This is a genomic window from Microbacterium sp. SCN 71-21 (genome assembly GCF_001725695.1).
Lineage (GTDB): Bacteria > Actinomycetota > Actinomycetes > Actinomycetales > Microbacteriaceae > Microbacterium > Microbacterium ginsengisoli.
Map to the genome: position 1 here is coordinate 1 of NZ_MEGA01000011.1, position 40,771 is coordinate 40,771.

Genomic DNA, 40,771 nt, shown 5'->3' on the forward strand with positions numbered 1-40,771 from the left:
CCACAACACTCCGACACTCGACATCGACAAGCCGATCGCCGACCTCACGAGCCGCACCCAGATCGAGACGCTGCGTCGCAACGCGGCCGAGTTCGGGGTGCGCCTGCACTCGCTCGGCGACCGCGAGCAGGGCATCGTGCACGTCGTGGGTCCCCAGCTCGGTCTCACGATGCCCGGTATCACGGTCGTGTGCGGCGACAGCCACACGTCCACCCATGGCGCGTTCGGGGCCATGGCGTTCGGCATCGGCACGAGCGAGGTCGAGCACGTGCTCGCGACCCAGACGCTGCCGCTGAAGCCCTTCAAGACGATGGCGATCACCGTTGAGGGCGAGCTGAAGCCCGGGGTGACCGCGAAGGACATCATCCTGGCTGTCATCGCCAAGATCGGCACGAACGGCGGCCAGGGCTACGTGCTGGAGTTCCGCGGCTCGGCGATCCGGTCCCTCTCGATGGAGGGCCGCATGACGATGTGCAACATGTCGATCGAAGCGGGGGCGCGCGCCGGTATGGTCGCCCCCGACGACACGACCTTCGCCTACCTCGAGGGCCGTGCGCACGCGCCGCGAGGCGCGGACTGGGACGACGCCGTCGCCTACTGGCGCACGCTGCCGAGCGACGAGGGTGCGGTCTACGACGCGGAGGTCTACCTGGATGCCGCGGCCCTCGAGCCGTTCGTCACGTGGGGCACGAACCCGGGCCAGGGTGTGTCGCTCGGCGACGTCGTGCCGACGCCGTCCGATTTCTCGGACCCGAACGAGCGGGCCGCCGCCGAGCGTGCGCTCGAGTACATGGACCTCGCGGCCGGCACCCCGCTGAAGGATGTCGCGGTCGACGCCGTGTTCATGGGCTCGTGCACCAACAGCCGTATCGAGGACCTGCGCGCGTTCGCGGATGTCGTGCGCGGTCGCACGAAGGCGCCGGGCGTGCGCGTCATGGTGGTTCCCGGTTCCGCCCGGGTGCGCCTGGAGGCTGAGGCCGAGGGACTCGACAAGGTGTTCACCGACTTCGGCGCCGAATGGCGGTTCGCGGGATGCTCGATGTGCCTGGGAATGAACCCCGACCAGCTCGCGCCGGGGGAGCGCTGCGCGTCGACGTCGAACCGCAATTTCGAGGGACGTCAGGGCAAGGGCGGGCGGACGCATCTGGTGTCGCCCCTCGTGGCCGCCGCCACCGCTGTGCGAGGCACCCTCTCGAGCCCCGCGGATCTCGAACCGCTCGTCGCCGTGGCGACCGGCGCCCGACAGGAGGCCTGACCGTGGAGAAGTTCACCGCCCACACCGGCGTCGCCGTCCCGCTGCATCGATCGGCCGTCGACACCGACCAGATCATCCCGGCCGTCTACCTCAAGCGGGTGACCAAGACGGGATTCGAGGACGCGCTGTTCGCCAACTGGCGCCAGGATCCGGAGTTCATCCTCAACCAGCCCGCCTACGCGGGCGCGTCGGTGCTCGTCGCCGGTCCCGACTTCGGCACCGGCTCGAGTCGTGAACACGCTGTCTGGGCGCTGCGCGACTACGGATTCCGTGTGGTGCTGAGCCCCCGGTTCGCCGACATCTTCCGCGGCAACGCCGGGAAGCAGGGCCTGGTGGCCGGGGTCATCTCCGAGGCCGACCTCGAGTCGATCTGGGCGGTTCTCGATGCCGACCCCGGTGCGCAGCTCACCGTCGACCTCGAGACCCGAACCGCCGTCATCGGCGACCTTCGTGTCGGTTTCGACATCGACGATTACACTAGGTGGCGGCTTCTGGAGGGTCTCGACGACATCGGACTCACCCTTCGAAACGAAGATCGCATCGCCGCCTACGAGGCGCGACGCGAGTCCTGGAAGCCCCGGACGCTCCCCGTTCCGGACGCTCCCACGAAGTGAGGCCGCACCGTATGACTCTCCTAGGCGACGCATCCATCGCAGGCGGACGCAAAGAGGAGGAGGGCGAGATCATCTCGATCCGGGGCGGCCGTCCGCTCTCCGGTCGCGTTGAGGTGAAGGGCGCCAAGAACCTCGTCACCAAGGCGATGGTGGCGTCTCTTCTCGGTGAGAGCCCGAGCATCCTGCGCGACGTGCCCGAGATCAGCGACGTCGCCGTCGTGCGCTCTCTTCTCGAGGTGCATGGCGTGCGCGTCGAAGACGGTGTCGAGCCGGGCTCGCTCGTGCTCGATCCCCGTGACGTCGAGTCTGCGCACTTCGAGGAGATCGACGCCCACGCCGGCGCGTCGCGTATCCCGATCCTGTTCTGCGGCCCCCTGCTGCACCGCCTGGGGCAGGCGTTCATCCCCGATCTCGGCGGATGCCGCATCGGCGACCGGCCGATCGACTTCCACCTCGACGCGCTGCGCAAGTTCGGCGCGGTGGTCGAGAAGCTGCCGAGCGGCATCCGACTCTCGGCGCCGCAGGGCCTGCGCGGTGCCAGCATCCACCTGCCCTACCCGAGCGTCGGCGCCACGGAGCAGGTACTGCTGACGGCAGTGCGCGCGAAGGGCGTCACGGAGCTGCGCAACGCTGCGATCGAGCCCGAGATCATGGACCTGATCGCCGTGCTGCAGAAGATGGGCGCGATCATCTCCTACGAGCCCAACCGGGTCATCTTCATCGAGGGCGTCGATCGGCTCAAGGGCTACGACCACCGCGCGATCTTCGATCGCAACGAGGCCGCGAGCTGGGCCAGCGCGGCGATCGCGACCGACGGCGAGATCTTCGTCGCCGGTGCACGCCAGCAGGAGATGCTGACCTTCCTCAACGTGCTGCGGAAGGTCGGCGCCGATTTCGACGTGCAGGAGGACGGGATCCTCTTCCGGCGAGACGGCGAGCTCCGGCCCGTTGTCGTCGAGACCGATGTGCACCCCGGCTTCATGACCGACTGGCAGCAGCCCCTGATCGTCGCACTCACCCAGGCGTCGGGCCGCTCGGTCGTGCACGAGACGGTGTACGAGAACCGCTTCGGCTTCACTCAGGCGCTCGTGAAGATGGGCGCCGACATCGTCGTGCACCCCCACGGACTGCAGGAGGGCGTGCGTCGCGTGGCGCGCCGCGCGCTCGAGCAGGCCGCCGTCATCACCGGTCCGACCGCATTGCGAGGTGCCGACATCACCGTCCCTGATCTGCGAGGCGGGTACAGCCATGTGATCGCGGCGCTGACCGCCGAAGGGGAGTCGATCGTGCGCAACGTCGGGATCATCCGGCGTGGATACCCCGACTTCTTCGCCAAGCTGCGCGCACTCGGCGCCGACTTCGACGTCATCGGCTGAGCCGTGTCGACCACGTCGCGCAAGAGACGCGCATCGCCCGAGAAGTCGCGGCCCAGCGTCTGGTGGCTGCTCGCCGCGATCATCGTGCCCATCGTCGGCCTCATCGCGCGCATCGAGATCGAGGGCGAGGAGAACCTTCCGGAGGAGGGCTCCTACGTCGTCGCGCCGAACCACATGAGCGAGATCGATCCCTTGATCGTCGCAGTCGCCGTGTGGCGCATCGGACGCGCCCCGCGCTTCCTCGCCAAGGAGAGTCTGTTCCGCGTGCCGGTTCTCGGCTGGGCGTTGCGTGTCACCGGCATGGTGCCCGTCGCACGTGAGTCGACGGCCGCCGCGGCGAGTTCGACGGTGGCCTCCGCACGACGCCTCGTTGCTTCAGGTCACGGCGTGATCGTGTACCCCGAGGGAACCCTCACCCGCGACCCCGACTTGTGGCCGATGCGGGGCAAGACCGGGGCCGCGCGCCTCGCGCTCGCGGGGGACATCCCCCTGATCCCGGTCGCGCACTGGGGCTCGCAGCGCATCCTCCCTCGATACGGGAAGCTCTCGCTCTGGCCGCCGAGAAAGCGCGTGCGCATCGTGTTCGGACCGGCACTGGACCTCTCCGCTCATGTCGGTCACGGCAAGGAGCAGAGCACGCTTGTAGCGGTGACGGCCGCGGTGATGCAGGGAATCACCTCGCTGGAGGAGACGCTGCGCAGTGAGAAGGCTCCGGCCGAGCGCTGGAACCCCTCCGCGCACGGCCAGAAGGAGACGGGTCGCCTTGACTCGTAGAGGCGAGCCCGAGCTCCCTCGCGTCGCCGTCATCGGCGCCGGCAGCTGGGGGACCACGTTCGGCAAGATTCTGGCCGACGGCGGGGCACAGGTCGGCATGTGGGCTCGTCGGCGCGAACTTGCCGATGAGATCACGAGGGCCAAGCGCAACAGTCAGTACCTGCCCGGCATCAATCTGCCGCGCACGATGTGGGCGTCCGATGACCTCCATGCGGTTCTCGACGGTGCCGAGCTCGTGTTCCTCTCGGTTCCCAGCCAGGCCCTCCGCCACAACCTCAAGGGTCTGCGACCCATCCTCTCCCGCACCGACCAGCCGGTGATCTCGCTGATGAAGGGTGTCGAGAAGCGCACGAATCTGCGCATGAGCGAGGTCATCGAGCAGGAGCTGCGCTGCGATCCCGACCGAATCGCCGTCGCATCGGGCCCCAATCTCGCGCTCGAGATCGCCCGTGAGCAGCCGACCGCGGCGGTCATCTCCTCGACGAGTCAGGAGACGGCGGAGCTCGTGGCCCGCCGCGCGCGCAATCACTACTTCCGCACATTCGTGAACACCGATGTGATCGGCACCGAGTTCGGTGGTGTGCTCAAGAACCTCATCGCCGTCGCGATCGGCATCGTCGACGGCGTCGGCTACGGCGAGAACACCAAGGCGTCGATCATCACGCGAGGTCTCGTCGAGATGACCGACTTCGCCGTCGCCATGGGCGCGCGCGCCGAGACACTGCAGGGGCTCGCCGGACTCGGCGATCTGATAGCCACATGCCAGTCGCCCCTGAGTCGCAACAACACGGCGGGGCGCCTGCTGGGGCAGGGCTACAGCTTCCAGGATGTCGTCAAGCAGATGCAGCAGACCGCGGAGGGCCTCGCCTCGGTGACGCCCGTGCTCACCCTCGCACGCGAGCACGACGTGCAGATGCCGATCGTGGAGCAGGTCAAGATGGTGCTCGACGGCGACCTCGATCCCCGTCAGATCGCTCCGCACCTGACCACCGACGACGACACCCCCCAAGGGGAGAGGACGCAGAATGGACAAGCCGGTCGTAGTGGTTCTGTTTGGGGGAAGATCCAGCGAGCACTCGATCAGCTCCGCAACAGCGGGGGGAGTGCTGGGAGCGATTGATCGCGACCGGTTCGCGGTGATCCCTGTCGGCATCACCCGCACGGGTGCGTTCGTGCTCGAGGACGACGATCCCGGCAAATTCGCGCTCGATCCCGCGCACCTGCCCGAGGTGGTCGACAACGGCACCCGCATTCTGTGGCCCGAGCCCGCGGGACGCCGGTCGCTGCGGGTGCGTCGCGCGGACGGCGAGATCGCGGACCTCGGCGAGGTGGATGTGATCCTGCCGATCCTTCACGGCGCGCACGGTGAGGACGGCACGATCCAGGGCTTCTTCGACACGCTCGAGATCCCCTACGCGGGCGGCGGCGTGCTCGACTCCGCGGTCTGCATGGACAAGCACTTCATGAAGGTGGCGCTCGCGGCAGCCGGGGTGCCGGTATCCCCGGGAATCACCGTGCGCGAGTCGGAGTGGCGCGCCGACCCGGGCGTGGTCGCCACACGGCTGACCGAGGCATCCTTTCCGTGGTTCGTGAAGCCCGCTCGAGCCGGCTCGAGCGTCGGTGTGTCCAAGGTGCACGGGCTCGACGAGCTCGACGCCGCTCTGCGGGTCGCGTTCGCCGAAGACGACAAGGTGCTCGTCGAGCAGGGCATCGTCGGGCGCGAGGTCGAGGTGGGGGTGCTCGAAGGGCGAGCGGATGTCGCCCCTCGCGCGTCGCTCGTCGGGGAGATCGTGCTGCGCGACCGCGAGTTCTACGACTTCGAGGGGAAGTATCTCGGCGGCGACGGCGTCGACGTGGTGTGCCCGGCTGATCTCACGGCCGGGGAGGTGTCCTCGCTGCAGGAGATGGCGCTGCGCGCGTTCGCCGCGGTCGACGGGCGTGGTCTCGCCCGGGTCGACTTCTTCTTGACCGACCATGGCCCGGTGGTCAACGAGCTCAACACGATGCCCGGATTCACACCGATCTCGATGTTCCCGAAGTGCTGGATCGCGTCGGGCCTGAGCTACGCGGACCTGATCTCGGAGCTCGTCGACACCGCTCTGGAGCGGGTCGTCCGCGCCTGAGTCTCAGGGGGTCGGCGCCGCGGTCGCTCCGCCGTGAGCGGTGCACTCGGATGTCACCGTCGTGTACGCCGAGATGAGCGGGCCGAGCGCAGTGAGGGCGTCGATGCTCGACACTCCGCCCGTGGGGTCGGTGTCGATGTAGAGCTGCACCGCGGGCACCCGCCCGAAGGTCGTGACGAGTGTGCGCGGTGCGTCGGTGTCATCGACGAGCCAGTCGACGCCGTCGACCGTGCGGCAGGGCATCGTTGTCGCGCCGGGCGGGGTCACACCGCACGTGAAGAGCACAGCAGCGGGGTCCCCCCATGCTGCGGTGGCCTGCGCGGTGGTCCACCGGCGCTCCTTGCCGACGAGGTCGGATGGCAGACGCACCGAGATGTCGGCGCAGGCTGACGCGCCGGAGTTCGGAGCGGGCTGCAGCGCGACGGTGCTGGCGCAGCCGGTGAGCACGAGGCATCCGGCCGCCGTCGCGGCGAGGAGGGCGCGCGACATCCGACTCATCCGTCCAGGCTAGCGACTCGCACCTGTCCCGCCGCCGAGTAGCGTGGGGGGATGCCGCAGCACGACGCCGATCCGACGGTCGCCGCCCTGTCGGAGGGCGAGGTGCTCGCAGCGATCCTCGCGGAGGTGGGCGCGTCGCGCGCGGAGGTCGGCCCCGGCGACGATGCCGCCGTGATCGCGGCTCCCTCGGGTCGGATGGTCGCCACTGTCGACACGCTGGTGCACGGACCCGACTTCCGGCTCGCATGGACGAGCGGGTTCGACCTGGGCTGGAAGGCGGCGGCCGTCAATCTCGCGGATGTCGCGGCGATGGGAGCGACCCCGACGGCCCTGCTCGTGGCGCTCGCGATGCCCGACCACACTCGCCTGTCGTTCGTGACCGACGTGGCCCGGGGGTTGCGTGCGGCGTGTGATGCGCTGGCGCCCGGCTGCTCGGTGGAGGGCGGGGATCTGACCGTCTCCGACACGCTGACCGTGGCGGTGACCGCTCTCGGCATACCGGTGACGACGCCGGTGACCCGCGCCGGGGCGAGGGTCGGCGACGTCGTGGCGATCGCCGGGGAGCTCGGCCGTGCGGCGGCGGGGCTCGACATCCTGTTCACTCGGTTCCGTGACGACGCCGGGCAGCCGGTTCCGGTGATGGGCGCGCGCCTCTCGCCCGAGGATCACGAGCTCGTCGTCGCGCAGCTGCGCCCCTCGCCGCCCATCGGGGCGGGGGTGATCGCCGCGCGCGCCGGAGCCACGGCGATGATGGACGTCTCCGACGGGCTCGCCCTCGATGCATCGCGACTGGCCCGCGCCTCCGGCGTCACTATCGATCTGGATGCCGCGGCCCTCGGCCCGGACAGAGAGCGCGCGCTCGGCGGCGGCGAGGACCACGCGCTGCTGGCGACGTATCCCGCGGGCGCTGCGGTGCCGGCTCCGTTCCGTCCCATCGGAGTCGTGCGACCGGCCGGTGATATCGCCCTTCGGCTCGACGGCGAGCCCGTCACCCGGCCTCCCGGCTGGGATCCGTACCGCGACTGGGATTCCGCGCGGGGCTAGGCGGTGCCCGGTTCGTCGCCGTCGTCGGGTTCGATCCACCACAGGGTCGTGTCGCCGTAGCGCCGATCGCGGAACACGCGCAGGCCCGGCGGCAGGAGGGGCTCGGGGGAGCGGGCGTCCCGCTCGACGACGACGACGGCGTGCGTCGCAAGGTGCGGGATCAGCAGCGTCAGCACCCGGGTGATCTCCTGCTCGTCGACCGCGTAGGGCGGGTCGATCAGGGCGAGGTCGATGTCGTCCGAGAACCCGCGCAGGAACGCCTCGACGGCAGCGCGGTGCACGCGCACGGTCGCGGCGGGCACGGCTCGGCGTACCCGCGCGGCGTTGCGCTCGGCGACCACAGCGGCCCGCGGCGCCTTCTCGACGAGATCGGCGCGGTGGGCACCGCGACTGATCGCTTCGAGGCCGAGCGCACCGGAGCCTGCGTAGAGGTCGAGCACGCGCGCGCCGCGCAGGGCATCGGCCGACTCCAGCGCGCCGAACAGCGATTCGCGCACACGGTCGCTCGTCGGCCGCGTGCCGGCGTCGGGCACCTCGAGGGTGAGGGAGCCGGCCGCTCCCGCGATGATCCGGGTCACCGTCCCACGATAGCGACGGGCCTGTCGGCGGCCCGCCCTAGACTCGCAGCATGCCGCCGCTGCGTCTCGATTCGCCGCTCGGCGATGTGCTCGACGACAAGGTCGCGAAGGCGCTGACGAAGGCCTTCGGCATGGCCCGCGTCGGTGATCTGCTGGCGCATTACCCGCGGCGCTACGCGCTGCGGGGCGAACTGACGCCCATCGCCTCGTTGACGGTCGGTGAGCAGGTGTCGATCGTCGCGGAGATCGTGTCGGTCGCCGAGAGGCGGATGCACAACCGCCGCGGCTCGCTGCTCGAGGTCGTGATCTCCGATGGCGAGGGACAGCTCTCCCTCACGTTCTTCAATCAGTCCTGGCGGATGGGTGAGCTGCGACGTGGCCGGCGGGGGATGTTCTCGGGCAAGGTGGGGGAGTTCCGCGGCGGCAAGCAGTTCGCGCACCCCGACTACCAGCTCTTCGACGATCTGGAGACCGCGGCCCAGACCGCGCAGGCGCTGGCGAGCCGTCCGATCCCGGTGTACCCGGCGACGGCCGCCGTGGCGACGTGGACGATCGCCAAGGCCGTCGAAGGGGCGCTCGACGGTCTCGGTGAGGTCGACGACCCGCTCCCCGACGACCTGCGGCGCCGTCACGCCCTGCTTCCCGCTCGCACGGCGCTCGAGCACATCCATCGGCCGTCGGTGATCGACGATGTCGCCCCCGCGCAGCAGACGCTGCGGATGCAAGAGGCCCTCGTGCTCCAAGCGGGGCTCCTTCAGCAACGAGCGGCGGTGGCGGCGTTGCACGCACGACCACGCCCTGCCGGCGAGCTGCGGGAATCCTTCGACGCCCGGCTCACCTTTGCGCTCACCGACGATCAGGCCTCGGTCGGAGAGCAGATCGCCGCAGACCTCGTCGCCGAGCGTCCGATGAACCGGCTCGTGCAGGGCGAGGTCGGGTCCGGGAAGACCCTCATCGCGCTGCGCGCGATGCTGCAGGTCGCCGAGTCCGGCGGGCAGGCGGCGCTCATCGCACCGACCGAGGTGCTCGCCGCCCAGCATCTGCGATCGATCGCCGCGATGCTCGGACCCGACCTGTCCGCGAAGCTCATCCCGACGCTGCTGACCGGTCAGATGCCGGCGGCCGACCGTCGCCGGGCGGCGCTGCGGGTGGCATCCGGTCAGTCGCTCATCGTCGTGGGCACGCACGCCCTGTTGAGCGCCACGACGACGTTCGCCGACCTCGCCCTCGTCGTCGTCGACGAGCAGCACCGGTTCGGGGTCGAGCAGCGCGACGCCCTGCGCGCGAAGGGCACCGCCCCGCATGTGCTCGTGCTCACCGCCACCCCGATCCCGCGCACCGTCGCGATGACGGTCTTCGGAGACCTCGACGTCTCAACGATCCGCACCCTGCCTCCCGGCCGCGCCGGCATCGAGAGCTTCGTCGCGCCGCTCGCCGAGAAGCCGAGCTGGTTCGGCCGGGTGTGGGATCGCGCTGCCGAGGAGGTCGCGGCCGGCCGCCAGGTGTTCGTCGTGTGTGCCGCGATCGACGTGGACGTCGACGAACCGGGCGACGCGCCGTCGGCGACGGATGCCGCAGCCTCCCGACCGACCTGGGGAGTCGCCCAGGTGGCGACCCTCCTGTCGCAGCTCCCGCGATTCGCTCAGGTGCGCATCGAGATCTTGCACGGGCGCATGCCGAGCGACGAGAAGGATGCCGTCATGCGCCGCGTCGCCGCGGGCGAGGTCGACCTGCTCATCGCGACGACGGTGATCGAGGTCGGGGTCGACGTGCCGAACGCGTCGACGATGATCGTGCTCGATGCCGACCGTTTCGGCGTCTCGCAGCTGCACCAGCTGCGAGGCCGGGTAGGTCGCGGTTCGGTGCCGGGGCTGTGCCTCCTCGTGACGGAGGCGGCTGTCGGCAGCCCGGCGCGCGAGCGGGTGGAGGCGGTGGCCGCCACCCTCGACGGCTTCGTCCTCGCCGAGGTCGACCTCGAGCTGCGGGGCGAGGGAGATGTGCTCGGCGCAGCGCAGTCCGGCGCGCGCAGCTCGCTGCGCCTGCTGCGGGTCGTCGCCGACGCCGATCTGATCGCGGAGGCGCGGGACGAGGCATCCGTACTGCTGGCGGACGATCCGCAGCTGACGGCGCACCCTGGTCTGCGGGATGCGATCGAGCGGCGGCTCGACGACGACACGCGCGCGGCCCTCGGCAAGAACTGACTCGGGGCCGGCTCGCGTGACGCGCCCGACTAGGCTGGCCGCGTGAGCAATCGGATCGCCGTCGTTCCCGGATCGTTCGATCCGCCCACCCTCGGTCACCTCGACGTCATCCGTCGGGCCGCCGCGCTGTACGACGAGATCCACGTGCTGGTGGTCCACAACCCCGGCAAAGAGGCAATGCTGCCCATCGCTCAGCGTCTGAGCCTCCTCGAGCAGTCGATCGCCGAGGCCGAGGTGCCGGGCAAGATCACCGTCGCGTCGTGGAGTGTCGGGCTCCTCGTCGACTACGCCACCGACGTGGGCGCGGGAGTGCTCGTCAAGGGCATCCGTTCCCAGGTGGATGTCGCCTACGAGACGCCCATGGCGATCGTGAACCGTCACCTCGCCGGTATCGAAACCGTCTTCCTCCTCCCCGACCCCTCCCATGCGCTCGTGTCGAGTTCTCTGGTGCGTCAGGTCGCGGGGCTCGGCGGCGATGTCTCGCCGTACGTTCCGGCCCCGGTGGCGCGGTTCCTCGACACCGGCGCGCGCGGCATCTGACCGGCCCCGCGCGTTCCCTGCCGGGCTAGGATTCCGGGGTGAGGAACTCCCGGCCCGGCCCCTTCAGCCTGAACGTCCGCGACATCGTGCGCCGTCCCGGCGAGATGCGCGAGCACTCGATCGACGTGCCGCTCGCCGAGAAGTGGGGCGAGGGTCTCGTGGCCGTCCCGTCGGGTTCGGCCGTCGAGCTCGATGTGCGGCTGGAGTCGGTGCACGAGGGGATTCTCGCCACCGGCGACGTGCACGCCGACTACGAAGGCATCTGCGGCAGATGCCTCACCGAGATCGCCGCGCCCGTCGATGTCGAGTTCCAGGAGCTTTTCGCGTATCCTGGAGAGGAAGCGAACGACTTCGAGGTTCAAGACGACCACGTGGATCTTGAAACTGTGGTCAGGGATGCCATCGTCCTCTCGCTTCCGTTCCAGCCGGTGTGCCGGCCAGAGTGCCCCGGTCTCGACCCCGAGACCGGCGAGCTTCTGGACGAGCAGAGCGGCGCGACATCCGGTGAGGCCCTCGATCCACGCTGGGCGGCACTGGAGAAGTTCGCAGCGGAACAGAACGATGAGTCCGGCGAGTCCGGGCGGACACCCCAGAACTCCTAGAACGAAAAGGAAGACCCATGGCAGGTAACCCTCCGAAGCGCAAGGTCTCGCGCTCGAACACCCGCTCGCGCCGCGCGCAGTGGAAGGCCGAAGCGCCCGCGCTGGTCAAGACCATCGAGAACGGCAAGGTTGTCTACAGCCGCCCCCACCAGGCGAAGGTCGTCACCGACTCGCAGGGCACCGAGCTGTTCCTCGAGTACAAGGGCCGCAAGGTCGCAGACATCTGAGACCCGCTCGGTGAGCGACGTCTCCGCGGACACCTCCGCACTCCTCCGCAAGCTCGGGGTCGACATCGACCCCGAGCTTGCGGCATTGGCCCTGACGCATCGGTCGTACGCGTACGAGCACGGGCAGATCCCGCACAACGAGCGCCTCGAGTTCCTCGGCGACTCGGTGCTGGGGCAGGCCGTGACAGTGAAGCTCTATCGCGAGAATCCCGATCTCGACGAAGGGGCGCTCGCCAAGCGACGCGCGAGCGTCGTCTCCACGGTTGCCCTGGCCGAGACCGCGAGGCGGGTCGGCATCGGCGAATATGTGCGCCTCGGCCGAGGCGAAGAGCTCACCGGCGGGCGGGACAAGGACTCCATCCTCGCGGACACGACGGAGGCGCTCATCGGCGCCACCTATCTCTCGGCGGGAGCCGACGCGGCGACCGGCCTCGTGCTGCGGCTCATCGAGCCGCTCCTGGCCGACCCCGACCGCTACGGCGCGGCGATCGACCCGAAGACGAGCCTGCAAGAGCTCGCCGCACGGCTCGGTCGCCCGGCACCGACCTACTCGGTGGCCTCCGACGGACCCGACCATGCGCGGGTGTTCACCGCGCGTGTCGCCGTCGGTGACGTCGCCGGCAGCGGGTCGGGCACGAGCAAGAAGCACGCGGAGATGGCCGCCGCCCTCGCCGCGTGGAACACGCTGTCCGGGCGTGCCTGAGCTTCCCGAGGTCGAGGTCGTGCGCGCGGGTCTCGCGCCCGCCGTCACCGGTGCCCGCGTTGTCAGCGTCACGGTGCTCGACGACCGTGCCCTGACGCGCCACCGGGGCGCGGCATCCGATTTCGAGAGCGCCCTCACCGGTCGTGTGCTCACCGGTGCGGTGCGCCGAGGCAAGTTCCTCTGGCTGCCGATCGAGACGGATGCCGCAGCCCGGGCGGTCGTCGGTCATCTTGGTATGAGCGGCCAGCTGCTGCTGCGCGCGCCCGGCGCGCCGGCGGAGCGTCACGAACGCGTGCGCATCGAGCTCGCCCACCCGCGGCACGGAGAGCTCGCGGTGGTGTTCGCCGACCAGCGCACATTCGGGTCGCTCGCGATCGACGATCTCGTGCCGACGATCGACGGCGCCGCGGGCGGATTCGGCTCGGACGTGGCGCTGGTACCGGTGCAGGCCGCGCACATCGCGCGCGATCCGCTCGACCCCGCGTTCGACGAGGCGTTGTTCCGGCGTCGGGTGGGGGCATCCGTGTCGGCCGTGAAGCGCGTACTGCTCGATCAGACGACCGTCAGCGGGATCGGCAACATCTACGCCGACGAGTCGCTGTGGGCGGCGCGCGTGCACCCGGAGACTCCGGCCCGGGCGCTCGCTACGCGCACCGTCACCCGCCTTCTCGACGAGGTGCGTGTGGTGCTCGAGCGTGCTCTCGCCGAGGGCGGCACGAGCTTCGACGCGCAGTACGTGAACGTCAACGGGCAGGCCGGCTACTTCGCCCACTCGCTGCGGGCCTATGGCCGCACCGGCCAGCCGTGCCCGCGCTGCGGCACGCCGATTCTGCGGGTGAGCTTCACCAACCGGTCGAGCCACTTCTGCCCGCGGTGCCAGCGGCGCCGCAGCGCACGCTGACACCGCGTCGGGTCACTCCAGGTCTCGCCGCCACGCGCCGATGTAGGCGGCCGGCGTGAATCCGAGGGTCTCGTTGATCGAGAGCATCGGCCGGTTCTCCTCCGCGTTGAAGGTGAGGAGCCGGGGCGAGTCGGGCACGAGCTCCCGCCAGCGTCGCAGTCCTGCGCACTTCACGAGCATGCCGAGCCGATGTCCCCGGTGCTCCGAGAGCACGAGCGTGTCCATCTGGGAGGAGGCGAGCGTCGGATCGGTGCGGCTGGCGAGCTCGTTGAAGGCGCAGAGTCGTCCGGATGCGACATGGCGGGCGGCCGTCACGAGCACGCGCTCCCCGCTGTCGAGGTAGCGCTGCTCCATACGGCGCACGCGGTCCGCGTCCCACACCTCCTCGTCGACCTCCATGTCACCGACGGGCGTGTCCGTCGACATGCGCGACTTCATCCAGGCGTAGTCGAGCGTGAACTCCTCGGGCGTCGGATACTCCCACTGCACGACCTCGTAGCCGACAGCGAACTCGGCCGCCGCCTCGCCCGCGGCGACCACCACGGAGGCGTCGGCGTGCAGGTCGAACACGCTCTTGCGTTCGACCTGGCCGAGCACATAGCCGCGGCCCTCGAGGAAACGAGCGGTGTGATCACGGGGGATGCGGCCGAACCCGGTGGGTGACGCGAGGTGTTCGCCGGATGCCGCGGGGTGCTCGGCGAACGTCTGCATCACCGTGCGGCCCAGTTCGCGCGCGGTGCGTTCGGCGAGGTCGAACCCCGCCGTTCCGATGCCGCGCCCCCAGACCTCCCGCAGAAGCTCGACCAGCAGGTAGGCGGATCGGGCACCGGGGGTGTGGAAGGCGTCGACCGTCACTCGACCGATGGGAGCGCCCTCGTCGCGCACGAGCCAGACAAGGCGGGTGCGATCGGGGTCGTCCTGGTAGTGGGGGAGAAGCTCGGCAGGCGTCTGGTCCTCGTCGGCATTGCCGGAGATCTCGAGGTAGATGCGGTTGCGCACCTCGACCATGTCGATGAAGTCGGTGGCGTCCGCGTCGTCGATGCGCGCGGGGATCGTGAGCGGGACGAAGCTCACGGGAGGGGTGTCCATGGGGGATTCCTTCTGCAGGGGTGAGAGGTCGGGGGTCCGCAGAGGTCCCCCGACCGGTGCCGTCAGCGACGGATGTCAAGGAGCGCGGCGCGCTCCCACTCCGCCTCGCGGCGGCGGCGAGCGGACTCGACATCGTCGCGGAGGCGGTGCGATTCGCGATCGGCGGTGAGACGCGACATCCGCTGACCCCAGAGGATCAGCCGGAGGCCGAGATGCATCGCCCAGCGATCGAGCAGGCCGGTATGGGGCGGGTGGGACCGCTCGATCTCGGCGTGGTGCGTGGCAGCGGGGCGCTGCGGCGCGGGGGTGAGCAGGGTGTTCATGGGGGTTCCTTCGAGGGGAGACTCGTCGACCGGACGGTCGACGGCGTGCGCGCCGCAGCGCGGACGAGGGGATGCCGCGGACGAAACCGTCGTAGGCGGCGAGGCGGACCCGGAGGTCGAGAGGCGCCCGGTGGGCGCGGCCGTCGGTGACGGCGGGAGGGCGGCGGACGGCGCGGAGCGTCGACCTGACCTACGCGGTGCGCAGTCCGGTGCCGGCGAGTCCCATGACAGCGGGGACGGTTGCCGACACGGCGCGAGTGCGCGGGAATCCGGTGGTGTGGATGGTGATCATGGCAACCTCCTCTCGATGTCGTGGTGCGGTTGAGCACGCTATCGGCTGACGTACAGACGAGTCAAGCGCCCGGGCGTGTCGCGGCGCGTCGCGCCCCCGCGGTGAGCTGGGGCATCCGCTCGCGTGGGGTGCCTGATCGGCGGCGCCGCTCCGGTACCGTGGGGGTTTACCCGAACGAGCCCGGAGGATGAACGGATGCACCTGAAGAGCCTGACGCTCAAAGGGTTCAAGTCGTTCGCCCAGCCGACGACCTTCGCGTTCGAACCGGGAGTGACGGCCATCGTCGGTCCGAACGGCTCGGGCAAGTCGAACGTCGTCGACGCGCTCGCCTGGGTGATGGGGGAGCAGGGTGCGAAGACCCTGCGCGGCGCGAAGATGGAAGACGTCATCTTCGCGGGCACATCGACGCGTGGACCCCTCGGCCGCGCAGAGGTCACACTGACCATCGACAACTCCGACGGCGCACTGCCGATCGAATACGCCGAGGTGACGATCAGTCGCACGCTGTTCCGCAACGGCACCAGCGAGTACGCGATCAACGGCGAAGGATGCCGCCTCCTCGACGTGCAGGAGCTGCTCAGCGACTCCGGGCTCGGCCGGGAGATGCACGTGATCGTCGGACAGGGGCGTCTGGACACGGTGCTGCAGGCCACGCCGGAGGATCGCCGCGGTTTCATCGAGGAGGCCGCGGGCATTCTGAAGCACCGCCGCCGCAAGGAGAAGACGCTGCGCAAGCTCGAGGCGATGGAAGCGAACCTGCTTCGCCTGTCCGACCTCGCCGGCGAGGTGCGTCGCCAGCTCAAGCCGCTCGGCCGGCAGGCCGAGATCGCGCGTGAAGCCGCCACGATCGCCGCCGTGGTGCGCGACGCGAAGGCACGGCTCTACGCTGACGAGCTCGTTCGGCTGCGGGCCGAGCTCACCCTCGCGACGCAGAACGAACAGACCCGACACGCCGAACGGATCGCTCTGCAGGACCAGGTCGAGACCCTGCGGCTGCGGGTGCAGGCGCTCGAGGCGCAGCAGCGCTCCGAGCTGGTCGACGACGCCCGACGCACCGCGTTCGGGCTCGAACAGGTGCAGGAGCGCCTTCGCGCGCTCTACGCCCTCGCGGGCCAGCGTCTCGCCCTGCTGAGCGAGGACGACGAGGCCGGCGCCGCGGTCGCCACCGTCACGCAGGGAATGATCGACGAGGCCCGCGAGGAGGTCGACCGCATCGCGGGCGGTCGGGGTGACGCCGAGGATGCTGCGGCCGCCGCGGCGCGCACCGTGATCCGGGCCCGCGCCGAGCTCGACGCCCTCGACGCGGACATCGCGGCGCAGAGCGCACTCGTGTCCGAGCACGACATGCGCCTCACCGCGCTGCGCGGGTCGGCGGAGGCCGCCGAGTCTGCGCTCGCGGCCGTGCAAGCCGCGGTCGACCGTCAGCAGCGCGCACTCGACGCGGCCGTGCAGCGCCGGGAGGAGGCCGCCGCCGTTCTCGCCGGCCTCGATCCCGATCTTGCGCCGGAGCGATCCGCGGGCGAGTTCGCGACGGCGTACGAGCAGTCGCAGCGCCGTGCGAACGAGCTCGAGTCGGATGTCGCGGGCATCCGCGAACGCCTGCACGCCGCCGAGCGCGAAGCAGAGGCGCTGACGGCCGAGGCCGCCGCGCTCGCCCGCGCGCTCGACGTGCGAAACGGGGCCGCCGCGCTCGTCGCCGAGGGTGGGGCCGGGGTGCGGGGGCTCGTCTCCGACGCCGTGAAGGTCACGGCCGGATACGAGGCGGCGATCGCGGCCGCTCTGGGCGCGGTGGCAGAGGGCGTGCTGGTCGACTCCGCGGAGACCGGCTTCGTCGCGGCGGACGCGGTCCGCCGCAACGACGACGGCGTTGTCGACATCGTCTTCGCCGCGCCGTACACCGATGTCGATGAGCCGGTCATCCCGGATGCCGTCGCGGCCGTCTCCGTCGTGAATGCCCCGGACGGCATACAACGGCTGCTCGCCCAGGTGGTCGTGGTCGACGACCTGGAGAGCGCGCACCGTGTCGCGCGATCGCACCCGTCGATCGTCTGCGTCACACGGGCCGGGGAGCACGTGACGTCCCAGACGATCCGCGCGGGCTCCGGGGCCGGCCGTTCGCGCCTCGAGCTCGCCGCGCAGCGGGATGCCGCGGCATCCCGAGTGTCAGAGATCACCGTCGTCGCCGACTCGCTGCGCGAGGCTCTGGCCGAGCGCACTGCCGAGCTCGCCGAGATGCGCCACGCGGCACGGCGAGCGCTCGACGACCTGCGCGCGAATGACGCCGCCGTCGCCGCACACGCCGAGCAGGTCAACCGGGCGACCGTGCGACACGAGTCGGCCAGTGCGGAGTGCGACCGACTGACGACCACCCTCGGGCAGGCGCAGAGCGCCGTCGACGAAGCGGTCGATGCGGCCAAGGTGTCCCGTGACCGCCTCGACACGGCGCTCGAGGCGCCGCGGCCCATCCTCGACGCGTCCGCGCGCGACGGACTGCTCGCGACGCTCGACGGTGCGCGAGAGTCGGAGATGCAGACGCGTCTGGAGGTCGAGACGCTCAAGGAGCGTGTGCGCGCGCAGGAGGCGCGGGTCGACGCCCTCGAACGACAGCGGGAGCGCGAACGCGCCGCAGCGGAGGAATCCGCCCGGCGCACGGTGCTCCGGCGGGCGCAGCGTCAGATCGCCGCGGACGTCGCCGGTCGCCTTCCCGCCGTGCTCGACTCGGTCGATCGTTCGGTCAGTGAGGCGCGTGTCGCCCTCGCTGCCGCCGAGGCGGCGCGTACACAGGTGACCGCCGAGCTCGCCGAGCTGCGACGGCAGGAGGGGACGGCCCGGGAACGGCTGGCCGCCACGACCGAGAGCGTGCACAGCATCGAGCTGCAGATGCACGAGAAGCGTCTGCACGTCACGAGCCTGCTCGAACGCGTCGCGAGTGAGCTCGCCCTCGAGGAGGACATTCTCGTCGCGGAATACGGGCCGGAGGTCGCGATCCCGCCGGACCCCGTGCTGGTCGACTCCGAGTCGGCAGACGAGTCCGTGTCCGACGAGGATCCGGCTCCGGTGCCCTTCGACCGCGCCACGCAGCGCAAGCGGCTCGCGGAGGCCGAGCGCAAGCTCGCCCAGCTCGGCCGTGTGAATCCGCTCGCGCTCGAGGAGTTCGCCGCACTCGAGCAGCGACACGTCTTCCTCACCGAGCAGCTCGCCGACCTGACCCAGACCCGCGCCGACCTGGTCACGATCATCGGCGAGCTCGACGAGCGCATGCAGACGATCTTCCTCGCCGCGTTCGAGGACACCCGCGAAGCCTTCACCGAGGTGTTCCCGATGCTGTTCCCCGGCGGCACGGGCAGCATCTCGCTCACCCACCCCGAGGAGCCCCTCATCACGGGAATCGAGGTCTCGGTGCGGCCGGTCGGCAAGAAGGTGGAGCGGCTCTCGCTGCTCTCGGGGGGAGAGCGCTCCCTCGCGGCGGTCGCGCTGCTCGTCGCGATCTTCACCGCACGGCCCAGCCCCTTCTACATCCTCGACGAGGTCGAGGCGGCCCTCGACGACGCGAACCTCGGTCGCCTGCTCTCGGTGTTCGAGCGCCTGCGCGCCTCGAGTCAGCTCATCGTCATCACGCACCAGAAGCGGACGATGGAGATCGCGGACGCCCTGTACGGCGTCTCGATGCGGCAGGACGGCGTGTCGGCGGTCGTCGGGCAGCGCGTGCGGGAGGCGGCCACGGCGGCGCCGTAGGCTGGAGTCATGGCGGAAAGATCCTGGTCGCTGGGGCGTGCTCTGAGGGGCATGTTCGTCAAACCGGTCATCGACGAGACGACCTGGGACGACCTCGAGACGGCGCTCATCACGGCCGACTTCGGGCCCGACATCTCCGAGCGCATCGTAGACGAGCTGCGCGAGAAGGTCGACCGGTTCCGCACGACGGATCCGAAGGACCTCCAACGGATGCTGCGGGAGACCCTCGAGGAGCACTTCGCGAAGTTCGACACGACGCTGCGCCTCACCGAGCGCCCGGCGATCGTGCTGGTCGTCGGTGTGAACGGCGTGGGGAAGACCACGACGATCGGCAAGTTCGCGCACTATCTGCAGCGGTTCGACCGCTCGGTGGTGGTCGGAGCGGCCGACACGTTCCGCGCCGCGGCCGTCGAGCAGCTCGCGACGTGGGCGGAGCGCGGCGGCGCGGAGATCGTGCGGCCGCAGCAGGAGGGCCAGGATCCGGCATCGGTCGCGTTCCAGACCATCCAATATGCGAAGGACCACGACACGCAGATCGTGCTGGTCGACACCGCGGGGCGTCTGCACACCAAGGGCGGCCTGATGGACGAGCTCGGCAAGATCACGCGCGTGATCGAGAAGCTCGCACCGATCAGCGAAGTGCTCCTGGTGCTCGACGCCACGACCGGGCAGAACGGCGTCCTGCAGGCGCAGGCGTTCCTCGAGCACGCGGGCGTCACCGGGCTCGTCATCACGAAGCTCGACGGCTCGGCGAAGGGCGGCTTCGTGCTCGCCGTGCAGGAGCGCACCGGCATCCCGGTGAAGCTCCTCGGGCAGGGCGAGGGGATCGGCGATCTCACCGGCTTCACCCCGCACGTGTTCGTCGAGGCTCTCGTCGGCTGAGCGCGTCGGGCTACCGCCCGGGCAGTCCTGCTGGTTTCATGGGGACATGGCGATCGAGCACGACTTCTTCGGACTCCTCGAGTCCGGCCCCGACGGATCGATCTTCTGGTCGGAGACGGTCGAGTTCGGCGACCAGTCGGTGACGGTCGATCTCACGGCGCCCGATCAGGAGGATGTCACCACCGCGGCGCTCGACACGGCGGCGGCCCTCATCTCTGCCCTCGAGCGGGTCGACCTCATGGCCCGCAATGCCATGGTCGGCGAGCTCGACGACCGCACGAGCGAGGTCACCGAGTACGTGCTGCAGCAGCAGGAACGCCTCGGCGACGAGCTGGAGGACTTCCTCGTGGATGTCTCGGGCGACGACCACATCGACATTATCCGCGCTCTCACACTCACGAGTCTCACGATCCTCGCGGACGAGCACGACGGCACCGAGCCGTTCGCAGTTCTCGAGTACGCGCTCGATCCCGAAGGCGCCGACGACGCGCTGCTCGTGAACCTCGACTCCGACGGTCAGGTCTCGTCGGTCAGTTCGGCCGACTGAGACCTGTCACACCGCCTGCGCGAAGGTGGTGTCGCCGGCTTGGATGTCGCGGGCGAGGTGCTGCAGGTCCTCAGGGATGTCGCGGCCCTTGGCGAGCATCGACTGCGCCCAGAGGCGCCCGGCCCGGTACGACGAGCGCACGAGCGGCCCCGCGAGCACGCCCAGGAACCCGATGCGCTCGGCCTCCTGCTTGAATTCGACGAACTCCTCGGGCTTCACCCAGCGCGCCACAGGGAGGTGGCGCGGGGTCGGCCGCAGGTACTGGGTGATCGTGATGATGTCGGTGCCGGCATCGTGGAGGTCCTGCAGCGCCTGTACGACTTCTGCGGGCTCCTCGCCCATGCCGAGGATCAGGTTCGACTTCGTGATGAGGCCTGCCGCGCGGGCCTGGGTCAGCACGCCCAGTGATCGCTCGTAGCGGAAGGCGGGACGGATGCGCTTGAAGATGCGCGGCACGGTCTCGACGTTGTGGGCGAACACCTCGGGGCGCGCCGCGAACACCTCGCCGAGCAGGTCGGGGTTTCCGGAGAAGTCCGTCGCGAGGATCTCGACTCCGGTGCCGGGGTTCTGCGCGTGGATCTGACGCACGGTCTCGGCGTGCAGCCATGCGCCCTCATCGGGGAGGTCGTCGCGGGCGACGCCGGTGACGGTGGCGTAGCGCAGCTGCATCCGAGTGACGCTCTCCGCCACCCGGCGCGGCTCGTCGGTGTCGTAATCGGCGGGCTTGCCGGTGTCGATCTGGCAGAAGTCGCAGCGGCGGGTGCACTGCGAGCCGCCGATGAGGAAGGTGGCCTCGCGGTCCTCCCAGCACTCGAAGATGTTGGGGCATCCCGCCTCCTGGCACACGGTGTGCAGGTCTTCGTTCTTCACGAGAGCGTGAAGCTCCCGGTACTCGGGGCCGAGCTTCGCCTTGGTCTTGATCCACTCGGGCTTGCGTTCGATGGGGGTCTCCGCGTTGCGCACCTCGAGGCGCAGCAGCTTGCGGCCCTCCGGCCCGGCGCTCACGCGACGGCCCCCGCGTACTCGCCGGCGAAGACCTCGGCGACCGACGCGATGATGTCGCGGGGCGCGACATCCTGCCCGACGACCTCGCTGACCGTGGTGACTCCCGCGTCGGTGATACCGCAGGGGATGATGCCGCCGAAGCCGCTGAGGGTGTTGTCGCAGTTGACCGCGAATCCGTGCATGGTGACGCCCTTCTCGACGCGCACGCCGATGGCGGCGACCTTGTCCTCCGACAGCGGACGGCGCACCCAGACGCCGCTGCGTCCCTCGACCTGGTAGCCGTCGACGCCGTGCCGGGCGAGTGCGGCGATGAGGAGGCGTTCGATGCGGCGCACGTGGGCGACGACGTCGACGGGCTCGCCCAGGCGCACGATCGGGTAGCCGACGAGCTGGCCGGGTCCGTGCCAGGTGATCTTGCCGCCGCGGTCGACGTCGATGACGGGCGTGCCGTCCTGCGGGCGCTCCTGCGGCTCGGTGCGCTTGCCGGCCGTGTAGACGGCCTCGTGCTCGAGCAGCAGCAGGGTGTCGTTCCGGGTGCCGGCGACGACGTCGGCGTGGATGCGGCGCTGCAGTGCCCAGCCGTCGAGGTAGGGCACGTAATCGGGCGCGAGGCCCACGGTCTGGATGTCGAGCACGATGCTCCGATCATTGATTGCTGGACTGCGTCCAACAATACGCCCGCGTCGGGCGAGAGGGACCGTACGCTGAGGGCATGGCATCCGGACGACCGCGCGCGACCTCGCGCGAGACGATCTCGGATGCCGCGTGCGAGCTGTTCCTCGAACAGGGGTACGACGCGACCTCGGTCGCCGACATCACCGTGCGGGCCGGCGTCAGCCGCTCGAGCTTCTTCAACTACTTCGACTCGAAGGCGGAGGTGCTCTGGAGCGGCCTCGACGGACGGCTCGCGGCCGCCGTCGAGGATCTCGCCACGGGGGAGGGCGACCCGGATGCCGCGGTGCGCCGAGTGCTCAGGGAGCTCGCGGCCGGATTCGCCCCCGACGCGCTGGCGCTCGCGCTCGTGCACGCCGAGGCGATGGGGGTCGCCGGCGAGCTGGATCGCGACGCGGCCACACGACAGGCCCGGCTCGGACGGGCGATCGCGCGGCGACTCGCGGGGGGTGGCCAGGCGCGACTGGTCGCGGACGTGCGCGCCGCAGCGTACGCGGGCGCCCTGTTCGCGGCGCTGCGCGCATGGGCGCACGCCGGCCCCGGGACATCCGCGCTGTCCACGCCGTTGGACGCTGCCCTCACCGCCGTCAACGGCACGCTGCTCGCGTAAACTTGGCGCATCATGGCGACTTTCGGCACACTCTCCGACCGGCTGACCGAGACCTTCCGCGGTCTTCGCACCAAGGGCAAGCTGACCCCGGCTGACGTCGACGGCACCGTCCGCGAGATCCGTCGGGCCCTCCTCGAGGCCGACGTGGCGCTGGTGGTGGTGAAGGAGTTCACCGCGAAGGTGCGCGAGCGCGCGCTCGGGGACGAGGTCAACCGGGCGCTCAACCCGGCGCAGCAGGTCGTGCAGATCGTCAACGAGGAGCTGGTCGGGATCCTCGGCGGCGAGCAGCGCCGACTGCAGTTCGCGAAGAACCCTCCCACGGTCATCATGCTCGCCGGACTCCAGGGCTCCGGAAAGACGACGTTCGCCGGCAAGCTCGCGAAGCTCCTCGAGAAGGAAGGTCACACCCCTCTGCTCGTGGCCGCCGACCTGCAGCGCCCCAACGCCGTCACGCAGCTCACCGTCGTCGCCGAGCGTGCCGGTGCCACGATCTTCGCACCCGAGCCCGGCAACGGCGTCGGCGACCCCGTCACGGTGGCCCGCGACGGTGTGGAGTTCGCCAAGCGGCAGCAGCACGACGTCGTCATCGTGGACACCGCCGGCCGCCTCGGTGTCGACGCGGAGCTCATGACGCAGGCTGCCGACATCCGGGCCGCCATCAGCCCCGACGAGGTGCTGTTCGTGATCGACGCGATGATCGGTCAGGATGCCGTCACCACCGCCCGCGCCTTCCAGGAGGGCGTGGACTTCACCGGTGTCGTGCTCTCGAAGCTCGACGGAGACGCCCGCGGCGGCGCGGCGCTGTCGGTCGCGTCGATCACCGGCCGACCGATCATCTACGCGTCCAACGGCGAGGGACTCGAGGACCTCGAGGTCTTCCACCCCGACCGCATGGCGAGCCGCATCCTCGACCTCGGTGACATCCTCACCCTCATCGAGCAGGCGCAGCAGGCCTTCGACGAGGCCGAGGCGCTGAAGGTCGCCGAGAAGCTCGCGAAGGAACAGTTCACCCTCGAGGACTTCCTCGAGCAGATGCAGCAGCTCAAGAAGATGGGCTCGATGAAGAAGATGCTCGGGATGCTCCCGGGCATGGGCCAGATGAAGCAGCAGCTCGAGAACTTCGACGAGCGCGAGATCGACCGCACCGAGGCGATCATCCGCTCGATGACCCCGGGGGAGCGTCGCAACCCCAAGGTCCTCAACGGCTCGCGTCGCCTGCGCATCGCGCGCGGATCGGGCATGACCGTCACCGACGTCAACCAGCTCGTCAACCGATTCGAGCAGGCGGCGAAGATGATGAAGACCGTTGCGCGCGGCGGCGTGCCCGCCATCCCGGGCATGGGTCCGGTTCCGGGTGCCCACGGCGGCGGCAAGCGGGGCAAGCAGCAGAAGGCCCGCGGTTCGCGGTCGGGAAACCCGGCCAAGCGTGCGGCCGAGAACGCCGGCATCACCTCCGAACCGGCCGCGCCGACCGGCAGCGGGTTCGGGCTCGGCGGCGGCAACGCTGCGCCGAGCGAGGCCGACCTCGCCGACCTGCAGAAGATGCTCGGGCGCTCCTGATCAGCCGAGGGGCCTCAGCCGCGCGACGGCGGCCAGGGGCGCGCCGGCGCGCCCGCGTGGAACTCCGCGATCAGGTGACGCACGACGGCGCGCAGATCTCCGTCCGCGCCATCGGCGACCGCGAGCTGACGTGATGCGCTCGAGCCTTTGCTGAGGATGTCGCCGACCCCGCGCAACTCGTCAGCGGCACCGAGATCGGCGGCGACCGGCTCGAGGCGCCCGATCGTCTCGAGGAGATCGTCGCGAACGCTGACCTGACGGCCGTGCGTGTCGGCGATGACTCGCGCACCGAGTCCGTAGCGGGCGGCGCGCCACTTGTTCTCGCGCGTGAACCACGGCTGAAGCCGGGGGAGCGTCTCACCGGCGTCGAGGCGGCGGGAGAAGTCCTCAACCAACGCCTGCGTGAGGGCGGCGACGGCGGAGAGCTCGGCGACGGTCGACATCCCGTCGCACGCGCGCACCTCGATGGTTCCCCATCGCGGCGCCGGGCGGATGTCCCATCTCACCTCGGTGGCGTCGGCCATCACGCCGGTGCGGGTCATGTCGTCGAGGTAGGCCTCGAAGTCGCCCCAGTCGTCGATGGCCCACGGCACCCCGGCGGTCGGCAGCTGCTGGAAGACGAGAGAGCGGTTCGACGCGTAGCCCGTGCGCTCCCCGGCCCAGAACGGGCTCGAGGACGACAGCGCGAGCAGGTGCGGGAGGTAGGTGGACAGGGCGCCGACGATCGGCATGACCTTGCTGACGTCGTCGACGCCCACGTGCACGTGCACTCCCCAGATCATCATGTTGCGACCCCACCACTGCGTGCGCTCGACGAGCGAGTGGTAGCGCGTCTTGTCGGTCACCGACTGCTCGTACCACTGCGCGAAGGGGTGGCTTCCGGCCGAGAGCAGCTCGATGCCGGCCCGGTCGGTCTCGGAGCGCACCGCGCTGATGGCGTCCGTGACATCGCCGACCGCCTCGGCGACCGTGTGACCGATGCCGCTCGTCACTTCGACGGTGTTGGTGAGCAGCTCGCCGGTCACCGTGAATCGCTCCGAGGCCGTCGCGTCGGCCAGCGCCTCGACGATCTCGGGGCCTGCGCCTACGAGGTCACCGGAGTCCGCGTCGGCGAGCATCAGCTCCCATTCCAGACCCACGGTGGAACGCGCTGACTCGGCGAAGGGCTGCGGCACGCGCACAGTCTGGCAGAGCGAGTCATGGCGGTTCGCGGCATCCGTCATCTTCTGGCAAAATAGACCGCTGGACCATCGCCCGACCCTCTATCCGGCGACATCCACCCCTTCGAGCTTCCGCCGGGTGTGCACCCCACGCTCCAGGCGACGTTCATTCACGTACACACCATTCAGGAGAATCGTGGCTGTCAAGATCCGTCTCAAGCGCCTGGGCAAGATCCGTGCGCCCTACTACCGCATCGTCGTCGCCGACTCGCGCACCAAGCGCGACGGTCGCGTCATCGAGGAGATCGGCAAGTACCACCCGACCGAGGAGCCCTCGCTCATCCAGGTCGACTCGGAGCGTGCGCAGTACTGGCTCAGCGTCGGCGCCCAGCCGACCGAGCAGGTGCTCGTGCTCCTCAAGCTCACCGGCGACTGGGGCCAGTTCAAGGGTGACAAGAACGCCGTCTCGACCGTGAAGGTCGCCGAGGGCAAGGCCGAGTTCGTGGCCGACACCGCCAAGAAGTCGGTCGTCAAGCCCAAGGTCGAGAAGAAGGCCGAGGAGCCCGTCGCGGAGACCGCCGACGAGGCCCCCGCCGCGGACGAGGCCGAGGCCGACGCCTCGACCACCGAGGACTGAGCCCGTGCTGGCTGCCGCGCTCGAGCACGTCGTGAAGGCGATCGTCGATCGTCCCGATGACGTACGCATCGAGGCCACCTCATCGCCGCGGGGGGATGTGCTCGATGTGCACGTCCACCCCGACGACCGTGGTCGCGTGATCGGGCGCGGCGGCCGCACAGCCAAGTCCCTGCGAACGGTCGTGGCCGCCCTGGCCGCCGGCCGGCGGGTGCGCGTCGACATCTCCGACGACTGATGTCCGCGACCCCCAGCCCCGACGCGCGGGCGCGCTCCGGCGTGCGCGCACCCCGACCCGGCAAGACCCAGCTCCGTGTCGGCCGGCTCGTGAAGGCCCATGGCCTGAAGGGCGCCCTCAAGCTCGAGCTCTACACCGATGACCCCGACGGTCGCTTCGTCCCCGGTGCCGCGTTCATCCTGCAGGTGCCGGACTCCTCGGAGTGGTTCGGCAAGACCGTCACCGTGCGTGAGTTCCGGTGGATGAACTCCCACCCGGTCGTGTTCTTCGACGGCGTGGAGGACCGCACCGGCGCGGACTCCCTCGTGCGCGCCATCCTCTGGATCGACCAGGATGACGCCGCCCCCGCCGAGGACGATGCCTGGTTCGACCATCAGCTCGTCGGACTCGACGTCGTACGAGAGGGACAGAGCGTGGGGCGCGTCGTCCGCGTCGACCACCTTCCCGCGCAGGATCTCCTCATCGTCAAGGCGGGGGAGCGCGAGGTGCTCGTGCCGTTCGTGTCGGCCATCGTCCCGGAGGTCGACGTGCACGGCGGTCGTGTGGTCGTGACGCCGCCGAACGGTCTGTTCGAGGATCTCGTCGACGACGATCCCGAGCCGGCTCCGACCGCTCCCGGAACCGAGGACGACGAGACCGACGACGAGACCGACGAGCGCTGACATGCGCATCGACGTCGTCTCGATCTTCCCCTCGTTCTTCGACGTCCTCGAGGTCTCCCTTCTCGGGAAGGCGCGGGGGCGCGGCATCCTCGACGTGCGCGTGCACGATCTGCGCGATCACACCCACGATCGTCATCGCACCGTCGATGACAGTCCGTACGGGGGCGGGGCCGGGATGGTCATGAAGCCCGAACCCTGGGGCGAGGCCCTCGATGCGATCGTGGCGGATGCCGCGGCATCCCCGACTCTCATCTTCCCGTCGCCCGCGGGGGAGCGGTTCACCCAGTCGCTCGCGCGGGAGCTGTCCACCCGTGAGCACCTCGTGTTCGGATGCGGACGCTACGAGGGCATCGACGAGCGCGTCTTCGAGGAGGCGGCGCGGCTCGGCGAGGTTCGGCTCGTGAGTCTCGGCGACTATGTGCTCAACGGCGGCGAGGTCGCTGCGATGGCCATGATCGAGGCGATCGGACGACTCATTCCCGGGGTGGTCGGAAATCCCGAGAGCCTCGTCGAGGAATCGCACGAGGACGGGCTCCTCGAGTACCCGTCGTACACGAAGCCGTCGAGCTGGCGCGGCAGAGACGTGCCGCCCGTCCTCCTCAGCGGCGACCACGGGCGCATCGCCGCGTGGAGGCACGACCAGCAGGTCGAGCGCACGCGGGCGCGCCGCCCCGACTTGCTGCCGGCGGAGTCAGTCGACGCCGAGGAATGACCGGTCGGTCAGCACGATGGGGCCGTCGGAGGTGACGGCGATCGTGTGCTCGGAGTGCGCTCCCCGGGAACCGTCGGCGCTGCGCAGGGTCCAGCCGTCGGGGTCGGTGACCAGTTCGTCGGTCGTCGCGAGGAACCACGGCTCGATCGCGATCACGAGACCGTCGCGCAGCGGGTAGCCGCGGTTCGCCTTCCCGTCGTTCGGGATGTGCGGGTCGCCGTGCATGATGTGTCCGACGCCGTGTCCGCCGAAATCGGTGTTGATGCTGTAGCCCTCGCCGCGCGCCACCGCGGCGATCGCGTGGGAGATGTCGCCGACTTTGTGGCCGACGGTCGCTGCGGCGATCGCCGCGTCGAGTGCGCGCTCCGTGGTCTCGATCAGACGCAGGTCTTCGTCGCGGGCGGTGCCGACGACGAAGGAGACCGCCGAGTCTGCCACCCAGCCGTCGATGGAGACCGCGAAGTCGAGAGTCACGAGGTCGCCGTCGCGCAGGGCGTAGTCGTGGGGGAGTCCGTGCAGCACGGCATCGTTGACGGACGTGCAGATCACCTTGCCGAACGGGCTCGCCCCGAACGAGGGGTGGTAGTCGATGTAGCAGGACTCCGCCCCCGCGCGGCGGATGAGGTCGTGAGCGCGGCGGTCGATCGCGAGCAGGTTCGTGCCCACCGATGTCTCGTCGCGCAGCGTCGCGAGCGTCTCGGCGACGAACCGGCCGACGGGTCGCATCTGCTCGATCTCGGTCGGTGTGCGCAGCTCGATCATGGGTGGTGCCTCCTGTATCTGATCCATTCTCTCGGATCCCGGCTGTCGCCGCTGAGAGGAGGCTCCGCATCGCCGAAGGTGCCGCCGAGCGCGGCGTCATCGGGCGTAGCATCGGGGTCATGTGGCTCAGGCGCGCGTTCTTCCGATGGCTCATCCCGGCCGCCTTCGTGCTGCCGGCGTGGCTGTTCGTCGGGTGGGGCGTGTTCAACGCCGGGGCCTGGGCGTTCCTCTGGGTGCTGTTCATCGCGATCCCCTCGGTGCTCGTCGGCCAGCTGCTGCTCGCCCTTCTGGTCCGCGCGCGCCCGACCGTGCGGGAGAGCCGCGCCGTGTCATGGCTGGATGTCGCGGGCTTCGCCGTCTGGCACCTCCTCACGATCTCGCTCGGCTTCTTCCGCGAGTCTTGGTGGGCACCGGTCATGGTGCTCACGATCTTCGTCGGGGTCGCGCTGCTGTGGCTGACGCTGCGGCAGCTGTGGCGGGAAGCCAAGCCCGGCCGCGCGATCTTCCGTGCCGCCGACGGCACGGGCTACATCCCGCCGATGCGCCCGCGCCCGGCGGCCCCGCAGGGCGAGCACGAGGTCATCGTCATCACCGAGACGAGTCGCGGGGCACAGTGACGCGAGGACGGATGCCGCGGCATCCGCTCTCTCGGTTTTGAGACGTTCGTCATCCGTGGCAGAATGGCTGTTTGTGCTCTGATGGGCTCTGCCTCAGGGGAGCGTGCCGGAGATTCTTCCGGCGGACGAGCACATTCCCCGTACATCTAACGATGCAGCCGACCTGTGGCGGTTGCAGGAAGCAGAGATCATGCAGATCCTCGACGAGCTCGACGCCGCGTCGCTCCGTTCCGACATCCCCGCCTTCGCCCCCGGTGACACCGTCAAGGTCCACGTGAACATCGTCGAAGGCAGCCGCTCGCGCGTGCAGGTCTTCCAGGGTGTCGTCATCGGCCGCTCGGGCGACGGCGTCCGTGAGACGTTCACGGTGCGCAAGATCAGCTTCCAGGTCGGCGTCGAGCGCACCTTCCCGGTGCACTCGCCGGTTCTCGACAAGATCGAGATCGTCACCCGTGGTGACGTGCGCCGCGCGAAGCTCTACTACCTGCGCAACCTCCGTGGCAAGAAGGCCAAGATCAAGGAGAAGCGCGACCGCTGAGGTCCCCTTCCGAACGCCCCGCTCATCGAGCGGGGCGTTCGTCGTTTCCGGCCACGACTCTCCGTCGCGTCGGGTGTGTCGCGGTGCGCTGTGTGAGACGCTGATGGCCGGCTTTCGTTACGCCGCGTGAGGACCTGCATGACCACCGAAGAACACTCCCTCCCCGACGAGACGCCGTCGGCGCCGATCCGTACCCGTCGCCGCGGGGGACCCTGGCGATTCGCGCGGGACGTCGTGGTCGTCGTCGTCATCGCAGTGCTCGTGTCGTTCCTCGTGAAGACGTTCGTCGTGCGCTCGTTCTACATCCCTTCGGCGTCGATGGAGACGACCTTGATGGAGCAGGACCGCATCCTCGTCGACGAGATCACGCCGAATTTCGGCGGATACCAGCGCGGCGACATCGTGGTCTTCAAGGACCCGGGCGGCTGGCTGGATCCGAGCACGACCGCCTCCGGGCCCCAGAATCCGATCTTCGCTGGAATCGACTGGGTGCTCTCCCTCGTCGGGCTCTCCACGAGCGACAGCGACGACCATCTGATCAAGCGCATCATCGGCCTGCCGGGAGACCACGTCGTCTGCTGCAACGCCGCCGGGCAGATCACCGTGAACGGGCAGCCGATCGACGAGCAGTCGTACATCACCGTGCCGTCACCCGGTGCCGCCGCGTCGGGCATCGCCTTCGACGTCACCGTGCCGCAGGGTTCGCTCTGGGTTCTCGGCGACAATCGGTACCGCTCGAAGGACTCGCGATACAACCAGGATCAGCCGGGGAAGGGGTTCGTGCCCGTCTCGGATGTCGTGGGTCGCGCGTTCCTCATCACCTGGCCGTTCTCGCGCTTCGGCGCGCTCGATTTCCACCACGACGTCTTCGCCGGCGTCCCGGGGCCCTCCGGCTCTCCCGTCCCCTCGCCGACCCCGACGACCACGGGCGCTCCGTGACGGTCATCGAGCCCACTCTCGTGTTCGAACGCGAACTGCTGGCGCGGCATCCGCTCGTCATCGCGTGCGACGAGGTCGGGCGCGGCGCTCTCGCGGGGCCGGTGGCGATCGGCGCGGCGGTACTCGGCGAAGTCGAGATCGAGGCGGGTGTTCCGAACGGGTTGCGCGATTCGAAGCTCGTCGCCGAGCGACGGCGGGCCGACGTGCGCGATCGTGCTCGGGGATGGGTGTCCGCGTCCGCGATCGGCTGGTCGAGCGCTGCCGAGATCGACGAGATCGGCATCATGCGCGCCATGGGCAACGCGGCGCTGCGTGCTCTCGCCGACCTCCGCGGCCAGGGTGTCGAGGTGGACGACGCGATCGTGCTGCTCGACGGCAACCACGACTACATCACTCCGACCGCCGACCCCGGGGCGCCCGTGATCGTGCGGGTCAAGGCGGACCGCGATTGCGCGAGCGCGTCGGCGGCGTCGATCATCGCGAAGGTCGCGCGCGACGAGGTGATGACCGAGCTGCATCCGACTCATCCGGCGTACGAGTGGCATCGCAACAAGGGCTACGCCAGCGAGGTCCACCGCGCGGCGATCCGCGCGCACGGGCTGAGCGCCCACCACCGCGCGAGCTGGGCGATCGCCGACGCGCCCACCCTGTGGTGAGCGTCGTGTGCGGACGGTCGGGAGCGGCATCCGTCGCTCTAGGATGGAGACACCATGGATGACGATGTCTTCGAGGATTACGACCGCGAACTCGAGCTGGCTCTGTACCGGGAGTACCGCGATGTCGTCCTGCAGTTCCAGTACGTGATCGAGACCGAGCGACGGTTCTACCTCGCCAACGACGTGAATGTCGTGCGCCGCGACACCGAGCACGACTTCTACTTCGAGATCACGATGACCGATGTGTGGGTCTGGGACATCTACCGGGCCGACCGGTTCGTGAAGTCGGTGCGGGTCCTGACGTTCAAGGACGTGAACGTCGAGGAGCTGTCGCGTCGCGACTTCCAGCTGCCCGAAGAGCTCTCGCTCGACAGCTGAGCTCCTCCACAGGCGGTCGCGCCGCGCCGTGAGGCGCACGCTCTCCCCGGATCGACCAGGTGGCGCGGATGACACGCGATGCCCGGCGACGCTGGGGTCATGGCAGCGAAGGACGTCCTCGGGCGGGCCGGCGAAGACCGAGCCGCCGCTCATCTGATCGCGGTGGGATTCACCGTGCTCGACCGCAATTGGCGCGCGCCCGGCGGGGAGATCGACATCGTGGCCCGCGAGGGCGACGAGGTCGTCGTGGTCGAGGTGAAGACGCGCACGAGCGTGGCCTACGGGCATCCGCTCGAGGCGGTGTCGGCGGTCAAGCTCGCGCGGTTATGGCGGCTTGCCTACGCGTGGCGTCGGGTGCATGCCGGTGAACTGCGAGGCGCTGCGTTGCGCGTCGATGCGATCGCGGTGATCGGAGCCGACCCCGCCACCGGCGCGATCGAGCACCTGCGAGATCTCCGATGACCGTCGCCCGTACCGCGGCCATCGCCCTTGTCGGCCTCGACGGCACGGTCGTCGACGTCGAGGCCGACCTCACTGACCAGCAGCCCGATCTGCGCATCATCGGACTCGGTGACAGGGCGCTCTCCGAGGCGGCGCAGCGCGTGACGAACGCGTGCATGAACAGCGGACTCCCGCTGCCCCGCCGACGCATCACCGTCAACCTCATCCCCGCGGATGTCCCGAAGCACGGCGCGGCGTTCGACCTCGCCATCGCCGTCGCAGCGCTCGCGAGCGCGGGCGTCCTGGATGCGGCATCCGTCGCGCGCAGCGTCCACATCGGCGAGCTCGGCCTCGACGGGCGAGTCCGAGCGGTGCCGGGAGTGCTTCCGGCCGTGATGGCGGCCGCGCGCCGCGGCTGTGGCCGCGTCGTCGTGCCCCGCGCGAACCTCACCGAGGCGCAACTCGTGCCCGGCATCGATGTCGTCGGTGTCGCCGATCTGAGGGCGACGGCCGTGTTGCACGGCGCCGAGCTCGAGGCGGATGACCCGGGGGACACGGTACCCACCGCGGTTTCGGACGCAGCCGACGACGACCCACCGGTCGCCGACTCGGCCGAGCTCGCCGATGTCGTCGGGCAGGACGCCGCTGTCGAGGCGCTGGTCGTCGCGGCCGCCGGTGCACACCACGTGCTCATGAGCGGGCCACCCGGTGCGGGCAAGACCATGCTCGCCCGACGTCTCCCCGCCCTCGACGACGACGCGGCGCTGACCGCGGCCGCCGTGGCATCCCTGTCGGGACGGCGGGTGTCTCGGCTTCAGCGCACACCCCCGCTGGAGGCACCCCACCATTCCGCGAGCGTGGCGGCGCTCGTCGGAGGGGGTTCCCGCACGGTGCGACCCGGGGCGATCTCACGGGCGAGCGGCGGCGTGCTCTTCCTCGACGAGGCGGGCGAGTTCCCGTCGTCGGTGCTGGACGCTCTCCGTCAGCCGCTCGAGCGCGGTGCCATCGAGATCCATCGCATGGGGGTCGTCGCCGCGTTCCCGGCGAGATTCCAGCTCGTTCGTCTTTTGTGTACGACTGGACAGTGCCTAGAGACACCACAGTGACTCAGGAGGTCGCTCGTAGCGCCACCGCGCTGCTGCAGTGCATTCGTGGCCGACCCTCGGACTTGGCTGCGCGCGCATTGGGACCTCATCGTGCGGCTGTCCCGGTGTGCGTGGGCCGGTTCCCTTCCGGAGTGGATCCGTCACGGAGATTGGTGAAGGGAGGCGACTCCGCGTCGCGACGACAAGATGGCCACATCGTTGGTGCCGCGGCTTGAGTCCTAGCCGTTTCCCTCTGGATCGTTGGGTGTGCCCAAGGCGCCCAGGAGTTCTTCGATCGCGACGCGTAGTTCGTTGTAGCCGTGCACATAGAACATCGCGTCCATGCCCGGTCTTTCCGCGTTGTCGAAGTCGGTGACGAGCTGATGCGCCTCGCGGATGGCAGTTTCGAGCCAGGTCTCGACGCCCGGCAGCCCTTGGATCCAGGCATCGATGATGGTGAATGGGATCGGGGCGTAGCCGTGCGCGTCAACACCGACGTGGAACTGATGCCCGTCCGGTCCGTGGTCGCGGGCGTGGGTGTGCCCGTGTAGCAGGGGGATCCCATCGTCCCACCGCGGCCGATGTGTTGTTTGCCAGTCCATGTCTTGCGTGTCGCCACGGTAGGGGTAGTGGGATGCGAGCAGTCGGTATCCGTGCCGCGTGCCCTCGATGACGTCCGGGAGGATGGTCCACCCGGCCTGTTCGTACTGTGGCCGGAATCGTTCGATCGCCCGCTTGCTCTGCGTCGCAGACGAGACCCGGTCGTGGTTACCGGGGACGAGGAACCGGCGCCCATTTAGCTGTGCTGTCAGCGCGAGGGACTCCTCGATCGGGCCGAGCCCGACGTCCCCGAGGTGAAGGACGATGTCCTCCGCGGCCACCGTGTGGTTCCATCGGCGGATCAGTTCTTCGTTCATCTCCTCGACGGTGGTGAACGGGCGGCCGGCGAGTTCGCTGATGCGGGCATGACTGAAATGGGTGTCCGCGGTCACGAAGTCGACCTGGTCGAAGTCGAACCACGGATACTCGCTCACGGTCGCCTCCGCCGATCATCGTGGGGTTGGGAATGTCTAGCGGAATCTACCGCGGTCTATTGTCTGATAGCTCTGGGAAGCTTCCGCTAGAGCTCATCGAAGTGGCGGTCTGCCTGGCAGGAAGGCGCTGAAGGCTCGCCTGCCGCGATCCGAGCTACTGCGCCACCGGCCACCGGCGTAAGCGCTCCTTGTGCTCATCGGTCGTCAGACCGGGCTTGCGGCCACTGTCGACTGCGTCACGGTTCATCCAGTTGCGAAGACAGGACTCGCTGATTGCCAGATCACAGGCGGTCTGGCCGACAGGGTTTCCCTGGGCGACCAGATCCGGGGCTCGACGCCGGAACTCCGGTGGGTGAGCAGCAGGCATCTCACAGACTCCTTCCGAGAAGATCATCGCCTCAACTCAGGTGTCCGGAAAACCTGGTCACGCTCCCAATCTCGTCGACCCCGGTCAGCCCTGCCCAGCACACGATAGTGCCCGGTGAACAGGTCGCGCCCACAGATGGATACCCGGTGCGTCAATGCGCCACCGGCCGCATCGCTGCGGGACAGGAGGACGGATGGTTCTCGAGAACCCGCGACGGCCCCGGCCGACGCATCACATTGGAGGGTACTGTTGGCGCCCCAAGAAGGGGTGAGGTTCTAAGAAGGGGTGAGGTTCTTGGCTCGTCGGGTTGATCCGAGGCTGCTCTGGTCGGGGATTCCTTGTCGAGGTGGCTAGGAGACTCACCCGCGACGGCGTCCGTCAGCCTCGTCGACCTCGATGCGTGCCGGAGAGCGGAACAACCTCGCGAGATCGGCGACCGAGGTCTAGGGTCGGGGGCACCGCGACTGTGCACGACGAGGTGAAGCGTGGATCGGAGGGCGCGATCGTGAGACCGGTGAGGCGGGCGCAGCGACCTGAGATCGCCTACTCGTGGCGCCGATCGGAACACAGCGGACTCGATCCGAGCAGCCCGCGTGTGCGGCTCGCTGAGGTCAAGCGGGCGAGCCGGCTCACGAGGGCTGCGGCGCCGGTGATCGAGGAGATCGCCGAGTCGATGGTCGATTACCCCTTCGCAGTCATGCTCGCCGACGAGCGTGCGTGCATCATCGGCGCACGGTTCGGCGAGCGAACGATCGCGCGGCAGATCGAACGAAGCGGAGGCGTGCCGGGGCGGGTTTTCGACGAGGAGCTGACGGGAACGAACTCCATCGGGACTGTGCGAGAGCTGCGCAGGCCCCTTGCCGTTCATGGCGAGGAGCACTACCTGGAGTCGCTGAAGGACTTCAGTTGCTATGGAACGCCGATCCTGCATCCAATCACGAAGAGGTTCGTCGGCCTTATCGACGTGAGCGGGTTCGCGAAGGGTGCGGCCCCGATCCTCGGACCGCTGCTTGGTCGCGCGGCGAAGGACATCGAGGCACGTCTTCTCGACCTGTCTCAAGCCTCCGAGCTGGAGCTGTTCCGTCGCTATCAGGAGCGCACGGCGCATCGGAGCAGGCCGGTGCTGGCTCTGGGTCCGAGCTTCGTGCTGGCGAACACCGCCGCAACGGATGCCGTCGATCCCGCTGACTATCCGCTGCTGCGCTCGCTCAGCAGCACGGATGCCGAAGCCCGACCGGTGCAGTTCGTTCGCCTCGTCAGCGGCGCGGATGCGCGTGTGCGGGTCGAGAGCGTCGGAGCGCGCGGAGACTGCGTCCTGCTGGAGATCGATCCTCACGTCCGGCCAGGGTCTGGCGTCGCCGCATCCCACGCCCGCACGGAGGGTGCCCCTCAGCACTCGCGTACCCCGGAGCTGACGTTGGTCGTCGGAGAACCGGGTGTCGGTCGGACGACGGAGGCGCTTCGTCTTGCCGGCCCTAAGGCGTCTCACCATACTGCGGAGTCCGCGTCGCTGGACGGAGAAGCGACATGGCTCCGGGGCGCCGCGCTCGGCCTCCAAGCCGGTCCGTGCGTCTTCGACGACGTGGATGCCCTCTCACCTGCACTCGCAAGCGCGCTGGGACGCCTGCTTGCCGACGCCGCCGACGCCGTCGTGCTGATCTGCGGAACCCGACTCCCGTCGAGTCCCGCGCACGCGGCTCTTCTGGCCAACGCAACAGATCGCACGATCCTGCCACCGCTGCGGGACCGCCTGGACGAGCTGCCTGAACTCATCCGCGGGCTCACGGCGGAGGGGTCCCCGCTCGTACTCGCCCCCAGCGCCTTGGAGGCGCTTCGTGCGCACGACTGGCCGGGCAATCTTCACGAGCTCCGCAAATTCGTCGATGTGGCAGGGAGCGAAGGGCGTACTCGGCAGCTGAGCGTTCAGGACTTACCTCCGGCCTACCGCAGAACCGATCGTGCGCGGCGCCTGAGCCGGCTGGAGAAGGCCGAGCGCGAGACGATCGTTACAACGCTCGCCGAGGTCGATGGCAACATTGCCCAGGCCGCACGCCTGCTCGCGATCAGCCGGCCGACCCTGTACAGCCGTATCCGCGCATTGGGCATCGCGCGCTAGGGGTCCTCGCGAGCCTCGGCGTACGGAGGTCGTAAAGAACTTGTACACCCGCCGTCGCTGACTCGCGCGCAGACTCGCCTCAACGGACTCAGAGAGGAGCACGCCATGAGCACTAAGGGCACGATCGTGCGACACGATCAATTCTTCATCGATGGCGGATGGGTCGTCCCCGCGGGGGCCAGCCGGATCGAAGTGGTCTCGCCGAACACCGGCGAGATCATCGGGGACGTCCCTGAGGCGGGCACGGCCGACATCGACACCGCTGTCGCTGCGGCGCGGCGGGCCTTCGACGACCCGCAGGGCTGGTCCCAGTGGACCCCGCGGCAGCGTGCCGATGCCATCGAGCGGCTCGCCGACGAGATTGACGCGCGCAAGGACGAGATCGCCCGCCTGGTGAGCAGCCAGAACGGCATGCCCATCAGCACGTCCCTCGGTCTGGAGGCGGTGTTCCCCTCCGCGGTCTACCGGTACTATGCAGGTCTCGTGCGCGATCAGCCCGTCGAGGAGGAGAGACCGGGTCTGTTGGGGGGTACGACGCTCGTCCGGCGCATACCCATCGGTGTCGTCGGCGCGATCGTTCCGTGGAACTACCCGCAGACGCTCGCGTCGTTCAAGATAGCCCCCGCCCTCGCGTCGGGCTGCACCATCGTGGTCAAGCCGTCGCCCGAGACCGTGCTCGATGACTATGTGTTCGCGCAAGCGGTTGAGGCCGCGCAGTTGCCTCCCGGCGTGATCAACATTGTCCCGGGAGGACGCGAAGCCGGCCGAGCGCTGGTCGAGCACCCGGGGATCGACAAGATCGCCTTCACCGGGTCGACCGCCGCGGGGCGTGAGATCGCGGCGACCTGCGGGAGGCTGCTGCGGCCGGTCACCCTCGAGCTGGGCGGCAAGTCCGCCGCAGTGCTCCTCGACGATGTCGACCTCGCCGCATCCATGCAGGGCCTGTATGGTGCGACACTGCTGAACAACGGGCAGACGTGCTTCGCGGGCACACGCATCTTGGCGCCGCGATCCCGCTACGACGAGGTCGTCGAGGCCTTTGCGGGACTGCTGCAGTCTCTGCCGATCGGCGACTCGCTCGACGAGGCCACACTCGTCGGGCCGATGGCGACCTCCGCTCAGCGCGATCGCGTCGAGAGCTTCATCGCCCGAGGCAGATCCGAAGGCGGCCGAGTCGCCGTCGGTGGAGGACGACCGCAGGAGCTCGGCCGTGGCTGGTTCGTCGAGCCCACTCTGCTGACCGGACTCGACAACTCGGCGACGGTGTCTCAGGACGAGATTTTCGGGCCCGTGCTCGTCGTGATCCCCTACGACGACATCGAGCACGCCGTACGCATCGCGAACGACTCCCCCTACGGGCTCGGCGGCAGCGTGTGGACGGCTGACCACGGCCGCGGGGTCGACGTGGCTCGCCGTATCCACACCGGCACGATCGGGGTGAACGGATACCTTCCCGATCCCACGGCGCCGTTCGGCGGTGTGAAGGCGAGCGGGATAGGACGTGAACTCGGTCCCGAGGGCCTCGCGTCGTATCAGACCGCGCAGTCCATCTACCTCTGACGTGAGGAACGGGGTCGGATGCCTGGCCCCGGCGGAGCCCGGTCACCCTTGTCCGTCAGTGTGCCGTGACGTGGCACGGCACACTGACGGGCAGGCAGCGGCAGCGGCATCCTTGACAGCGGACGTTGTCGTCCAGCGAGGGGAGATTCTTCGTGAGCGAAGTCGATATCAGTGCCGTGCCCCTGATCGCGCGGCACCGCGCCATCCACAGCGAGATGGTCGCGATCAACTATGAGAGCCGAGAGGTGACGTACGTCGAGTTCCATCAGATCGTGGGACGCCTCGCCGCTGCGCTGCGCGCAGACGGCGTGGGGCCGGGCGACAGGGTCGCCTACGCGGGGCTGAACAGCCTGACGTTTCTCGTCACCTACTTCGCCGCCACCTGGGTCGGAGCGGCTTTCGTCCCGCTGAACTTCCGGCTCGCGCCCCGCGAAGTGCGTGCCGTGCTTGAGGACGCGCGACCGGACGTACTCGTCGCAGAGCCCGTTCAGGCCACTGCGATCGACGACTTCGTGACCGAGCTGACGATCCGGCATGCCCTCGTCGTCGACGACGACCCCGCTCTCGAGCCCGCCGCGGATCTGTCGGCTCGCTGGCAGTCCTTCCTGGCGTTCCGGACGGCGCACGAAGAGATCCCGCCGCACGTGCGTCAGTCGGACGACGACCTTGCAGCGCTGCTGTACACCTCCGGTTCGACCGGCAAGGCTAAGGGTGTCATGCTCACGCACGGAAACCTGTGGTGGAACTGGGTGAACGTTGACTCGGTTGTCGACACGCGCTTCGGCGACGTGAGCCTCGCCGTCGCGCCGCTGTTCCACATCGGCGGCTTCAACGCCCTGGCACTGCGGACAATCACCCGGGGCGGGACGCTCGTGGTGCGGCGGTCGTTCGTCCCGGCCCAGGCTCTGCAAGACCTCGTGAACTTCCGTGTGAACAGCATGTTCCTCGTGCCCGCGATGCTTGCCGGCATCCAGCGTGAGCCCGGGTTCGACGACGCCGACCTGAGCAATCTCCGCTCGACGATCGCTGCGGGTGCACCCGTGCCACCGGCGCTGATCGCGACGTATGCGGAGAAGGGGGTCCTCCTGCAGCAGGCCTGGGGGCTCACCGAGACTGCGCCGTTCGCGACCTATCTCGAGTCGTCGATGACGTCGGAGAAGCTGGGGTCGTGCGGTGTGGCGATGCCGTACACCGAGGTCAAGGTCGTCGATCCCACGACGATGGGCGACGTCGCGGTGGCCGGGCGGACGGGCGAGTTCTGGGTTCGCGGGCCGAACGTCTCGCGTGGCTACTGGAACAACCCGGAAGCGACCGCGGCGGTCTTCACGCCCGATGGCTGGTTCCGCACGGGCGACATAGGCTACGCAGACGAGGACGGCTATCTGTTCATCGTGGATCGCCTCAAGGACATGATCATAACGGGCGGCGAGAACGTCTACCCCGCCGAGATCGAGAACGTGCTCGCCGCCCACCCGGAGGTCGAGGACGTGGCCGTCATCGGCGTTCCCGATCCGCAGTGGGGCGAGACGGTGTGCGCCGTCGTGAGCTTTCGTGACGAAGCTCTCTCGCTCGACGACATTCGCGACTTCCTGACGAAGTCGGTTGCTCGGTACAAGCTTCCGCGACGGCTCGTGGAGCTCGACGTGGTTGGCGCAGGAAAGCTCGACAAACCCGCGATCCGTCTGCTCGTGAGCGAGCTCGACGGCGCGACATCATCCACCGTCGACACTGCACCCTTCACTGAAGCGGTGCGGGTGCCGTCGAAGAAGCGCTGAAAGGAACCCTCCACGCTCATGGGCAAGCTCTCTGACAACTACGATCCGGGCCCGCAGGTCGCTCAGTGCGGCGCCATCAACCTCGGCACGAAGGACCTGGAGAAGTCGCTGCACTTCTTCGGCGATCTCCTGGGCATGGAGATCGTGCAGCGCGACGGCGACACCGCGTATCTGAGAGGCTTCCAGGAACTCACGCATCACTCACTCGTGCTGACTCAGCAAGAGGAGAGCATCGTGAACTCCTACAGCTTCCGTGTGAAGCGTCCTCAGGACGTCGAGCTGTTCGCCAACGAGTTCGACAAGCAGGAGATCGAGGTCGTCGAGGTTGCCGCAGGCGCCGAGAAGGGACGCGGCACCGCGGTGCGCTTCCTCGTGCCGGGCAGCGGGCACCCGTTCGAGCTCTACTACGACATCGACAAACCTCAGGCTCCCGAAGAGTTGCGGTCCAAGCTGCCGAGCAACAGCTCCAAGCGCCGTGGCCTCGGGGTCCGCCGGATCGACCACTTCAACGTGCAGACATCGCGCGAGACAATCAACCAGGCCGAGCAGTGGGTGCGCGACAACCTCGGGTTCAACCGCAGAGAGTACGCGCTTCACCGCGACGACACGACCGTCCTGGCGTCGTGGATGTCGGTCACTCCGCAGGTGCACGACCTGGCGATGGTCGCGAACTCGTACGGCAAGACCGGTCAGCTCCACCACGTCGCGTTCAATCTCGAGAACCTGTCGGACGTGCTGACGGCGGCGGACGTGCTCCGCGACTACGACGTAACGTTCGACCTCGGCCCCGGCAAGCACGGCATCGGGCAGGCCATGTACCTCTATGTCCTCGATCCGGGATCGGGGCATCGCGTGGAGATCTATGCCGGCGGCTATCTGATCTTCGATCCGGACTGGGAGCCGATCAAGTGGGAGCGCGAGCAGTTCCCCGACGGCCTTACGTGGT

42 protein-coding genes are annotated in these 40,771 nt (G+C 69.3%); 33 read left to right on the forward strand and 9 right to left on the reverse strand.

Annotated elements, in window-relative coordinates; genetic code table 11:
• From leuC to ABT08_RS02510, 6 genes are all read left to right on the forward strand, one after another.
• Positions 1–1,255: 3-isopropylmalate dehydratase large subunit (gene leuC / locus ABT08_RS02485; RefSeq protein WP_288113897.1), on the forward strand; the 1,255-nt coding region annotated here is incomplete at its 5' end.
• A gap of 2 nt (positions 1,256–1,257) precedes the next feature.
• Positions 1,258–1,869 carry a 3-isopropylmalate dehydratase small subunit gene (leuD, locus tag ABT08_RS02490; protein WP_056519875.1) on the forward strand — a complete coding sequence of 204 codons (612 nt, stop codon included), beginning with the start codon at positions 1,258–1,260 and terminating at the stop codon, positions 1,867–1,869.
• A gap of 11 nt (positions 1,870–1,880) precedes the next feature.
• Positions 1,881–3,245, forward strand: coding sequence for a UDP-N-acetylglucosamine 1-carboxyvinyltransferase (gene murA / locus ABT08_RS02495; RefSeq protein WP_045248460.1), 1,365 nt, complete (start codon positions 1,881–1,883; stop codon positions 3,243–3,245).
• A 3-nt stretch (positions 3,246–3,248) separates the two neighbouring features.
• Positions 3,249–4,019 (forward strand): lysophospholipid acyltransferase family protein, encoded by a 771-nt coding sequence (locus tag ABT08_RS02500; RefSeq protein WP_288113898.1) that lies wholly within the window; start codon positions 3,249–3,251, stop codon positions 4,017–4,019.
• Positions 4,009–5,139, forward strand: coding sequence for an NAD(P)H-dependent glycerol-3-phosphate dehydrogenase (locus ABT08_RS02505; protein WP_056519872.1), 1,131 nt, complete (start codon positions 4,009–4,011; stop codon positions 5,137–5,139). The genes ABT08_RS02500 and ABT08_RS02505 overlap by 11 nt, the downstream gene beginning before the upstream one ends.
• Positions 5,045–6,142, forward strand: a complete 1,098-nt coding sequence (locus tag ABT08_RS02510; RefSeq protein ID WP_288113900.1) for a D-alanine--D-alanine ligase family protein — start codon at positions 5,045–5,047, stop codon at positions 6,140–6,142. Before ABT08_RS02505 ends, ABT08_RS02510 begins: the two co-directional genes overlap by 95 nt.
• A gap of 3 nt (positions 6,143–6,145) precedes the next feature.
• On the opposite strand, the gene ABT08_RS02515 is transcribed toward ABT08_RS02510, so the two are convergent.
• Positions 6,146–6,631 (reverse strand): DUF3515 family protein, encoded by a 486-nt coding sequence (locus ABT08_RS02515; RefSeq protein WP_048808872.1) that lies wholly within the window; start codon positions 6,629–6,631, stop codon positions 6,146–6,148.
• A 60-nt stretch (positions 6,632–6,691) separates the two neighbouring features.
• On the opposite strand from ABT08_RS02515, the gene thiL reads away from it, so the two are divergent.
• Positions 6,692–7,684, forward strand: a complete 993-nt coding sequence (gene thiL / locus ABT08_RS02520) for a thiamine-phosphate kinase (protein ID WP_288113902.1) — start codon at positions 6,692–6,694, stop codon at positions 7,682–7,684.
• Here the strand turns inward: thiL and ABT08_RS02525 are convergent.
• On the reverse strand, positions 7,681–8,262 hold the full coding sequence (locus tag ABT08_RS02525) for an RsmD family RNA methyltransferase (RefSeq protein WP_056206948.1): 582 nt from the start codon (positions 8,260–8,262) through the stop codon (positions 7,681–7,683). The genes thiL and ABT08_RS02525 overlap by 4 nt on opposite strands.
• A gap of 50 nt (positions 8,263–8,312) precedes the next feature.
• Between ABT08_RS02525 and ABT08_RS02530 the strand changes: the two genes are divergently transcribed.
• The 6 genes from ABT08_RS02530 to mutM all read left to right on the forward strand — a co-directional run bounded on the left by ABT08_RS02530 (position 8,313) and on the right by mutM (position 13,436).
• The gene (locus ABT08_RS02530) at positions 8,313–10,463 is read left to right on the forward strand and encodes an ATP-dependent DNA helicase RecG (protein ID WP_056206946.1); all 2,151 of its coding nucleotides are present in this window, start codon (positions 8,313–8,315) and stop codon (positions 10,461–10,463) included.
• Positions 10,464–10,505: 42 nt separating this feature from the next.
• Complete coding sequence (coaD, locus tag ABT08_RS02535; protein ID WP_045248452.1) at positions 10,506–11,003, forward strand: pantetheine-phosphate adenylyltransferase; 498 nt, start codon at positions 10,506–10,508, stop codon at positions 11,001–11,003.
• 104 nt (positions 11,004–11,107) lie between these two features.
• Positions 11,108–11,605, forward strand: a complete 498-nt coding sequence (locus ABT08_RS02540; RefSeq protein WP_045248562.1) for a YceD family protein — start codon at positions 11,108–11,110, stop codon at positions 11,603–11,605.
• Between the two features lie 17 nt (positions 11,606–11,622).
• Positions 11,623–11,832 (forward strand): 50S ribosomal protein L32, encoded by a 210-nt coding sequence (gene rpmF / locus ABT08_RS02545; RefSeq protein ID WP_045248451.1) that lies wholly within the window; start codon positions 11,623–11,625, stop codon positions 11,830–11,832.
• A gap of 10 nt (positions 11,833–11,842) precedes the next feature.
• Positions 11,843–12,535 (forward strand): ribonuclease III, encoded by a 693-nt coding sequence (rnc, locus tag ABT08_RS02550; RefSeq protein ID WP_045248450.1) that lies wholly within the window; start codon positions 11,843–11,845, stop codon positions 12,533–12,535.
• Positions 12,528–13,436 (forward strand): bifunctional DNA-formamidopyrimidine glycosylase/DNA-(apurinic or apyrimidinic site) lyase, encoded by a 909-nt coding sequence (gene mutM / locus ABT08_RS02555; protein WP_288113909.1) that lies wholly within the window; start codon positions 12,528–12,530, stop codon positions 13,434–13,436. Before rnc ends, mutM begins: the two co-directional genes overlap by 8 nt.
• Before the next feature lie 12 nt (positions 13,437–13,448).
• Here mutM and ABT08_RS02560 read toward each other — a convergent pair whose 3' ends face one another.
• Complete coding sequence (locus ABT08_RS02560) at positions 13,449–14,525, reverse strand: GNAT family N-acetyltransferase (protein ID WP_137877364.1); 1,077 nt, start codon at positions 14,523–14,525, stop codon at positions 13,449–13,451.
• A 62-nt stretch (positions 14,526–14,587) separates the two neighbouring features.
• Positions 14,588–14,848 (reverse strand): hypothetical protein, encoded by a 261-nt coding sequence (locus tag ABT08_RS02565; protein WP_288113912.1) that lies wholly within the window; start codon positions 14,846–14,848, stop codon positions 14,588–14,590.
• A 487-nt stretch (positions 14,849–15,335) separates the two neighbouring features.
• On the opposite strand from ABT08_RS02565, the gene smc reads away from it, so the two are divergent.
• Genes smc through ABT08_RS02580 form a run of 3 tightly spaced genes read left to right on the forward strand, consistent with a single transcriptional unit; the run spans position 15,336 to position 20,304 of the window.
• Positions 15,336–18,875: a chromosome segregation protein SMC gene (gene smc / locus ABT08_RS02570; protein ID WP_288113913.1), complete on the forward strand. Its 3,540-nt coding sequence runs from the start codon at positions 15,336–15,338 to the stop codon at positions 18,873–18,875.
• A 9-nt stretch (positions 18,876–18,884) separates the two neighbouring features.
• Complete coding sequence (gene ftsY, locus ABT08_RS02575; RefSeq protein WP_045248445.1) at positions 18,885–19,757, forward strand: signal recognition particle-docking protein FtsY; 873 nt, start codon at positions 18,885–18,887, stop codon at positions 19,755–19,757.
• 46 nt (positions 19,758–19,803) lie between these two features.
• On the forward strand, positions 19,804–20,304 hold the full coding sequence (locus tag ABT08_RS02580; RefSeq protein WP_045248444.1) for a DUF2004 domain-containing protein: 501 nt from the start codon (positions 19,804–19,806) through the stop codon (positions 20,302–20,304).
• A 6-nt stretch (positions 20,305–20,310) separates the two neighbouring features.
• Here ABT08_RS02580 and lipA read toward each other — a convergent pair whose 3' ends face one another.
• Complete coding sequence (lipA, locus tag ABT08_RS02585; RefSeq protein WP_045248443.1) at positions 20,311–21,309, reverse strand: lipoyl synthase; 999 nt, start codon at positions 21,307–21,309, stop codon at positions 20,311–20,313.
• Positions 21,306–21,944 carry a lipoyl(octanoyl) transferase LipB gene (gene lipB, locus ABT08_RS02590; protein WP_288113914.1) on the reverse strand — a complete coding sequence of 213 codons (639 nt, stop codon included), beginning with the start codon at positions 21,942–21,944 and terminating at the stop codon, positions 21,306–21,308. Before lipB ends, lipA begins: the two co-directional genes overlap by 4 nt.
• A 77-nt stretch (positions 21,945–22,021) precedes the next feature.
• On the opposite strand from lipB, the gene ABT08_RS02595 reads away from it, so the two are divergent.
• Positions 22,022–22,591 (forward strand): TetR/AcrR family transcriptional regulator, encoded by a 570-nt coding sequence (locus tag ABT08_RS02595; RefSeq protein WP_056206935.1) that lies wholly within the window; start codon positions 22,022–22,024, stop codon positions 22,589–22,591.
• A gap of 12 nt (positions 22,592–22,603) precedes the next feature.
• Entirely contained in the window at positions 22,604–24,151 is a 1,548-nt protein-coding gene (ffh, locus tag ABT08_RS02600; protein ID WP_288113915.1) for a signal recognition particle protein, read from the forward strand.
• Between the two features lie 14 nt (positions 24,152–24,165).
• Here ffh and ABT08_RS02605 read toward each other — a convergent pair whose 3' ends face one another.
• Complete coding sequence (locus ABT08_RS02605; protein WP_137877358.1) at positions 24,166–25,326, reverse strand: glutamate--cysteine ligase; 1,161 nt, start codon at positions 25,324–25,326, stop codon at positions 24,166–24,168.
• Positions 25,327–25,507: 181 nt separating this feature from the next.
• Here ABT08_RS02605 and rpsP point away from each other — a divergent pair, with 181 nt between their 5' ends.
• Genes rpsP through trmD form a run of 4 tightly spaced genes read left to right on the forward strand, consistent with a single transcriptional unit; the run spans position 25,508 to position 27,557 of the window.
• Entirely contained in the window at positions 25,508–25,948 is a 441-nt protein-coding gene (rpsP, locus tag ABT08_RS02610) for a 30S ribosomal protein S16 (RefSeq protein ID WP_045248439.1), read from the forward strand.
• 4 nt (positions 25,949–25,952) lie between these two features.
• Positions 25,953–26,183, forward strand: a complete 231-nt coding sequence (locus ABT08_RS02615) for an RNA-binding protein (RefSeq protein WP_045248438.1) — start codon at positions 25,953–25,955, stop codon at positions 26,181–26,183.
• Positions 26,183–26,845 (forward strand): ribosome maturation factor RimM, encoded by a 663-nt coding sequence (gene rimM / locus ABT08_RS02620; RefSeq protein ID WP_045248437.1) that lies wholly within the window; start codon positions 26,183–26,185, stop codon positions 26,843–26,845. Before ABT08_RS02615 ends, rimM begins: the two co-directional genes overlap by 1 nt.
• Position 26,846: 1 nt before the next feature.
• Positions 26,847–27,557: a tRNA (guanosine(37)-N1)-methyltransferase TrmD gene (trmD, locus tag ABT08_RS02625; protein WP_045248436.1), complete on the forward strand. Its 711-nt coding sequence runs from the start codon at positions 26,847–26,849 to the stop codon at positions 27,555–27,557.
• Here the strand turns inward: trmD and map are convergent.
• On the reverse strand, positions 27,537–28,319 hold the full coding sequence (gene map / locus ABT08_RS02630) for a type I methionyl aminopeptidase (protein ID WP_056206929.1): 783 nt from the start codon (positions 28,317–28,319) through the stop codon (positions 27,537–27,539). The two genes, trmD and map, sit on opposite strands and share 21 nt — an antisense overlap.
• A 119-nt stretch (positions 28,320–28,438) precedes the next feature.
• Here map and ABT08_RS02635 point away from each other — a divergent pair, with 119 nt between their 5' ends.
• The 7 genes from ABT08_RS02635 (at position 28,439) to ABT08_RS02665 (ending at position 32,994) form a co-directional block, all read left to right on the forward strand.
• On the forward strand, positions 28,439–28,936 hold the full coding sequence (locus tag ABT08_RS02635; RefSeq protein WP_056206927.1) for a hypothetical protein: 498 nt from the start codon (positions 28,439–28,441) through the stop codon (positions 28,934–28,936).
• A gap of 190 nt (positions 28,937–29,126) precedes the next feature.
• Positions 29,127–29,474 carry a 50S ribosomal protein L19 gene (gene rplS / locus ABT08_RS02640; protein WP_045248433.1) on the forward strand — a complete coding sequence of 116 codons (348 nt, stop codon included), beginning with the start codon at positions 29,127–29,129 and terminating at the stop codon, positions 29,472–29,474.
• Positions 29,475–29,612: 138 nt separating this feature from the next.
• Entirely contained in the window at positions 29,613–30,413 is an 801-nt protein-coding gene (gene lepB / locus ABT08_RS02645; RefSeq protein WP_056206925.1) for a signal peptidase I, read from the forward strand.
• Positions 30,410–31,069, forward strand: coding sequence for a ribonuclease HII (rnhB, locus tag ABT08_RS02650; protein WP_045248431.1), 660 nt, complete (start codon positions 30,410–30,412; stop codon positions 31,067–31,069). Before lepB ends, rnhB begins: the two co-directional genes overlap by 4 nt.
• A 54-nt stretch (positions 31,070–31,123) precedes the next feature.
• A complete protein-coding gene (locus tag ABT08_RS02655) occupies positions 31,124–31,447 on the forward strand; it encodes a DUF2469 family protein (RefSeq protein WP_045248430.1) in 324 nt (107 codons plus the stop codon).
• Positions 31,448–31,546: 99 nt separating this feature from the next.
• A complete protein-coding gene (locus ABT08_RS02660) occupies positions 31,547–31,909 on the forward strand; it encodes a YraN family protein (protein ID WP_056206923.1) in 363 nt (120 codons plus the stop codon).
• Complete coding sequence (locus tag ABT08_RS02665) at positions 31,906–32,994, forward strand: ATP-binding protein (RefSeq protein ID WP_288113919.1); 1,089 nt, start codon at positions 31,906–31,908, stop codon at positions 32,992–32,994. The genes ABT08_RS02660 and ABT08_RS02665 overlap by 4 nt, the downstream gene beginning before the upstream one ends.
• Before the next feature lie 218 nt (positions 32,995–33,212).
• Here the strand turns inward: ABT08_RS02665 and ABT08_RS02670 are convergent, their stop codons facing one another.
• Positions 33,213–34,007, reverse strand: a complete 795-nt coding sequence (locus ABT08_RS02670) for a metallophosphoesterase (protein WP_056206920.1) — start codon at positions 34,005–34,007, stop codon at positions 33,213–33,215.
• 881 nt (positions 34,008–34,888) lie between these two features.
• Between ABT08_RS02670 and ABT08_RS02675 the strand changes: the two genes are divergently transcribed.
• The 4 genes from ABT08_RS02675 to ABT08_RS02690 form a co-directional block, all read left to right on the forward strand.
• Positions 34,889–36,490, forward strand: coding sequence for a sigma-54-dependent Fis family transcriptional regulator (locus ABT08_RS02675; RefSeq protein WP_502685867.1), 1,602 nt, complete (start codon positions 34,889–34,891; stop codon positions 36,488–36,490).
• 105 nt (positions 36,491–36,595) lie between these two features.
• Positions 36,596–38,050, forward strand: coding sequence for an aldehyde dehydrogenase (locus ABT08_RS02680; protein WP_056206916.1), 1,455 nt, complete (start codon positions 36,596–36,598; stop codon positions 38,048–38,050).
• Between the two features lie 152 nt (positions 38,051–38,202).
• The gene (locus ABT08_RS02685) at positions 38,203–39,825 is read left to right on the forward strand and encodes an AMP-binding protein (RefSeq protein ID WP_288113920.1); all 1,623 of its coding nucleotides are present in this window, start codon (positions 38,203–38,205) and stop codon (positions 39,823–39,825) included.
• A gap of 18 nt (positions 39,826–39,843) precedes the next feature.
• Positions 39,844–40,771: VOC family protein (locus ABT08_RS02690; RefSeq protein WP_288113921.1), on the forward strand; the 928-nt coding region annotated here is incomplete at its 3' end.

Coding starts and splice junctions, on each gene's coding strand:
- ABT08_RS02635 (WP_056206927.1), top strand. CDS start 28,439: ATGTGGCTCAGGCGCGCGTTCTTCCGATGGCTCATCCCGGCCGCCTTC.
- ABT08_RS02580 (WP_045248444.1), top strand. CDS start 19,804: ATGGCGATCGAGCACGACTTCTTCGGACTCCTCGAGTCCGGCCCCGAC.
- lepB (WP_056206925.1), top strand. CDS start 29,613: ATGACCACCGAAGAACACTCCCTCCCCGACGAGACGCCGTCGGCGCCG.
- ABT08_RS02655 (WP_045248430.1), top strand. CDS start 31,124: ATGGATGACGATGTCTTCGAGGATTACGACCGCGAACTCGAGCTGGCT.
- ABT08_RS02680 (WP_056206916.1), top strand. CDS start 36,596: ATGAGCACTAAGGGCACGATCGTGCGACACGATCAATTCTTCATCGAT.
- ffh (WP_288113915.1), top strand. CDS start 22,604: ATGGCGACTTTCGGCACACTCTCCGACCGGCTGACCGAGACCTTCCGC.
- murA (WP_045248460.1), top strand. CDS start 1,881: ATGACTCTCCTAGGCGACGCATCCATCGCAGGCGGACGCAAAGAGGAG.
- thiL (WP_288113902.1), top strand. CDS start 6,692: ATGCCGCAGCACGACGCCGATCCGACGGTCGCCGCCCTGTCGGAGGGC.
- smc (WP_288113913.1), top strand. CDS start 15,336: ATGCACCTGAAGAGCCTGACGCTCAAAGGGTTCAAGTCGTTCGCCCAG.
- ABT08_RS02595 (WP_056206935.1), top strand. CDS start 22,022: ATGGCATCCGGACGACCGCGCGCGACCTCGCGCGAGACGATCTCGGAT.
- ABT08_RS02560 (WP_137877364.1), bottom strand. CDS start 14,525: ATGGACACCCCTCCCGTGAGCTTCGTCCCGCTCACGATCCCCGCGCGC.
- ABT08_RS02515 (WP_048808872.1), bottom strand. CDS start 6,631: ATGTCGCGCGCCCTCCTCGCCGCGACGGCGGCCGGATGCCTCGTGCTC.
- ABT08_RS02540 (WP_045248562.1), top strand. CDS start 11,108: ATGCGCGAGCACTCGATCGACGTGCCGCTCGCCGAGAAGTGGGGCGAG.
- map (WP_056206929.1), bottom strand. CDS start 28,319: ATGATCGAGCTGCGCACACCGACCGAGATCGAGCAGATGCGACCCGTC.
- ABT08_RS02665 (WP_288113919.1), top strand. CDS start 31,906: ATGACCGTCGCCCGTACCGCGGCCATCGCCCTTGTCGGCCTCGACGGC.
- rimM (WP_045248437.1), top strand. CDS start 26,183: ATGTCCGCGACCCCCAGCCCCGACGCGCGGGCGCGCTCCGGCGTGCGC.
- ABT08_RS02510 (WP_288113900.1), top strand. CDS start 5,045: ATGGACAAGCCGGTCGTAGTGGTTCTGTTTGGGGGAAGATCCAGCGAG.
- rpmF (WP_045248451.1), top strand. CDS start 11,623: ATGGCAGGTAACCCTCCGAAGCGCAAGGTCTCGCGCTCGAACACCCGC.
- ftsY (WP_045248445.1), top strand. CDS start 18,885: ATGGCGGAAAGATCCTGGTCGCTGGGGCGTGCTCTGAGGGGCATGTTC.
- trmD (WP_045248436.1), top strand. CDS start 26,847: ATGCGCATCGACGTCGTCTCGATCTTCCCCTCGTTCTTCGACGTCCTC.
- ABT08_RS02565 (WP_288113912.1), bottom strand. CDS start 14,848: ATGAACACCCTGCTCACCCCCGCGCCGCAGCGCCCCGCTGCCACGCAC.
- ABT08_RS02660 (WP_056206923.1), top strand. CDS start 31,547: ATGGCAGCGAAGGACGTCCTCGGGCGGGCCGGCGAAGACCGAGCCGCC.
- ABT08_RS02530 (WP_056206946.1), top strand. CDS start 8,313: ATGCCGCCGCTGCGTCTCGATTCGCCGCTCGGCGATGTGCTCGACGAC.
- rplS (WP_045248433.1), top strand. CDS start 29,127: ATGCAGATCCTCGACGAGCTCGACGCCGCGTCGCTCCGTTCCGACATC.